This is a genomic window from Pseudomonas sp. FBF18, from assembly GCF_024261405.1.
GTDB lineage: Bacteria > Pseudomonadota > Gammaproteobacteria > Pseudomonadales > Pseudomonadaceae > Aquipseudomonas > Aquipseudomonas palmensis.
The window spans coordinates 1-57671 of sequence record NZ_QKRS01000007.1 but is presented as its reverse complement, the minus strand read 5'-3'; the positions used below and the strand labels follow the sequence as shown (position 1 = coordinate 57671).

Genomic DNA, 57671 nt, shown 5'->3' with positions numbered 1-57671 from the left:
GAAGGCAGCGATTATAGCGGTGCAGCCGCCACGAAGACAGGCCCGCGTACGCCTTGCACCCACCGCCTGATCAAATCGCAGGCAAAGAAAAGCCCGGCCGGAGCCGGGCTTTTCTCAAGCGTCAGACCAATTACTTGGCTTGGGCTTCTACTTGAGCTTCAACGCGACGGTTGACAGCGCGACCAGCTTCGGTGGCGTTGTCAGCTACCGGACGGGTCTCACCGTAGCCAACCGATTCAACGCGGTTCGACTCAACACCGTACTGGTTGGTCAGAACCTGCTTCACGGCGTTTGCACGACGCTCGGACAGCTTCTGGTTGTAAGCGTCAGGACCGACGGAGTCAGTGTGACCTTCAACAGTGGTGGTGGTGGATGGGTACTGCTTCATGAAGTCAGCCAGGTTCTTGATGTCGCCGTAGCTGTTTGGCTTGACGACCGACTTGTCGAAGTCGAACTTGACGTCCAGCTCTACACGAACGACTTCAGCAACAGCCGGGCAGCCATCAGCGTCAACGGTAACGTTGGCTGGGGTGTCAGGGCACTTGTCGACGTTGTCGCACACGCCATCGTTGTCGCTGTCGGAGCAGACTTCAGCTACTGGAGCTGGCGCAGGAGTCGGTGCAACCTTGCCACCGCTACCACCGAAGTTCAGACCCAGACCCAGGGATGGGCCCCACTCGGTGTTGCCGTTGTCGATGTTGTACATCGCTTCAACGCCAGCACGGGCGAACAGGTTGTCGGTGATGTACCACTTGGCGCCAGCGCCCAGGTTGGCGAAGGTGGAGTGATCGCGACCGTTACGGGTAGCTTGGCCCAGGCTCTCGTGAGCGAAACCAGCCGATACGTAAGGACGGATTGCGTCACCAACGGTACCCAGGTGGTAGGTGGCGTCCAGCTTGGCCTTGGAACCTTTGATGTCCTTGTTGAACACGTCGCCACGAGCGTTGTGAGTCTCGTTGTAGCCCAGGTCCAAGGACACGTCGTCGGTCAGGAAGTAACCGAGGCGAACACCAGGATTGGTGCCGTCGTTCTTGAAGTTACGCTCGCTGTCGTAGTACTGCTTGGTGACGTTGCCTTCAATTTCGACTGCGCCTTGGCCTTGTGCCAGAGCGCCGAAGGAAGTTGCGGCAACAAAAGAACCAATGGCCAAGCCCAAGGTGTTTTTCAATTTCATCCGTTAAATCCCCATCTGGTGATTGTTAAGTAGTCCCACCAAACCCGGGGGACAACTCGTCGACAAGTTTAGCAGACCTTGTCGATACGTTAGAGATATTTGCGACTCACTAAGTTTCGGTGAGGCCCGCAAATTTCTCGCGTAGCTTGTCGAGCGCACGCTTGTAGCGCATTTTCGTGGCGCTCAGGCCCATGTGCATGATGTCGGCGATCTCCTGGAACTCCAGCTCTGCGACAAATCGTAGCACCAGGATTTCGCGGTCGATCGGGTTCACATGAACCAGCCATTTATCCAGCCCGCCTTTCTCTTCCGGTTTGGGGGCCTTCTCTTCAGAGGCCTCCTCGAGTGGATCGAGACTTAGCGCATCCATCAAACGACGTTTGCGCCGCTCCTTGCGGTACTGGGTGATGCATTCGTTGTAGGTGATGCTGTAGAGCCAGGTCTTGAATTTCGACTTGCCTTCGAAATTCTTCAGGCCGTACAGCACCTTCAACATCACCTCCTGACAGACATCGTCAGCATCCCGATCGTTCCCCAGATAACGTGCACACACGTTAAAAAGGGTCCGCTGGTAGCGCCGCATGAGCTCTTCATAGGCGCGAGTAACATGAAAAAGCTCCTCATGCGAACGCGCCACCAACTCCTCATCAGTGAGCTCGCGGGGGTCGTAACGCATGGGCAGCGAGTGAACTTTATTCAAAACAAATCTGGCCGACAGTCAGGTCATTGTCGCCGCTCGCCCTGCCTGGGCGATTTTGCGGCGGCATACATTAGCAGGATTTGCCCGGTTAGCGGCTACTGACCCGCTGCTCCAGGAGGATCCGGTTCGACAGCGATACCAGTTCACCCTCGTCGGTGAGCACGGTCGTCTTGACCGTGCCGATCTCTTCGATCTGCCCCTCGACCTCGCCAATCTGGACCTGCTGGCCGACCTGATAGAGCTCACGTACGTAAATTCCAGCCAGGATCTGCCCGGCGATTTCACGGCTGCCCAGGCCCATGGCCAGCGCAACTGCCAGACCAACGGTAATCAACCCGATGACAATCACGTGGTTGAGCAGGTCGGTCTTGACCTCCAACTGGCTGATGGCCACCGAAATGCTGATGATGATGACCAGGCCCTGGGCGATACGCCCGACCCCTGCGGCGTATTCCAGGCCGATGCCCTCGGCGGCACCGCGCACCAGGCCGTTGACGATCTGGGCCAGCAGCACACCGGCCAGCAGCACCAGCGCACCGCCAAACACCTTGGGCAGGTACAGCGCCAGCATGTCCAGGGTCGCCGAAACACGTTCAAGCCCCAGGGATTCGGCGGCCGAAACCAGGAAGATCAGCAGCACGAACCAGTAGACGATCTTGCCGATCAGCGTCGAGATCGGCACCTGGATGCCCACCCGGCTGAGCATCTTGGTCAGGCCGGTGCCGCCCATCAGGCGATCCAGGCCAAGCTTGGCCAGCAGCTTGGACAAAAGGGTATCGAGCAGCTTGGCAACCACAAAGCCCAGCAGCACCACCACCAGCGCCCCAAACAGGTTGGGGATGAAGTTGGCGACTTTGGTCCACAAGGCGGTCATCGCCGCCACCAGGCTCTGGGTCCAGAGATCAAGTTCCATAATCAATCAGCCTTATCAGCTTTACGGGCAGAAGCGTTACGACGCACCGGCGCGACATGCGCCGAGCCATTGTTCACGGCGATCATCAGCGCCTGGCTCCAACGGCCGAGCAGGCTGAACAGATCGCCCGCGCCTACCTGACGGTTGGCGGTCTTGAGGACCCGGCCCAGGCAGGCGTCGTCGTCGCGGTCTTTGCCGGACGGCGAGGCCTTGAGCAGGTCCCGCAGGGATTCTTCAAACGGATCGTGCATGGGCACCTCGCGCAATGTCTGTCAAAGACGAGACGCTCATAGGGCGGGTCACATGAACAATCTGCGCAAATGTTGTAGGAAATTTCAAGAAAGTGCCCCTATACCCAGCGAAGACGGCGAAACAGCCACCATTGGCCCAGGGCCAGCACGAGCACCAGCAAGCTGGCATAAAGGAAGCCATAGGGGTTTTCCGAACCCGGAATGCCCCCCACGTTGATGCCCAGCAAGCCGGTCAGAAAGCTCATGGGCAGGAAGATACAGGTGATGATTCCGAAGCGGTACATGGTCTTGTTCATGCGTTCGCTCAGGCGCCGGTCCTCGCTTTCAAGCACCAGCGCCACGCGCTCGCGGGTCAGTTCCAGCTCTTCGAGGTAGCGGATCAGGCTGTTGTTGAGCTCGTTCCAGTAGTCGGCATCGTCCGGCGCGAACCATGGCCATTTGTTGCGCGCCAGCTGCGCATAGATTTCCCGCTGCGGCGCCAGGAACCGACGCAGGCCGGCGGCGCGCCGCCGCATCTGCTGCAGGCTGCCGTGCTCAGGCGTATACCGTTCGTCGGATTCGAGTTTTTCTTCCTCTTCATCCACCACTTCGGACAGGTCCGACACCAGCGCCTGGACCTTTTCGGTAAGCAACTGGGCCAGGCTCAGCAACAGCTCGGAGGCCGTGGTCGGGCCACGCCCCTCGTCCAGTTGCTGAAGCAGCTCGTCGGTGGCGCGCAGCGGCCGCAGGCGCAGCGAAATCACCCGCTGCGCCTGGGCGAAGATGCGCACCGACACCATGTCTTCGGGTTCGGCGCCCGGGTTGAGGTTGACCCCGCGCAGAAACAGCAACATCTGCGCATCCGGTAAAGGCACCAGGCGCGGCCGGGTGTTTTCCTCCAGCAGCAGGTCACAGGCGAAGGGGCTCAGGCCGCTGTCATGGCGCAGCCAGGTCTGGGTTTGCGGGTGGCTGCGATCCCAGTGCAGCCACAGGCTCTGCTCCGGCTGCAACTGCAGATCGTCCAGTTCGGTTCGAGCGATCGAACGCGCACCGCCCTTGCCATCGAGTACCAGGGCATGCACCAGCCCCCACTGCGCGTTTTCTTCCTCGAACATCCCTACCCCACGCACCGTCAGCGAAAATTACTCGGGCATCTTCAACGGGCTGGGCGACACGATGACACCGTTGTTGTCAGCGTACACGTACTCCCCCGGCCGGAAGGTCACACCAGCGAACGTGACCACCACATTCAGGTCACCAATGCCGCGCTTGTCGGTCTTCATCGGGTGGCTGGCCAGCGCCTGCACACCCAGATTGGTTTGCGCCAGCGCATCCACGTCACGCACGCAACCGTAGATCACCAGCCCTTCCCAGCCATTCTTGGCGGCCTTCTCGGCAATCATGTCACCCAGCAGCGCCCGGCGCAGCGAACCGCCGCCGTCGACCACCAGCACCTTGCCCTTGCCATCCAGGTCGGCTTGCGCCTTTACCAGCGAGTTGTCCTCGAAGCACTTGACGGTGACGATCTGACCGCCGAACGAATCGCGGCCGCCAAAGTTGCTGAACATCGGCTCCAGCACCTGCACCAGGTCCGGGTAGGCGTCACACAAGTCGGGGGTAAGGTAATGCATGGGAAACTCCTGTCGATGGCCAATTGAATGGAAAGCGGATTTCACACGTTCACTGAAAAGACGAAGCCGGCGCACCGGCGTTTAACCAAGGCTACACGCCGACGGGCTGCGGGTCACCTGTCTCGGCCGGGGCCAGCATGGCCTGCGGGTCGCTCAGCCAGCGCTCCACCAGCGGCCACACCTGGGCCTGGGCCGGTTTGCTGACCAGCATATCGACATGACCGAAATTGTCGAAGCCTTCCTCGCGCCCCAGCCGCACGAAACGCTTGTGCTCGCTGCCTATTTGCTCGAACAACTTGCGACAGGCCCACACCGGGTCCTGGTGATCTCCGGCCCCAGCCACCGCCAGCACCGGCACACGCACCTCGGCAAGCCCGGCCCACCAGTCGCTCTGCTTGTCGCCAAAGCGTCCGAACAGGCCGAACCAGCGCATGCTTTCCAGCGCCAGGCCGATGGGCTCATCTTCGGGCCCGCGCTTGAGCCGCGAACCTGACAGGTGTGCAAAGCGCTTGAGCAGCAGGCGCCCGCCCCACTCCACCGGTGGGATTTTCAATGGCCAGTAGGTTCGGCTGACCTGGGTGCCGAAAAAGGCCGCACTGGCGACCTGCTCCTGGGCCAGGTACGCCCCGCCCAGTGCTGCCGCCAGCGTGGTACCGCCCAGCGAGTGGCCAAGCCAGTGCGGGGTGCGCCCGCTCACCTCGCACACGAACGCGGCAATTGCCGGCAGATCGTAACGGGCATAGTCCGCCACACGGTTGTGGCGGTAGTCGCGGTTGCGGGGCGACAGCCCATGGCCGCGCATTTCCGGTATCCACACGTCGAAGCCGGCGCGTGCCAGGGTCGCGCCAAGGCCGATACCGCGCGGCGAGAACCAGAAGCGCCGGTTGGAAAAGCTGCCATGCAACAGGATGACCGGGGCACCGCGCACCTCGCTCTGGTCGGCCATGCCAAGGCGTGTCAGCGCCAGCTCGACCGTACGGTCGGGGCTGTTGCCGGCCTTGAGCCGATACACGTCTTCGCTGAGGTCGCCGCGCCGCTCGGCACTGAGCAGGGCAACGGGAAAAAGAGTACTGCTGCTTTGCATAGGTTACTTGCACAAAAAAGGGCGAGCCCATCACTGGATCACGCCCTGAAAATCCGTTGAAGCGGCCGCCCGACGCCTCCTGGCTGGCGGCCGCTCCTCTTCAGCGCATCAGGCCTGGGCCTGGCCCTCGGCCAGGAAGAACCAGGTTTCGAGCACCGAGTCAGGGTTCAGCGAGACGCTTTCGATGCCCTGCTCCATCAGCCACTTGGCCAGGTCAGGGTGGTCGGAAGGGCCCTGGCCGCAGATACCGATGTACTTGCCGGCCTTGTTGCAGGCCTGGATGGCGTTGGCCAGCAGCTTCTTGACCGCAGGGTTACGCTCGTCGAACAGGTGCGCAATGATGCCGGAGTCGCGGTCCAGGCCCAGGGTCAGCTGGGTCAGGTCGTTGGACCCGATGGAGAACCCGTCGAAGTACTCGAGGAACTCATCGGCCAGGATCGCGTTGGAGGGCAGCTCGCACATCATGATCACACGCAGGCCGTTGACGCCACGGCCCAGGCCGTTCTCGGCCAGCAGGTCGACCACCTGGCTGGCTTCGCCCAGGGTCCGTACGAACGGCACCATGATCTCGACGTTGGTCAGGCCCATTTCGTCGCGCACGCGCTTGAGTGCACGGCACTCGAGCTCGAAGCAGTCACGGAACGATTCGCTGATGTAGCGCGAGGCGCCACGGAAGCCCAGCATCGGGTTTTCTTCTTCCGGCTCGTACAGCTTGCCGCCGATCAGGTTGGCGTACTCGTTGGACTTGAAGTCCGACAGGCGCACGATGACCTTCTTCGGCCAGAACGCTGCGGCCAGGGTGCTGATGCCCTCGACCAGCTTCTCGACGTAGAAACCGACCGGATCGCCGTAGCCGGCAATGCGCTTGTCGACGCTTTCCTTGAGCTCGGCCGGCAGGCCGGCATAGTTGAGCAGTGCCTTGGGGTGCACGCCGATCATGCGGTTGATGATGAATTCCAGGCGCGCCAGGCCGACACCGGCGTTGGGCAGCTGGGCAAAATCGAATGCGCGATCCGGGTTGCCGACGTTCATCATGATCTTGAACGGCAGGTCGGGCATGGCATCTACCGAGTTCTGGCGAATGTCGAAGCCCAGCTCGCCTTCGAAGATGAAGCCGGTATCGCCTTCGGCGCACGACACGGTCACGCCCTGGCCATCCTTGAGCAGCTGGGTGGCGTTGCCGCACCCGACCACCGCTGGAATGCCCAGTTCACGGGCAATGATCGCGGCGTGGCAGGTACGCCCGCCACGGTTGGTGACAATGGCGCTGGCGCGCTTCATCACCGGTTCCCAGTCCGGGTCGGTCATGTCGGACACCAGCACGTCGCCGGGCTGGACCTTGTCCATCTCCGAAACGTCCTTGATGATCCGCACCTTGCCGGCGCCGATGCGCTGGCCGATGGCACGGCCTTCCACCAGCACGGTGCCGGTTTCCTTGAGCAGGTAGCGCTCCATGACGTTGGCCTGGGCGCGGCTCTTCACGGTTTCAGGGCGCGCCTGCACGATGTACAGCTTGCCGTCGTCACCGTCCTTGGCCCACTCGATGTCCATCGGGCACTTGTAGTGCTGCTCGATGATCATGGCCTGCTTGGCCAGCTCGCTGACCTCTTCGTCGCTCAGGCAGAAACGGGTGCGGTCGGCCTTGTCGACATCGACGGTCTTGACCGAACGACCGGCCTTGGCCTCGTCGCCGTAGATCATCTTGATGGCCTTGCTGCCCAGGTTGCGGCGCAGGATGGCCGGGCGCCCGGCTTGCAGGGTGCCCTTGTGCACGTAGAATTCGTCGGGGTTGACTGCGCCCTGCACGACGGTTTCGCCCAGGCCGTAGGCGCCGGTGATGAACACCACGTCACGGAAACCCGACTCGGTGTCCAGGGTGAACATCACGCCGGCGGTGCCGGTTTCGGAACGCACCATGCGCTGCACGCCGGCCGACAGGGCCACCAGCTTGTGGTCGAAGCCCTGGTGCACGCGGTAGGAAATGGCGCGGTCGTTGAACAGCGAGGCGAACACTTCCTTGGCCGCGCGGATCACGTTGTCCACGCCGCGGATGTTCAGGAAGGTTTCCTGCTGCCCGGCAAACGAGGCGTCCGGCAGGTCTTCGGCAGTGGCCGAGGAACGCACGGCGACAGCCATGTTCGGGTTGCCCTGGGACATTTCGGCGAAGGCGGTACGGATTTCGGTGTTCAGCCGCTCGGGGAATTCGGCTTCCATGATCCACTGGCGGATCTGTGCGCCGGTGCGGGCCAGGGCATTGACGTCATCCACATCCAGCGCGTCGAGGGCGGCATGGATCTGGGCGTTCAGGCCGCTCTGCTCGAGAAAGTCACGGTACGCCTGAGCCGTAGTGGCAAAGCCGCCGGGGACCGATACACCGGCGCCCGCGAGATTACTGATCATCTCTCCGAGGGATGCGTTCTTGCCCCCCACATGCTCTACATCATGGACGCCGAGCTTATCGAGGGAAACTACGTACTCTACCAAGGTGATCTCTCCACTAACTGTGTTGGAAAAGCTCATGACGCCGGTCAGTTCGCTGTGACCGTACCGGGCGTTTGTGGCCTGGACCTGGAAAATAAGTGAGAATGCCGACCAGGGATGTTCGGCAAACCGAACGTATCATATCCAAGAATCGTCACCAGCTTAAGGCCCAAGGCGCAAATGAAACGATCTGCTTTCTTTATTTCCGACGGCACCGGCATCACTGCCGAAACGCTGGGACAAAGCTTGTTGGCACAATTCGAGAGCATCGGGTTCAACAAGTTCACGCGACCGTACATCGACACCGTGGACAAAGCGCGCACCATGGTACAGCAAATCAATACCGCCGCAGAACGCGACGGCGTGCGCCCGATCATCTTCGACACCATCGTCAACCAGGATATCCGCGAGATCCTGGCTACCTCCAACGGCTTCATGATCGACATCTTCTCGACCTTCCTGGCGCCGCTGGAACAGGAGCTGACCGCCCATTCGTCGTATTCGGTGGGCAAATCGCACTCGATCGGCGGCAACTCCAACTACATGGAGCGCATCGAGGCGGTGAACTTCGCCCTGGACAACGACGACGGTGCGCGCACCCACTACTACGACAAGGCCGACCTGATCCTGGTGGGCGTATCGCGCTGCGGCAAGACCCCCACCTGCCTTTACATGGCCATGCAGTTCGGCATTCGCGCAGCCAACTACCCGCTGACCGAAGACGACATGGAGCGCCTGCAGCTGCCACCGGCCTTGAAGAACCACCAGCACAAGCTGTTCGGCCTGACCATCGACCCCGACCGCCTCACTGCCATTCGCCACGAGCGCAAGCCCAACAGCCGCTACGCCAGCTTTGCCCAGTGCGAGTTCGAGGTGCGCGAAGTGGAGAACCTGTTCCGGCGCGAGAACATTCCCAACATCAACTCCACGCATTTTTCGGTGGAAGAGATATCCGCCAAGATCCTGGTGGAGAAAGGCGTGGAGCGGCGCTTCAAGTAAGCCGCCCGGCCGGCCTTGCCGGCGCAACGGCCCACCCCGCCAAAAGAAAGCCCCGGCACAGGCCGGGGCTTCTTTTTACCTGCTACACACTCACGACGGCACCGCCGCCGACTGCCCGCTCAGCGCCAGGTCAACCAGCTCGCGGTTGGCCACCGCATACATGGCGTAATCGGTGCCGGTGGCCGCACGCAGCTCATCGAGCATCGCGCGCCAGCGCTCCACCATCACCGCATGCTGCGCCAGCCACAAGGCTACCCGCGCATCCATGTCGGCAGGCGCATCGACCATCTGCAACACGGAGATGGTGATGGCGCGCTGCTGCAGGTCGATGTCATCGCGAAACGCTTCACGTGCCAGTGCCTGCCAGTTGTTCTCCACCGGCAGGTTGCTGATTTCCTGCAGGTACCAGGTCAGGTCCAGCGCGCTGCCCACGGCGAAGAACGCCTTGGCCACCTCGGCCGGGTCCTGGCCGGTCACATCGGAAGCCTCGATGATCGGCAACAGGGTGTACAGGTGCGTAGTGCCAGCCACCATGCGCGCCAGCAGCTCCGGCACGCCGGCTTCGACGAAGCCCTGGTAGCGGGTCATCCAGCGCTCGCGGGTCGGCCCCTCCAGCAGTTCGTCCAGCTTGAGCCCCAGCGCCGCGATCTTGGGCCCGAAGTGGGCCACGTCACGCCCGGCATCCTGCTCGTTGCGACGGCTGCGCAGGAACCAGCGCGTGGCCCGGCGGCCCAGGCGCATCAGCTCGTCCATCAGCGTCAGCTGCACTTCGGCGGGCACCAGGTAGTCCAGTGCCTCGATCTGGCGGAACCAGTGCGGCAGGTGGAAGATGTCGCGCACGATCACGTAGGCACCGGCCACGTTCGCCGGGCTCATGCCCGTGGACTCCTTGAGCCGCTGCACGAAGGTGATGCCCATGTTGTTGACCAGGTCGTTGGCGATCTGGGTGCTGACGATCTCGCGCTTGAGGCGATGGCGACGCATGGCCTCGGCGAACTTGTTCACCAGCGACGGCGGGAAGGCCGTCTCCATGTCGCGGGTCAGGTAGTCGTCATCCGGCACCAGCGACTGCAGCAGGGCTTCCTTGAGGTCGATCTTGCTGTACGAGATCAGCACCGACAGCTCGGCCCGGGTCAGGCCCTGGTTGGCCGCAATGCGCTCGGCCAGTTGCTCTTCGGTAGGCAGGAACTCGATGGCCCGGTCCAGCTTGCCGCGACTTTCCAGGTCGGCCATCAGGCGCTTGTACTCGGAAATCCGCTCACGCGCCCGGCGCGCCGCCAGCGACAGTGCCTGGGTCTGCTTGTAGTTATTGCCCAGCACCAACGCAGACACTTCGTCGGTCATGCTGCCCAGCAACTGGTTGCGCTGCTTCTCGGTCATGTCACCGGCCTGCACCACCTCGTTGAGCAGGATCTTGATGTTGACCTCGTGGTCGGAGCAGTCCACGCCACCGGCGTTGTCGATGAAGTCGGTGTTGGTCGCGCCGCCGTTGAGGCCGAACTCGACCCGACCCAGCTGGGTCATGCCCAGGTTGCCACCCTCGCCCACCACCTTGCAGCGCAGCTCGTTGCCGTCCACGCGCAACGCGTCGTTGGCCTTGTCGCCCACATCGGCGTGGCTCTCTTCGCTGGACTTGACGTAGGTGCCGATGCCGCCGTTCCACAGCAGGTCGACCGGCGCCTTGAGCAGCGCATTGAGCAGCTCGGTCGGGGTCAGCTTGTCGGCCTCGATGGCAAAGCGTTCCTTCATCTGCGGGCTGATGGCGATGCTCTTGGCACTGCGCGAGAAGATCCCGCCACCTTCGGACATGATGCTGGTGTCGTAGTCGCTCCAGGCCGACCGCGGCAGGTCGAACAGGCGCTTGCGCTCGGCAAAGCTGCTGGCAGGCTCCGGGTTCGGGTCGATGAAGATATGCAGGTGGTTGAAGGCAGCCACCAGTTGCAGCTTGTCGGACATCAGCAGGCCGTTGCCGAACACGTCGCCGGCCATGTCGCCCACACCGACCACGGTGATCGGGTCCTGCTGCACGTTGATGCCACGCTCGCGGAAATGGCGCTGCACGCCAACCCACGCGCCACGGGCGGTAATCCCCATCTTCTTGTGGTCGTAGCCGGCCGAGCCGCCCGAGGCAAAGGCGTCGCCCAGCCAGAAGCCGTAGTCGATGGCGATGCCGTTGGCGATGTCCGAGAAGGTCGCGGTGCCCTTGTCGGCCGCCACCACCAGGTACGGGTCGTCATCGTCGTGACGCACCACGTTGACCGGCGGCACCAGCACGCCGTCCTTGAGGTTGTCGGTAATGTCCAGCAGGCCGGAAATGAAGATGCGGTAGCAGGCGATGCCTTCGGCCTGGATATCGTCGCGGCTGCCGCCCAGCGGCAGGCGGCGCGGCAGGAAGCCACCCTTGGCACCCACCGGCACGATCACCGAGTTCTTCACCTGCTGCGCCTTCACCAGGCCCAGCACTTCGGTACGGAAGTCCTCTTCGCGGTCCGACCAGCGCAGCCCGCCGCGTGCCACGTTGCCAAAGCGCAGGTGCACGCCCTCGACCCGCGGCGAATACACGAAGATCTCGAACTTGGGCACCGGCTTGGGCAGCTCGGGAATCAGCCTTGGGTTGAACTTGAAGCTGAAGTACGACTTGGCCTGGCCATTGGCGTCGGTCTGGTAGAAGTTGGTGCGCAGGGTGGCCTTGATCAGGTCCAGGTAGCGACGCAGGATGCGGTCTTCGTTGAGAACCTGCACGTCGTCCAGCGCGCTCAGGATCGCCTGTTCCAGGCGTTGCTGCTTGTCGTCCAGGTCATCCCCGGCCAGCTTGCGCGCCAGGTAGAAGCGGGTCTTGAACAGCCGGGTCAGCTCGCGGGCGATGTCGGTATGGTTGTTCAGGGTGCTGGCGATGTAGCCCAGGTCGAAGCCCAGGCGAATCTGCTTGAGGTAGCGGGCATAGGCGCGCAGCAGCGCCACGTCGCGCCACGGCAGGCCGGCGGTCAGCACCAGACGGTTGAACGCATCGTTTTCGGCGTCGCCGTTGACGATGTGCACGAAGGCATCCTGCAGGGTGTCGTTGAGCTGCTGGATATCCAGGTTCAGGCCTTCGCTGTAGGTGAAGGCAAAGTCATGAATCCAGAACTCGCGGCCATTGCTGTGGCGAAGGCGGTACGGGAACTCGCCCAGTACGCGCAGGCCCAGGTTTTCCAGGATCGGCAGCACGTCCGACAGCGCCAGCGGGGTGTCGGCGTGGTACAGCTTGCAGTGCAGTTGCTGTTTGCCGGCCTGGGTCAGCGGCTGGTAGAAGCTCATCACCAGCGGCTTGCTGTCGGACAGGGTCAGCAGGTGCTGCATGTCCACCACCGCCGAATGCGCGGCAAAGCGCTCGCGGTAGCCGGCCGGGAAGCCTTTGGGGAAGTCGGCCAGCACATTGGTGCCCTGGGCCTCGCCGAAGCTCTCGACGGTCAGGCTGGCATAGTCGTCCTGCCACGAACGGCAGGCCTGCACCACTTCGTTTTCCAGCTGCTGGGGGTCGATGTCGATGCGGTTTTTCGGATCGACCCGCAGAATCAGTTGCACGCGGGCCAGCACCGACTCGGAGAAGAAGGTCCAGAACTCGCAGTCGCTGGCCTTCAGGCGCTCCATCAGCACCTGCTGGATCTTCTGGCGCACCTCGGTGGAATAGATGTCGCGCGGCACATAGGCCAGGCAGTAGCAGAAGCGCCCGTAGGGGTCCTTGCGCAGGAACACGCGAATCTTGTTGCGCTCCTGGATCTGCACGATCGACATCACGGTGCTGAACAGCTCATCCACCGGGGTCTGGAACAGGTCGTCGCGGGGCAGCACCTCGAGTACCTGGGCCAGCTCCTTGCCCAGGTGGGCCTTGGCGTCGAAGCCCGAACGGCGCTCCACTTCGGCGACCTTGCCGCGAATGTACGGGATCACCCGCACACTTTCGCCATACACCGACGAGGTGTACAGGCCCATGAAGCGGCATTCCTTGATCACCTTGCCGTCGGCGTCCAGCTGGCGGATCGACACGTAGTCCGGGTAGGCCGGGCGGTGCACGCGGCTGGGGTGCGCGGCCTTGGCGAACGACAGCAGCAGCGGCTCGTTGAGGTAATTGACGGCGTAGTCTTCGATGCGCAGGTCGTCGGCGCTGAGGCCACTGCGCAGGCGGCGGGTCAGGCCGAGGAAGGACTGCTCGTCATACTCCAGCTGGCCGCCCTGGGCGTCGGCCTTGACCACGAACTCTTCGTAGCCCAGGAAGGTGAAATGGTTGCTCACCAGCCATTGCAGGAAGCTCTTGACCTCGTCCTTCTCGGCAGCGGCCGGGGCGTAGGCCGTGTGGTCGATCAGCTCGAGCAGCTCGCGCACCTTGGCCTTCATCGGCTCGAAATCGGCCACCACCACGCGCACTTCGGCCAGCACCTGCTCCAACTCGCGGGCCAGCAGGTTGAGCTCGGCGGCATTGGCGCAGCGGTCGATCTCCAGGTACATCAGCGATTCCTGCAGGATGCCCTCACCCTGGGTGCCCTTGGGCAGAATCTCCAGCAGCTCGCCCTTGGCCCCGCGACGCACGCTGAGTACGGTGGTCTGCAGGGTATGGATGCTGTAGCCGCGGCGGTTGAGCTCGGTACGCACCGAGTCGACCAGAAACGGCAGGTCATGGTGCAGCACTTCCACGGCCGTGTGGGTGGACTGCCAGCCGTGGCGTTCGTAATCGGGGTTGTAGACCCGAACCTGGGGTTCGGTGTGGTCGAAGCGTTCGATGATGCGCCAGGCCGAGAGGGTGCAGCCGGCCAGGTCGGAGAGGCGACGCTGGGTCAATTCGTCAAGAGAGATGATGCCAAAGAACTGCTCGGCAAACAGCGCCACTTGTGGCAGTGCCTGTTCCCCGATGTGCTGCGCCAGGGCCGCCTGCAGTTGATGCTGGAAGTCGGCTTTGCTGGCTGCGGTGAAAAACGCCATCTGTGGTACTCCGCTTGGGCTTGTTATTGAGTGAAGCGTCGCGCACATGCCGTCATGCTCGGATCAACCATAGCCAACCACACGCTGGGTGTCGTCGGGTTGTCCATCGACAGGGCAGCTTAACGACTGGCCGGTCACCCCTGCTTGCGATGCTGCGACATATTCGGTCAATCAGCGGCAGGCGGAGATTTATCCATTGACCGAAGACTGGCACACTCGCGTTTCACTTCTTGACCACCGAGCCGTCCATGCAACTGACCACCCCCCTGCTCTTCGCCACCCCCTGCGATGATGAAGAAGACAACATGGCCACCCTGTGCTGCCACAGCGACAAGGGCCAGATGTTCCTCATGACCCGCTACCCGGACGAAGACACGGTGGACATCACCCTGGATGACGAACCGAGCACACTGGACGGCATCAAGGTCACCCTCAGTGCCAGGCGCCTGCTGATCGAAGTGGCGCCGGGAGACGCCGACGTGTTCAACGGCGCCGATCATCTGGAAATCACCCTCAGCAGCGACGGCACCGACCTCGCCGAAGTCGAGCAGACCCTGCAGAACATCCTCAAGGGCACCGGCACCTACGTCAGCGAGCTGTAACCCCGTCAAGGAGCCCCCATGCCCCAGCCGATCTTCGACGCCCACTGCCACATCATCGACCCGCGCTTCGCGCTGGTGCCCAACAACGGCTACCTGCCCGAGGCCTTCACCACCGAAGACTACCTGGCGGCCGTCACGCCGCTGGGCATCTGCGGCGGCGCGGTGGTGTCGGGCTCGTTCCAGGCCTTCGACCAGGGCTACCTGCTGGCCGCCTTGAAACAGCTGGGCCCAGGCTACGTGGGGGTGACCCAGGTGCCGGCCGGCATCAGCGATGCCGAGCTGCTCGCGCTGGATGCCGCCGGCGTGCGTGCACTGCGCTTCAACCTCAAGCGCGGCGGCTCGGCGCAGGCCGATCAGCTCGAAGCCATGGCCCTGCGCGTGTTCGAACTGGCCGGCTGGCACGTCGAGCTGTACGTCGATTCGCGCGAGCTGGGCGAGCTGACCCCGCTGCTGCGCCGCTTGCCGGCGGTAAGCATCGATCACCTGGGCCTGCGCCGCGACGGCCTGCCGGCGCTGCTGCAACTGGCCGAGGCAGGTGTGCGCATCAAGGCCTGCGGCTTTGGCCGGGTCGATTTCGATGTGGCCGCTGCCTTGCGCGACATCGATGCCGCCAACCCCCACGCCCTGATGTTCGGCAGCGACCTGCCCTCCACCCGCGCACCGCGCCCGTTCGACCCGGCCGATATCCAGCTGATCCGCCACACGCTGGGCAGCGCCAGTGTCGAGCGCGTGCTGTGGGGTAACGCACGGGCGTTCTATCGCCTGCAACCCCAGGCACATTCTTGACAACATGCGGCTGCACGGGCATTGTCTGACAACCTGACCTACTGGCTTTATCCTTCATGCTCGAGCTTCAACGCCCCGACACCCTGGTGGAACGCGTCGTCAGCGCCATCCGCACCGAGATCGACTCGGGGCGCCTGGCTGCCGAAGCACGCCTGCCCACCGAGCAGCAACTGGCCGAACAGCTGAATGTCAGCCGCTCGGTGGTGCGCGAGGCGATCTCCCAGCTCAAGGCCGATGGCGTACTGATCGCCCGGCGCGGGCTGGGCTCGTACATTTCGCAGAATCCGACCGGCACGGTGTTCCGCTTCCCCAGCAACAACGGGCGCAGTGCCGACCTGGTGCAGATGTTCGAAGTGCGCCTGTGGATCGAAACCCAGGCCGCTTCGATTGCCGCCCAGCGCCGCGACCAGGCAGACCTGGCGCGCATGGCCAAGGCCCTGCAGGAAATGATCGACAAGCGCAGCCAGTTCGACGTGGCGGCGGCTGCCGACGTGGAGTTTCACCGCGCAATTGCCGAAGCCAGCAAGAACGACTACTTCGTCGCCTTCCATGACTTTCTGCGCGGCCAGCTGGCTGCCGCGCGCAAGACCGCGTGGGAAAACTCGGCGGCGCATTCGGTGGGCGGCTCGGCCGACGCCAATCGCGAACACCAGGCGCTGTACCAGGCGATTGCCGACGGTGACCGCCAGCGCGCCGCGGCCTGCGCCGAAGCGCACCTGCGGGCCTCGGCCAAGCGCCTGAAGCTGGACCTGCCAGCCATGGAATGAACATCACGTGACGGGCGCTGCGGGTCAGCGCCCTTTTCTTCGCACTACTTAGTCTGACAACCTGATAACCAGATAAGAATACCAAGGTGACCCCTGCATGATTTACGACTACTGCATCATCGGCGGCGGCATCGTCGGCCTCGCCACCGCCATGGCGCTGCTCAAGCGCCAGCCTGGCGCCTCGCTGGTCATCCTGGAGAAGGAAACCACACTGGCCCGGCACCAGACCGGCCATAACAGCGGGGTCATCCACGCCGGCATCTACTACGCACCCGGCAGCCTCAAGGCCGACCTGTGCAAGCGCGGCGCCCAGGCCACCAAGGACTTCTGCGACACCCACGCCATCAAGTACGAGGTGTGCGGCAAGCTGCTGGTGGCGTCCAACCCGCTCGAGGTGCAACGCATGCAGGCGCTGTACGAGCGCTCGCAACAGAACGGGCTGAAGGTCGAGCGCCTGGATGCCGCCGAACTGCGCCGTCGTGAGCCGAACATCGTCGGCCTGGGCGGGCTGTTCCTCGATGCCACCGGCATCGTCGACTACAAGCAGGTGTGCCAGGCCATGGCCAAGGTCATCCAGGCCGCCGGCGGCGAGATCTGCCTGGACACCCGCGTGGCGGCGATCGCCGAAAGCGGCGACAGCGTCACCATCAGCAGCGAAGACCGCGTATGGCGCGCCAGGCAGCTGGTCGCCTGCGCCGGCCTGCAGTCGGACCGCCTGGCGGCGCTGGCCGGGGTCAGGATCGACCACCAGATCATCCCGTTTCGCGGCGAATACTTCCGCCTGCCAGCCACCAAGAACCAGATCGTCAATCACCTGATCTACCCGATCCCCGACCCGGAGCTGCCGTTTCTGGGCGTGCACCTCACCCGCATGATCGACGGCAGCGTCACTGTCGGGCCGAATGCGGTGCTGGGCCTGGGCCGCGAGAACTACGGCAAGTTCTCGATCAACTGGCGCGACGTGGCGCAGTACGCCCGCTTCCCCGGCTTCTGGAAAACCCTGTGGAACAACCTCGGTTCGGGCACCACCGAGATGAAGAACTCGCTGTTCAAGCGCGGCTACCTGGAACAGTGCCGCAAATACTGCCCTTCGCTCGAGGTCGACGACCTGCTGCCCTACGAGGCGGGCATCCGCGCCCAGGCAGTGATGCGTGACGGCACCCTGGTGCACGACTTCCTGTTCGCCGAGACCCCGCGCATGGTCCACGTGTGCAACGCACCGTCGCCGGCAGCCACCTCGGCCATCCCGATCGGCGAAATGATCGCCGACCGCCTGCTCACACCACGCTGATCCGCATTGCTGCACGGGCGCCCGCCGCCCGCTTGAAAATAACTACAAAGACCAACAAGGAATCTCTCGATGTCGGTACATGAAGCGGTCACCACCGCAACCGAAACCCCGGAACAGAACAGGAAGCGCCTGCGCAAGGTCGCGGCGGCCACCATCTTCGGCTCGATGCTGGAGTGGTACGACTTCTACCTGTACGCCACCATGGCGGCCATCGTGTTCTCGAAGATCTTCTTCGACGCCAGCAACCCTCAGGTTGCCTCGCTGCTGGCCTTCTCCACCTTTGCCATCGGCTTTATCGCCCGCCCGTTCGGCGGCGTGCTGTTCGGCTACCTGGGCGACCGCTTCGGGCGCAAGCAGGTACTGGTGGTGACCTTCTGCATGATGGGCCTGTGCACCACCCTGATCGGCCTGATCCCCAGCTACGCCAGCATTGGCATCTGGGCGCCGATCATCCTGGTGCTGGTGCGCATCATCCAGGGCCTGGGCGCGGGCGCCGAGCTGTCCGCCGCGGCCGTGACCAGCTACGAGCATGCCAGCGAAGGCAAGCGCGGCAGTCAGGGTGCCTGGCCTGCGCTGGGGCTCAACCTGGGCCTGCTGCTGTCGTCGCTGACCGTGTACCTGCTGACCATGAACGGCAACGACTTCCTGCTCTCGGGCGGCTGGCGCATCCCGTTCATCTGCAGCATCGTGCTGGTGGGCGTGGGCTTCTGGGTACGCCGCAGCATTCCGGAAACCCCGCAGTTCGCCGAACTCGAGCAGGCGCCGAAAAAAGCCAAGGTGTCGCCGCTCAAGGCGCTGTTCAAGAACGACCTCAAGGGCCTGGCCGTGGTGTTCTTCGTGGCCATCGGCTACAACGCCCTGAGCTATATCTTCAAGACCTTCTCGCTGGCCTACCTGACCCAGTTCAAGGGTGTGGAGGCCCACGTGACCTCGCTGTCGGTGACCATTGCCAGCCTGGTGGCGATCGTGGCGGTGCCATGCTTCGGCTGGTTGTGCGACAAATGGAGCAGCAAGGCCGTGCTGATCATGGGCGGTCTGTTCTCGGTACTGTTCGCGTACCCGTTCATGGCCCTGCTCAACACCGCCGAGCCGCTGATGATCTACATCGCCATCGCCATTGGTACCGGCCTGCTGGCGCCGATGATGTTCGCCCCACAGGGTTCGTTCCTCAGCCGCCAGTTCCCCACGGCCACGCGCTCATCGGGCTTTGGCACCGGGCGCGAGATCGGCACCGCGGTGGCCGGTGGCCTGGCGCCACTGGGCGGCCTGGCACTGGTGGCCAGCTCGCCGACCCATTCGACCGACGGCGTGGTGGCGATCCTGGCGATTGCCGCAGTGTTCGTGGTGGTGTTCGCCCTGTGTGACCAGGGGCGCAAGCACTCCAGCTTCAAGAACTGACTCGCCTGGCTAATCATCGCGGGTCAAGCCCGCTCCCACAAGAACAGCGCCGACCTTGTGGGAGCGGGCTTGACCCGCGATGGCGGCACCGATGATTTGTGATCTGCGCTCAAATTTACCCACCCACCATTAGTCGCCGCACCCCCGGATGGATTAAAGTATCAGCCCCTGCCCGGGCGTTGTTGCCCTCCCCCCGGGCGCACGCCCAGGAACCGTCCCGATGGAACATCGTGAAGCGCTCATCGCGCTGCGCACCTTTCTCTCCACCCAGATTCTTGGCCAGGAAAAACTGGTCGAGCGCCTGCTCATCGTGCTGCTCGCCGATGGTCATATGCTGGTGGAGGGTGCGCCGGGCCTGGCCAAGACCAAGGCCATCAAGGAACTCGCCGAAGGCGTCGAGGCGCAGTTCCACCGCATCCAGTTCACCCCCGACCTGCTGCCCGCCGACATCACCGGCACCGAAATCTATCGCCCTGAAACCGGCAGCTTCGTGTTCCAGCAGGGTCCGATCTTCCACAACCTGGTGCTGGCCGACGAAATCAACCGCGCCCCGGCCAAGGTCCAGTCGGCCCTGCTCGAGGCCATGGCCGAGCGCCAGGTCAGCGTGGGGCGCAGCACCTACGAGCTGTCGCCCCTGTTCCTGGTGATGGCCACGCAGAACCCCATCGAGCAGGAAGGCACCTACCCGCTGCCCGAAGCCCAGCTCGACCGTTTCCTGATGCACGTGAAAATCGGCTTTCCCGATGCCGCCGTGGAGCGGCGCATCCTGCAGCAGGCGCGCGGCGAGGCGCTCAACGGCGAAACCAAGCCCGAACGCCGGGTCAGCCAGCAGGCGATCTTCGCCGCACGCAAGGAGATCCTCGGCCTGTACATGGCCGACGCAGTGGAGGAGTACCTGGTGCAACTGGTGATGGCCACCCGCACCGGTGCCAAGTACGACGCCGAACTCGGCGACTGGATCGCCTACGGCGCCAGCCCGCGCGGCTCCATTGCCCTGGACCGCTGCGCACGCGCCCACGCCTGGCTGGCCGGACGCGACTTCGTCAGCCCCGAAGACATCCAGGCGGTGCTGTTCGACGTGCTGCGCCACCGCATCATTCTTTCGTTCGAGGCCGAAGCGGCCGGTATCGACCAGGACCGGGTGATCCAGCGCATCCTCGACGTCGTCGCCGTGGCCTGAAGCCATGCCTCTTTCAGCGCAGGCCGAGCCCGGCATCCGCATCGGCCTTTCCGAGCTGATCGAGATGCGTCATCGCGTGCGCGAGGTGCAGCTGTTCTCCGCCCCTGGGCAACGCAGCCCGCTGGTGGGCCTGCATCACTCGCGTCTGCGCGGGCGCGGCGTGGACTTCGACCAGGTGCGCGTGTACCAGGCCGGCGACGATGTGCGCAACATCGACTGGCGAGTCACCGCCCGCACCCAGGAGCCCCACACCAAGCTGTTCCACGAAGAGCGCGAGCGGCCCATCTTCATCCTGGTCGAACAGAGCCGACGCCTGTTCTTCGGCTCCGGGCTGATGTTCAAGTCGGTACTTGCCGCGCAGGCCGCCGCCCTGATCGGCTGGGCCGCGCTGGGCCACAACGACCGCATCGGCGGCCTGGTGTTCGGCGACAACGAGCACTATGAAATCAAGCCACGGCGCAGCAAGCAGAGCCTGCTGCAACTGCTCAACCGCCTGGCGCGGGTCAACCAGTCGCTGCACACCGAGGCCCAGCCCCAGGGCGACAACCTCAACATCGCCCTGCGCCGCGCCCGCGAAGTGCTGCGCCCGGGCAGCCTGGCCATCGTGATCTGCGACGAACGCGCGCTCACCCCCGGGGTGGAGCAACAGATGAGCCTGCTGGCGCGACACTGCGACCTGCTGCTGCTGCCGGTGTCCGACCCACTCGACCACGCCCTGCCCGCCGCCGGCTTGTTGCGCTTTGCCCAGCGCGGCGCACAGCTGGAGCTCGATACCCTGGATGCCAACCTGCGCAAGAGCTATCGCCAGCAGAGCGAGGCACGCATCGAACGCTGGGAACTGCTGGCCCAGAAACTGCGCGTGGTGCTGATGCCCTTGAGCACCCAGAGCGAAATGATCGAGCAACTGCGCGAATACCTCGACCCGCAACGCTCGGGTAAAAGCCGATGAACCCACTGGACGCACTGCAACCGCTGATCGCCCCCGCCCCCATCGGCGCGTGGCCGCCCGCGCCGGGCTGGTGGGTGCTGCTGGCATTGCTGCCCGTGCTCGCCTGGGGCCTGTGGCGGCTGCGTCACTGGCGCCCGCGCAAGGCTCCGCTGCCACGCGCCGAACAACCGCTGGAACCGATCCGCATCGCCGCCCTGGCAGAGCTGGCGGCGCTGCCCAAGCCCTACGACGGCGCACCGGCCGGTGCCTGGCTGCAGCAGATCAACGCCCTGCTCAAACGCCTGTGCCGCAACCACTACCCCGACAGCCACAGTCACACCCTCAACGGGCGCAAGTGGTTGGCGTTTCTCGACAACCGCTGCCCGGCCGCCGGCCTGACCCGCTGGATGGTACTGGTGGAAGGCGCCTACAAGCCCGAGTGCCGGCTTGACGACAAGGCCATCGCCGGGCTCAACCAGGCGGTCGACACCTGGATTCGCAAACATGTTTGAACTGGCCTGGCCGTGGGTCTTCGCGCTGTTGCCGCTGCCGTGGCTGGCCCGTCTGCTGCTGCCGGCCGCCGACAGCGGCGAACCGGTGCTCAAGGTGAGCTTTCTGGACGAACTCGAAGGCCTGGCCGGGCGTCGCGCGCGGCTCAACCTGCCGACCTGGCGCCAGCAGGCGCCGTTCGTGCTGGTGTGGCTGCTGTTGCTGTGCGCCGCCGCGCGCCCACAATGGCTGGGCGAGCCGCTGCCGGTGGCCGCCAGTGGGCGCGACCTGCTGGTGGCGGTGGATGTATCCGGCTCGATGGACTTCCCCGACATGCGCTGGGACGACGAGGACGTCAGCCGCCTGACCCTGGTCAAGCAACTGATGGGCGACTTTCTGCAAGCGCGTGAAGGCGACCGCGTGGGGCTCATCCTGTTCGGCAGCCAGGCCTACCTGCAGGCCCCGCTGACGTTCGACCGACGCACCGTGCGCAGCTTTCTCGACGAGGCGCAGATCGGTATCGCCGGCAAGAACACCGCCATTGGCGATGCCATCGGCCTGGCGGTCAAGCGCCTGCGCATGCGCCCTGCGCAAAGCCGCGTGCTGATTCTGCTGACCGATGGCGCCAACAACGGCGGGCAGATCCATCCGCTGACCGCCGCGCGCCTGGCCGCCCAGGAAAGCATCAGGATCTACACCATCGGCATCGGCGCCGACCCGGACGAAACCGGCACCGCCGGCATGCTCGGGCTCAACCCGAGCCTGGACCTGGACGAAGCCTCGCTCAGGGAGATCGCCGAGGTCACCCACGGCGCCTACTTCCGCGCCCGCGACGGCAACGAACTCAACGCCATCGGCCAGACCCTCGACCGCCTCGAGCCGGTAGCCCAGCAACCGACCCAGGCGCGTACCGCGCATGCCCTGTACAGCTGGCCGCTGGCCCTGGCGCTGGGCCTGAGCGTACTGCTGGTGGTGCGCGATCGCTGGCCCGACAACCTGCTGCAACGCCTGCTGCGCCGGCCGCACTTTCTGCAGCCGCACCCCGAATGGCGCGAGCGCCTCAAGCGCCTGCGCCTGCGGAGGCGTCGATGATCGAGCTCTGGCCCCAATGGTTGCGCCCGGCCTGGCTGTTGCTGCTGCCGCTGCTCGGCTGGCTGCTGTGGAAGCTGTGGCACCGACAAAAGCGCGCCGGACGCTGGCAGATGATCCTGCCCGCGGCGTTCCATGCCGTGCTGCTGGGCGGCGGCAATGGCCGCGACAGCAAGCTGCCGTGGATCGCCCTGGGCCTGGCCTGGCTGCTGGCCGTGCTGGCCCTGGTCGGCCCCAGCTGGGAGCGCCTGGAAGAGACCCGCCAGCGCGCCGCCGACCCGCTGGTGGTCATGCTCGAACTGACCCCGCAGATGCTCGCCGACGACACCCCGCCCAACCGCCTGCAGCAGGCCAGACGCAAGCTGCTCGACCTGCTCGAACACCGCCGCGATAGCCAGACCGCGATCATCGTGTATGCCGGCAGCGCACACACCCTGGTGCCGCTGTCCGACGACCTGGCCACCAGCCGCAACCTGCTCGACGCCCTGGACCCCGCCATCATGCCGCAACCTGGTCAGCGCGCCGACCTGGCGGTACGCAAGGCGCTGGCACTGCTGGCCCAGGGCGCGCTGGGCCAGGGGCGCCTGCTGCTGATCGGCTCCTCGCTCAGCCCGCAGGAACGTCAGGGCATCACCCAGGCACTGGGGCGTCATGGTCCCAAGCTGCTGATGCTTGGCGTGGGCACCCCCGAAGGCGCGCCGGTCAGGCAGACCAACGGCGAATACCTCAAGGACGCGGACGGGGCAATCCTGGTTCCGCGCCTGGACAGCGCCGAGCTCAAGGCCTTCATCAACAGTACCGGCGGGCGTTACCGCAAGGCGCGCATCGACGACCTCGACCTGCGCGGCCTGGGCCTGTTCGACAATCCCCAGGCGCTGCGCGCCGACGGCCAGACCCTGCAACTGGACAGCTGGGCCGACCAGGGCTACTGGCTGCTGATCCCGCTACTGCTGCTGGCCGCGTGCGCTGGCCGGCGTGGCTGGCTGTTCTGCCTGCCGCTGCTGCTCGGCCTGCTGCCGCAACCGAGCTACGCCTTCACCTTCAACGACCTGTGGCTGCGTCCCGACCAGCAGGGCCAGCGCCTGCTCGAACAGCAGCGTCCGGCCGAGGCCGCCCGCCACTTCGAAGACCCGCAATGGAAAGGCATGGCGCTGTACCAGGCTGGCGACTATGCTGGCGCCGCCCGTGAATTCGCACGGGCCAGCAGCGCCAGCGCCCATTACAATCGCGGCAATGCCCTGGCCCGCAGTGGCGAACTGGAGGCGGCCGTGGATGCCTGGGAGCAGGCCCTGGAGCTGGAGCCCGAGCTGGAAGCGGCCCAGGCCAACAAGGACCTGGTCGAGCAGCTGCTGCGCCGCCAGCCCGAACAGCCCCAGCAACCGCCGGCCACCGAAGACCCGCCTCAGGGCCGGCCCGACCTGCCGACCGATTCGGCCAGCAACGGCCAGCAATCGAACAGCAGCGACAGCAGCCAGGGCGATGCCAAGGCCGGCGCCAGCGAAGACACCGCCACCGCGCCAGAGCACGCGCACAACGCCAGCGAGCCGCCGGACGAAGACACCACCCGGCCACCGCAGCGCCCCGTCGACAGCAGCCTGGATGCCGAGCAGCGCCAGGCCCTGGAACAATGGCTGCGCCAGATCCCGGACAACCCGTCCGAGCTGTTGCGCCGCAAGTTCTGGTACGAACAGCAACTGCATCAGGAAAGCCCCAAATGATCCGCGTCTGCGCCCTGGTTTTCAGCTTCTTGTTCGCCCTGCAGGTGCAGGCGGCGACGCTGCTCGCCAGCGTCGACCGCAGCCGCCTGATCGCGGGCGAAACCCTGGAGCTGACCCTGGAAATCGAAGACGTGACCCAGTTCGGCAAGCCTGACCTGACCCCGCTGCAGGCCGACTTCGAAGTGCGCGACACGCGCCAGGTCAACAGCCTCAAGAGCCTCGACGGCCAGACCCAGGCCAATACCCGCTGGATCATCACCCTGCGCCCGCGCCAGAGCGGCACGGTCCAGGTGCCGGTGCTGCACCTGGGCGAGGCGCAGAGCCAGCCGGTGACGTTGCAGGTACTGCCGGCCGAGGCGGCCAGCGACATCAGCCAGGCGCCGGTGAGCATCGATGCCAGCCTGGACGCAGACAGCGTGTACGTGCAGGCCCAGGCCGTACTGACCCTGCGCATCTACCACTCGGTGTCGCTTTACGATGACAGCAGCCTCAGCCCGCTGGTGATCGCCAATGCCCGGGTCGAACCGCTGGGCGAGTCGCGCACCTATGAAAAACTGATCAACGGCGTGCGCTTTGGCGTGATCGAGATGCGCTACGCGATCTTCCCCCAGCAAAGCGGCGCACTGAGCATACCCGCCCTGACCTTCAGCGCCACCAGCGCCGACGAGCCGGCCCAGGGCGACAGCGGCGCGGCACGTGGCAAGCAAGTACGGGTCAGTTCCACGCCGCTGCCCTTGCAGGTGCTGCCGATACCGGCCGAGTACCCCGCCGACCAGCCGTGGCTGCCGGCACGCAGCCTGAGCCTTGAGGAACGCTGGAGCCCGGACCCTGCGCAGACCCCGACCCAGATCGGCGACTCGCTGACGCGCAGCGTGATCCTCAGCGCCGACGGGCTGTCCAGTGCGCAACTGCCACCGCTGCCCGCCACCGAAGTCAACGGCCTGCGACGATACCCGGATCAGCCGCAACTGCGTGAAGAGGTCAGCGAACGCGGGCTGGTAGGCCTGCGCGAGGAACGCGAGGCGCTAGTGCCGACCCACAGTGGCGCACTGGAACTGCCGAGCCTCGAGGTGGTGTGGTGGAACACCCGCGAACAGCACGTGGAGCGCACCAGCCTGCCGGCGCGCGGGTTGAAGATCGAAGACAACCCTGCCCTCACGGCAGACACCCCGGCCAGCGTCGTCAACCTCGAGAACCGGCCGCTATGGCCGTGGCAACTGAGCACGCTGCTGCTGGCCCTGACCACCCTGCTCGGCTTCGCCCTGTGGTGGCGCGCACGCTCGCAGCCGGCGGTATTGCGTGCGGCGCAGAGCGGGCCGAGCCCGCGCACCCTGCTCGACGACCTCAAGCGTGCCTGTCAGGCCAACGACCCGCAGGCCACCCGCCAGGCGCTGGATGCCTGGGCCCGCCAGCAGCCCGAGACCCTGGCCGAGATGGCGGCGCGCTTCGTGCCGCTGTCGGATGCGCTGGACGGGCTCAACGGCGCGCTGTACAGCGAGAGCGGGCAATACTGGCAGGGCGATGAACTGTGGCGGGCGATCGGCACCATTCCCGCAGCCGAGCAGGCGCAGCCGAGCGCCGCCGAGAACGGCAGCCTGCCGCCGCTCTATCCCAAATAACGCGGCGCCTGCGCAGGGGCTATCGCAGCCCCCAAAACCTGCCACCCGCGTTACCATAGCCGGCTACCGGCTCGACCTTCACGGGACTTCCAATGCGTCTGTTTCACACCTCCGACTGGCACCTGGGGCAAACCCTGCATGGCCAGGAGCGCGACTTCGAACATGCCTGCTTTCTCGACTGGCTGCTCGGCCAGCTCAAGCTGCGCCAGCCTGACGCGCTGCTGATTGCCGGCGACATCTTCGACACCGTCAACCCGCCGGTCAAAGCCCAGGAGCGCCTCTACGACTTCATCGTCCAGGCCCACGAACAGCAGCCCAGGCTGAACGTCGTGATGATCGCCGGCAACCACGACTCCGGCTCGCGCATCGAATTGCCCGCACCGCTGATGCGCCGTCTCAGGACCTATGCCCTGGGTCGCGTGCACTGGCTCGACGACGGCCAGCTCGACAGCGAGCGCCTGCTGGTGCCGCTGACCAACGCCAAGGGCAAGGTGACCGCCTGGTGCCTGGCCCTGCCCTTCCTGCGCCCGGCCGAAGTCACCGGTGCGCACCTGGGTGACGACTACCTGCGCGGCATCGGCCAGGTGCACGAATGGCTGATCGAGGCCGCCCTCAAGCAACGCAAGCCTGGCCAGGCGCTGATCGCCGTGAGCCACGCACACATGGCCGGCGGCTCGGTATCGGAAGACTCCGAGCGCAGCCTGATCATCGGCAATGCCGAGGCCCTGCCCGCCAGCCTGTTCGGCAGCCAGATCAGCTACGTCGCCCTGGGCCACCTGCACAAGCCGCAGAAGGTCAACCGCGAAGACCGCATCCGCTACAGCGGCTCGCCGATTCCGCTGTCGTTCTCCGAAATCGGCTATCAGCACCAGATCCTCGAAGTCGAACTCGACGGCGCCACCCTGACCAGTGTCGAACCGCGCCTGATACCGCGTGCCGTGCCCCTGCAACGCCTGGGCCCGGCGCCGCTGGTGGAGATTCTCGAACAACTCGGGCAACTGCCCCAGGTCGACCTGCTCGACGACCCGCAGCGCCAGCCCTGGCTGGAGGTGCGGGTGCGCCTGGACGAACCGCAGCCCGACCTGCGCCAGCAGCTCGAAGCCTGCCTGCAAGGCAAGGCCGTGCGCCTGGTACGCATCGCCGCCGAATACGCCGGCACCGGCGCCAGCGACGGCGAGGATGACACCCGCCTGATCGAGCTGGGCCAGCTCAGCCCCCACGACCTGTTCAGCCGTGCCTGGGAACAGGCCTACGGCACCAGCGTCGACGAACAGACCCTGGCCGACTTCGCCCTGCTGTTGCAGGACGTGCAGCAGGAGGAGGAACAGCCATGAAGATTCTTGCCATTCGCCTGAAGAACCTCGCCTCCCTGGCCGGCCCGTTCGAGATCGACTTCACCTGCGAGCCGCTGGCCAGCGCCGGCCTGTTCGCCATCACCGGGCCGACCGGGGCCGGCAAGAGCACCCTGCTCGACGCCTTGTGCCTGGCGCTGTTCGGCGCGGTGCCGCGGCTGAACAACATCGGCCGCGAGACCAAGCTGCCCGAGGTCGACAGCGAAATACTCACCAGCGACCCGCGCACCCTGCTGCGCCGCGGCACCGGCAGCGGCTTTGCCGAAGTCGACTTCGTCGGCATCGACGGGCGCCATTACCGCGCGCGCTGGGAAGCCAACCGCGCCCGTGACAAACCCACCGGCAAGTTGCAGGGCAGCCGCCAGAGCCTGCACGACCTGGACAGCAACCAGTTGCTGAGCAACCAGAGCAAGCGCGAATACGAGCAGATGATCGAGGCCCGCCTGGGCCTGAACTTCGAACAGTTCACCCGCGCCGTGATGCTGGCGCAGAGCGAATTCAGCGCGTTCCTCAAGGCCGACGACAAGGAACGCAGCGAACTGCTCGAAAAGCTCACCAACACCGCCATCTACAGCCAGCTGGGCCGGCGCGCCTACAGCAAGAGCAAGGAGGCCGAAGAGGCGCACAAGGCGCTCACCGACCAGGCCCAGGGCGTGATGCCGATGGCCGACGAGGCACGCGCCGAGCTCGACCAGCGCCTCGCCGAGGCGCAGCGCCAGCTCAAGGCCGAACAGGCCCGCCTGCGCCTGCTCGAACAGCAGCGCAGCTGGTTCGCCGAACTCAAGCAGCTGCAGGACCAGCAGGCCGCCGCCAGCGAGCAGTTGCACAGCGCGCAGCAGCAGTGGGCGCAGTTGCAGGGCGAACGCCTGAACCTGAGCCGCCTCGAACAACTCGCCCCGCAGCGCCATCAGTTCGCCCGCCAGCGGGAACTGGCCAGCCAGCTCAGCCCACTGGCAGCGAGCATCCAGCAGCAACGCCAGCAGCAGGCCGCGTTGCAGCAACGCCTGCAGCAGCTTGAACAGGCGCAGCAAGCCGCCGGTGAGCACCTGGCCACGGCCCTGGCCCGGCAGACCGAGTGCGCGCCGCTGCTGCGCCAGGCCTTCGCCGAGCAGCAGACGCTGGCGCGCCTGGAGCAGGAGCTTGACCAGCGCAACGTTCAATGCCAGCACGCCGAGCAAGCCAGTCGCCAAGGCCAGCAGCAGATCCAGGCGTTGATCGAGCGCCAGCAGCTCACCCACCAGCGCCTGGCCCAGGTCGACGAGCAGTTGAGCCAGAGCGCTCACCTGGCCAGCATCGGTGATGCCTGGAACGCCTACCGCGCCCAGTTGCAGCAACTGATGCTGGTCGGCAACCGCCTCAGCCAGGGCCGCGAGGAACTGCCCGGCCTGCAGCAGCGCGCCGAAGAGTGCGCACGCCAGTTGCAGGCACACCGTGAAAGCCTGGCCCTGCTCTACCACGAGGCCGGCGCCGAGCCCGAGGCGCTGGCCGAACAGATCGACCTGCTCGGCACCCTGCTGCAGGACAACCGCAAGCAACAGCGCGCCGTCGAAGAGCTGTCCCGCCTGTGGGCCAGCCAGCAGGAGCTGACGCAACGCGCCCAGGCCCTGCGCGAGCGCCAGCAGGCGGCCCAGCAACAGCGTGAAGGCCTGATCGCCGAAGGCCTGCAGGGCAAGACCGAGCTGACCGCCGCCGAACAGGCCCTGCAGGTCACCCGCCAGGTGCTCGAACGTCAGCGCCTGGCCCGCAGCGCCAGCGTCGAGGAACTGCGCGCGCAGTTGCAGGACGACCAGCCCTGCCCGGTGTGTGGCAGCCAGGAGCACCCCTATCACCAGCCCGAAGCCCTGCTGCAAAGCCTCGGCCGGCACGACCAGACTGAAGAGGCCGGCGCCCTGCAGGCGGTGGAGGCGCTCAAGCTCAAGCTCGACGAACTGCGCAGCACCCTGGGCGGCGTGAATGGCCAGATCAAGGAGTACCTGCACCAGCAGGAACAACTGGCCGTCCAGCAGCAGGCACTGGCTCCTGGCCTGGAGGCGCACGCGCTGTATGCGCAACTCTCGGCACAGGATGTGGGCGAGCGCTCGGCCTGGCTGGAGCATCAGCTACGCCGCCTGAACGACGACATCGCCCGCGACGAGCAACGCCTCGCTACCCTGCTGACCCTGCAGAAAGACGCCGCCCGTGTGCAGCAGCAGGTGCAGGCGAGCGTCGAGGCGAACCAGCAGGCCGCGCAGCACCTCAGCCAGCAACAGCATGCGCTGCAGGCCGACGACGAACACCTGGAGCAGGCGCTGGCCGGCTTCGCCACGCTGCTGCCAGGCGACATTCTCGACGCCTTGCGCCAGGAGCCCGCCGCGACCTTCCTGCAACTGGACCAGCAACTGGCCCAGCGCCTGGAGCTGCTGGACCGGCAAAAGGACGAGCAGCAGGAGCACGCCGAGCGTCAGCAGCAGCTTGAAAAGACCCAGGTGCAGCAACAGGCGCTCGAACTCAGCCATCAGGCCGTGCAGCAGCAGGTCGATGCACTGCGCACCCAGCAGCAACAGGCCCGCGACGCCCTGACCGCGCTGATTGGCGAGCATGCCGGTGCCGAGCACTGGCAGCAGCACCTGGAACAGCAGGTGGAGGCAGCGCGCAGCGCGCAGGCAACGACCGGCCAGCAGTTGCAGCAGGCCCAGGCCCAGGCCATCGAGCGGGCTGCCGAACTCAAGGCAGACGAACAGCGTCTGGGCGCCCTGGAGCAGGAAAGCCAGCAGCTCGACCACGCCATCGGGCAATGGCGCCAGGGTCACCCGGAACTCGACGATGCCGGGCTGGACCAGCTGCTGGCGGTGGATGACGAGCAGGTCAGTCAACTGCGCCAGCGCCTGCAACAGGCAGAAAAGGCCATCGAGCAGGCCGGCGTGCTCGTCGCAGAGCGCGAACAGCGCCTGCAGCAGCATCAGGCCCAGGCCAGCGGCGAGGTACCCGCCGAGCAGCTGGAGCAGGCGCTGAGCGAGCTGCAGCAACACCTGGTGATCAGCGAACAGCAGTGCGCCGAACTGCGCGCCGAGCAGGCCGACGACCAGCGCCGGCAACTGGCCAACCAGGCCCTGGCCGAGCGCATCGCCCAGGCCTATGCCCAGTGGCAGCGCTGGGCACGCCTGAACGCGCTGATCGGCTCGGCCACCGGCGACGTGTTCCGCAAGATCGCCCAGGGCTACAACCTCGATCTGTTGGTGCACCACGCCAATGCCCAGTTGCGCCAGCTGGCGCGGCGCTACCGGCTCAAGCGTGGCGGCAGCGCGCTGGGGCTGCTGGTACTGGATACCGAGATGGGCGACGAACTGCGTTCGGTGCACTCGCTGTCCGGCGGCGAGACCTTCCTGGTGTCGCTGGCACTGGCGCTGGGCCTTGCCTCGATGGCCTCGAGCACCTTGCGCATCGAGTCGCTGTTCATCGACGAAGGCTTCGGCAGCCTCGACCCGGAGTCGCTGCAACTGGCCATGGACGCGCTGGACGGTCTGCAGGCCCAGGGCCGCAAGGTGGCGGTGATCTCCCACGTGCAGGAAATGCATGAGCGGATCCCGGTGCAGATCCAGGTGCGGCGCCAGGGCAATGGGTTGAGCACGGTGGAGGTCAGCGGATGATCCTGTATTCGTTCCGCCGCTGCCCCTACGCGATGCGTGCGCGCATGGCCTTGCGCTACGCCGGTTGCCCGGTGCAGATCTGCGAAGTGAGCCTGAAGGCCAAGCCGGCCGACATGCTGGCGCTGTCGCCCAAGGGCACGGTGCCGGTGTTGAGCGTGGACGGTGAGGTACTGGAGGAAAGCCTGCAGATCATGCACTGGGCGCTGGCCCGGCATGATCCGCAAAACTGGGCGCTGCGGGACGACCCGAACGCAGCGCAGCAGGCCACGCAACTGATCGAGCGCAATGACACGCTGTTCAAGCAGCAGCTCAATCACTACAAGTATGCCGAGCGTTACCCGGAGCAGTCGCGCGAGACGTATCGTGCGCTGGCCGAGGCGGTACTGCTGGACCTGGAACAGCGCCTCGAGCGGCAGGCCTACCTGGTGGCGGCGCACCCGAGCATTGCGGACGTGGCGCTGATGCCATTCGTTCGCCAGTTTGCCGGGGTCGAGCCTGACTGGTTTGCCACAGCGCCCTACCCGCGCTTGCGCGTGTGGCTGCAGGGGTGGCTGGAGTCGGCGCTGTTCAAGGCGATCATGGCACGCTGACCAGCGAAGGGGCCGGTACTGACGCTACAAGGTCAGCACCGGAAACGATCAGTGCTGGACCTTGTGATCCAGCGCCGCATAGAAATTCGCGCTTTGCTGCAGGTACTTCTGGGTGTAGCTCGGGGTGGAGGATTTTTTCTCGCGGATCTCGACCTGGGCGCCGGCAGGCAGCACCACGGAGGCAGAAATGGCCGAAGCCGCGATAACCGAAAAAAGATTGAAGTTCATGGCAATGCCCTCGAAAGCGTCAGGTTGAAGTGGCCGGTTGGGCCGTGGTTCAAACCTACGCCGCTGCCGGCGCACTGAAAAATTCATTGCGCCAGTAGCGAATATCAAGGCGATTGATAGTTCAGTCGACGAACTTGAGGTCCGAAGGCGATTGCAGTGCCAGCGTCTGCACCACATCGCCCAGCAGGCCTGTCTGCGCATCGCGCCGGATCACCACGATCTGGTTGCTCTGCTGGTTGCCGACCAGCACGTAGCCCCCGGTCGGGTCCAGGGTGAACTCGCGCGGGTGATCACCCTCCACCGAACGGCGCTGCACCTGGCGCAGGCTGCCATCCTGACGGTCGATGGCGAACACGATCAGTTCGTTGCGGGTGCCGCGGTTGCTCACGTACACGAAGCGCCCGTCGGCGGACACATGCACCGCGCTGGCCGCCTTGGCCGCGGCATCGGCCTGTTCGGTCAACGGCAGGATCTGGCGCTGGTTCAGGGTGCCGTCGTGGTAGTCGAACACCACCAGCTGTGCACTCATCTCCAGGGTCAGGTAGGCATGCTTGCCGTTTGGACCGAACGCCAGGTGACGCGGCCCGCTGCCCGGCGGCAGGACGACCGGGGTTGCCGCGCCCAGTGGCCGGGTCGGGGTCTGGGGCTGGTAGCGGTAGCCGATCACCTGGTCGGCGCCAAGGTCGCTGGCAAACAGGTATCGCCCGTCCGGGGACGGCACCACCGAATGCACATGCGGCCCGGCCTGGCGCTCGGGGTTCACCCCGCTGGCCACATGGCGCACCTGCTGCACCGACGCCGACAAACGGCCATCGGCGGCAACCGGCAACACGCTGAGGCTGCCGCCCGGCTCAGGCTTGACGCCGTAGTTGGCCACGAACAGATAACGCCCATCCAGGCTCAGGCTCGAGTGGGTCGGTTCGTCACCGTCGCTGGACACCTGGCTCGACAGGCTCAGTTCACCGCTGTCATGCGCCCGGGCAAAGCTGCTGACCTGGCCCTGGCCGTCACCGTTCTCGTTGACCGCGAACACGTTGCGCCGGTCCGGCGACAGCGTCAGCCAGGACGGGTTGCTGCTTCTGAGCACTTGCAGGGGCGTGGGGTCGAGCTGGCCGCGCTGGCTGTCGAAGCGGTAGCGGTAGACCCCGTCATGGGTGCCCACCAGCAGTTCATGGCCGTGGGCGTTGAGCGTCAGCGCCATGGCACTAGCGGTCAGCAGGGACATCAGCTGGCGTTTCATCGTCGTCCTCTTCAGAAGCGCGCAAGGCACTCATGCAGACTAGTCGATGCTCGCCCGTGTCGTCGCTGAGCTGCCAGTGCTCGCCGGCAAGCGTCGCGTTGCCGATCTGCTCGGGGCTGAACTGCCATTTCTTCAACGCACGGCCGTCCATCAATTCGATGCGCAGGCCCGTATCGTCGAAGGTGAAGTCGAATGCGTGCAGGCCATCGATCAACAGCATGTCGCAGGATTCAAGGGCTTGGGCAAGGGTGGTCATGGGGGGGTATCCCTGATTAAACACGCATGATACCCCAACCTTAAAAGCATCGCGGGTCAAGCCCGCTCCCACAAGGACCGCGGTAGCCATTGTGGGAGCGGGCTTGACCCGCGATGAAAACGACGCAGTGTGTCAGTGCGCGAAAATCGACTTGCTCTGGGTGCCCGCCATCTTCTCCGGCTTGATCAGGAAGCGTGCCAGCGCCGGCAACAGCCACAGCGCGCCGAACATGTTCCACAGCAGCATGAAGGTCAGCATCAGGCCCATGTCGGCCTGGAACTTGATGGCCGAGAAAATCCAGGTGCACACCCCGATCGCCAGGCACAACCCGGTGAACAGCACCGCCTTGCCGGTGGAGCGCAGCGTCTGGTAGTAGGCCTCCTGCAACGGCAGGCCGGCGCGCAGGAAGCTCTCCAGGCGGCTGTAGATGTAGATCCCGTAGTCCACGCCGATGCCCACGCCCAGCGCCACCACCGGCAAGGTCGCGACCTTGACGCCGATGCCCATGAACGCCATCAGCGCGTTGCCCAGCACCGAGGTCAGCACCAGCGGCAGCACGATGCACAGGGTGGCAGCAAACGAGCGGAAGGTGATCATGCACATCACCGCCACGCACAGGTACACCAGGATCAGGATGGTCAGCTCGGCCGACCGGATCACCTCGTTGGTGGCCGCCTCGATCCCTGCGTTGCCCGCCGCCAGCAGGAACTCCAGGCCCTCCTGGTCATGCTCGGCAGCGAATGCCTTGACCGCATCCACCACGCGGTCGAGGGTCTCGGCCTTGTGGTCGTTGAGGAACACCAGCACCGGCGCCAGCGAACAGTCGGCGTTGTACAGGCCCTCGGCACGCGACACCGAGGTGTTGAGGATGTCCGGGTTGCGCGACAGGCTTTCCCATTTCAGGTTGCCCTCGTTCATGCCCTTGATCATCTGCTTGGACACGGTCACCAGCGAGATCGCCGACTGCACCCCGGGGGTGTTCTCCATCTTCCACATCAGCTCGTCGACCGGCGCCATGGTCTTGTACACCGAGCAGCCTTCGGTCGGGGTCTTGACCATCACCACCAGCACGTCGGAGCTGGTGGAGTAGTTGTCGATGATGAAAGCGTTGTCCTTGTTGTAGCGCGAATCCGGACGCAGCTCCGGCGCACCCTGGTCGAGGTCGCCGATCTTCAGGTTCTGGCTGTACCACAGGCCGCCACCGAACATCGCCAGCGCCAGCAGCACCGACACCGGCGCCACCTTGGGGCTGGCGAAGCTGGACAGCAGGCGCCAGAACGGATGCTCGCGGGTCGCATCCTTCTTGCTGCGTTCGATGGCTTTCTTGCTGATGCCCACATAGGAGATCGCCACCGGCAGCAGGATCAGGTTGGTGAACACGATCACCGCCACGCCGATCGAGGCACCGATGGCCAGTTCACGGATGACCCCGATGTCGATGATCAGCAAGGTGATGAAGCCCACCGCATCGGCCAGGATGGCGATCATGCCCGGCAGGAACAGCTGGCGGAAGGTACGCCGCGCCGCAGTCAGCGCGTTCTCGGCCTCGCTGGACTGCAAGGCGATGCCGTTGATCTTCTGCACCCCGTGGGAGATGCCGATGGCGAAGATCAGGAACGGCACCAGCATCGAATACGGGTCGAGCCCGAAGCCCACCGCGTGCATCAGCCCCAGTTGCCACACCACCGCCACCAGGGTGGTGATGAGCACGGCAATGGTGCTGCGGATGCACCAGGTGAACCAGTACAGCAGCACCCAGGTGATCACCAGGGCGATGCCGAAGAACATCACCACCATCATCAGGCCGTCGATCAGGTCGCCGACCTTCTTGGCAAACCCCACGATGTGGATCTTGACGTTGGGGTTCTGCGCCTCGAACTTGTTGCGGATCAGGTCTTCGAGCTGGTGCGAGAACGCCTGGTAGTCGAGCTTGATCTGGCGCCCCGGGTCGTTGGGGTCGGGGTAGGATTCGAGCAGCGGCACATCGACGATGCTCGACTTGAAGTTGTTGGCCACCAGCCGGCCGACCTGACCGGACTTGAGCACGTTGTTGCGCAGTTGCTCCAGGCTGTCGGGCGAACCGTCGTAGGTCTGCGGGATCACCTCGCCACCGGCGAAGCCCTCCTCGGTCACCTCGGTCCAGCGCACGCTGGGGCTCCACAGCGACTTGAGCGCCGAACGATCGACGCCAGGAATGTAGAACACCTCGTCGTGGATCTGGCGCAGGGTCTCCATGTACGCCTTGCTGAAGATGTCACCGTCCTTGGCCTCCACCGAGATCCGCACGGTGTTGCCCAGGTTGGCCAGGTCGTTGCGGTGCTCGATCATGTTCTGGATGAACGGATGCTCCAGCGGAATCATCTTCTCGAAGCTGGTGGACGGGCGAATCAGCATGGCCTGCCAGAACAGGAACAGGCTCACCAGCACACAGATGCCGATCACCGCCGGGCGGTTGTTGAATATCAGGCGCTCGAGCAGGCTCGCCTTGTCCTGGTTGTGCTGCATGTTGAACGACTCCTGACTGCTCATGGTTGCGCCCTCGCGGCGCCGGTGGCGGTAGCCAGGCGTGCCCCGCCCTGGCCGACCAGGATCAGCTGCCCATCGGCCTGGCCGCTCACGCCCGAAAGGGCGATACGGTCGGGCCGGTTGAACACGCTGAAGCTCTGGCCGTCATCGGTGCTGCGCAACACGCTGCCGCCGTTGCCCACCAGCACCAGGCTGCCGTCTTCGAGTAGCGTAGCGCTTGCCAGGCCGAATTCGAGCGCACCGCGCTCGCCCTGGAGCGCGATGGCCTGCCAGGTGCTGCCGAAATCGCTGGAGCGGTACAGGTTGCCGCGCAGGCCGTAGACCAGCAGGGTATCGGCGCGGGCGGTACCGATGGCTCCGAACAGCGAGCCCTCGTAGGGGCCGTCGAGGTGTTCCCAGGTCTGCCCGGCATCGCGGGAGCGGAACATGCTGCCCTGCTCGCCCACGATGAACAGGCCCGCGTCCTTCACGGCAGCGATGCCATTGAGGTGGTACTGATCGGGGTTGTCGAGGCGCTCTGCGACGTCCTGCCAGTGCGCGCCGCCGTCGGTGGTTTCGAACAGGCTGCCATAGGCCCCCACGGCCAGCCCGTGCCGGGTGTCCTGGAACCAGACATCCAGCAGCGGGGATTCGCGGGACGGGTCTTCGAACTGTTTGCTCCAGGTGGCGCCGCCGTCGCTACTGGCGAGGATCTGCGCATCATGGCCCACTGCCCAGCCGTGCTTGGCATCGGCGAAGTACACGGCAGTGAGCAGTTGGCGGCTGGGGACGCGGGCCTGGGTCCAGCTCTGGCCCTGGTCGTCGGAGAAGAGGATATGCCCGCGTTCGCCCACCGCCACCAGGCGCGGCCCGGCCTTGGCGATGTCGATCAGCAGGCTGTGGGAGGCCTTGTTCGAGGTCTGTGAATACACCGTCTGCGGTGTCGGGCCGTCATCGGCAGCCCCGGCGGTTGCGGCGAACAGCCCCAGGCCCAGGCTCAGCAAGACGCTGGCCGTGAATACATTCATAGTCCTCTCCCACATTATTGTTATTCGGTGCTACTGGCGGGGCTGGAAGCGGCAATCTAGAGCCCCGCGAATGCTGGCCTCAAGCTAGCAGGCTTTGGAAATGGATGACAACGTACAACGCGTTATGTTTTGTTAAGCGCGGCCTCTGGATCGTGGATGTCGCGTTGTCCGCCCGCACCTTCATCATAAAAAAGGGGGCTGCCCCGAAAAGGCCAGCCCCCTGTTCAACCTGCCCTCAACCTCAGGCCAGGCTCTTGCTCACCACCTCGAACACATCGCTGGACAGCCCGCCCGAGCCGCGGATGCGCTCCAGCTCGGCCTTCATCAGCGCCTGGCGCGCGGCATCGTACTTGCGCCAGCGGGTCAGCGGCGCCAGCTGGCGCGAGGCGATCTGCGGGTTGAAGCCGTTCAGTTCGATCACCAGGTCCGCCAGGAAGCGATAACCCGAGCCATCGGCCGCATGGAAGTTGACCAGGTTCTGACCGGCGAACGCACCGATCAACGCGCGCACCTTGTTCGGGTTCTTCAGGGTGAACGCCGGGTGCTCCATCAACGCCCGCACTCGCGCCAGGCCGCCCGGCAACGGGCTGCCCGCCTGCACGCTGAACCACTGGTCCATCACCAGCGGGTTGTCCTTGAAGTGCTCGGCAAAACTTTGCAGTGCCCTGGCGCGCTCGTCCTGGAACGGCGAATTGACCAGCACGGCCAGTGCGGTCAGGCGTTCGGTCATGTTGTCGCACGCCTCGAACTGCTCGAGCGTCGCCTCCAGCACCTGCGCCCGGCCCGTGAGCATCAGGTACGACAGCGCGATGTTCTGCAGGCTGCGCCGGGCAAAGTGCTCGGCCTCGGCCACATAGGCGGTTTCGCGCGAGACCGCACGGTTGGCCTGGTAGCGCGCCCACAGCCCGTCGAACAGTTGCTCGGCCAGTTGCTGGCGGGCAAAGTCGCGGGCCGCGTGAATCGCGTCCACATCGGCCACTTCGCTGATTTCGGTGAGGTAGGCCTCACTCGGCAGCGAGAGCATTTCGGCGACCATGGCCTGGTCGAGTGCCTCGTTGGCCAGCACGCTGCCCAGGGCAGTGACCAGGCGCTGATCGAGCACCAGGGCTTCACCGCGCTGATGCTGCGCGATCAGTTCCTGCAAGACCTGAACCGACAGTTGCTGGCCGGCTTCCCAGCGATTGAAGCCATCGCTGTCGTGCTGCATCAGGAACATGAGTTGGTCGCGGTCGTACGGGAAGCTCAGCTTGACCGGCGCACTGAAGCCGCGCAGCAGCGACGGCAACGGCCTGGCGGCCACGTCGACGAAGGTGAAGGTCTGCTCGGCCTCGGTCACCGACAGCACCCGCGTGGTCGCGCCCGCCTGCGTTTCGCCTTGCAGGCGCAGGGCAATGTCGTTGCCCTGGGCATCGAGCAGGCCCAGTTCGACCGGGATCACGAATGGCTGCTTCTCGACCTTGTCCGGGGTTGCCGGGCAGCTCTGGCTGAAGGTCAGGCTGTAGGTCTGGGCAGCGGCGTCGTAAGCCTCGCTGACGTTCAGGCGCGGCGTGCCGGCCTGGCTGTACCAGCGCTTGAACTGGGTCAGGTCGACGCCGTTGGCGTCTTCCATGGCCTTGATGAAGTCGTCGCAGGTCACGGCCTGGCCATCATGGCGTTCGAAGTACAGGTCGCTGCCCTTGCGAAAGCCTTCGGCACCCAGCAGCGTGTGCACCATGCGCACCACTTCCGAGCCCTTCTCGTACACGGTCAGGGTGTAGAAGTTGGAAATCTCGATGAAGCTGTCCGGGCGCACGGCGTGGGCCATGGGGCCGGCGTCTTCGGCGAACTGGTGGGTACGCAGGTAGGCCACGTCCTCGATGCGCTTGACCGTGCGCGAGTTCATGTCGGCGCTGAACTCGGAATCGCGGAACACCGTGAAGCCTTCCTTGAGCGACAGCTGGAACCAGTCGCGGCAGGTCACGCGGTTGCCCGACCAGTTGTGGAAGTACTCGTGGGCCACCACCGCCTCGACCCGCTGGTGCGCGGCATCGGTGGCGGTCTCGGCACGCGCCAGCACGCAGCTGGAGTTGAAGATGTTGAGGCCCTTGTTCTCCATGGCGCCCATGTTGAAGTCGTTGACCGCCACGATCATGAAGATGTCCAGGTCGTATTCGCGGCCATACACCTCTTCGTCCCAGCGCATGGACTTCTTCAGGCTGACCATGGCGTGCTGGCACTTGTCGATGTTCTCCGGCTCGACATAGATGCGCAGGGTCACGTCGCGCCCCGACTGGCGGGTGAAGGTGTCTTCGACGCACCACAGGTCGCCGGCCACCAGTGCGAACAGGTAGGCCGGTTTCTTGAACGGGTCTTCCCAGGTGGCCCAGTGCCGACCGTCCTGCTGCGGCCCGCTGCCGATGGGGTTGCCGTTGGACAGCAGGACCGGGTAGCGATGCTGCTCGGCGATCACCGTGGTGGTGAAGGTGCTCATCACGTCCGGGCGGTCGAGGTAGTAGGTGATCTTGCGAAAGCCCTCGGCCTCGCACTGGGTGCAGAACATGCCGCCGGACTTGTACAGGCCCTCGAGCGCGGTGTTGGTCTCGGGGTGGATCTTCACGCTGGTGTCCAGGGTGAAGCGCTCGGCAGTGGGCTGCAGGGTCAGGTGGCTGTCGTCGAGCTGGTAGTCGTCAGCGCCCAGCGGCTGGTCGTCCAGCGCCACGCTGAGCAGTTCCAGCTGCTGGCCGTCGAGCACCAGCGCCGGCAGGCCGGCACCGCGCGCCGGGTTGCGGCGCATGACCAGCTGCGCGTGGACCAGGCTGTGGTCCTCGAACAGTTCGAAGGTCAGGTGCGTCTCGTCGATCAGGTACTCGGGTGCCTGATAGTCCTTGAGGTAGATCACTTGCGGCTGTTCGGTACGCATGTGGCGGTCCTTTTACTGATGCACGGCCAGCTGGTAGGCCGTGTACTTGCGAATATTGATCACGCCGGTATCGAAAATCAGGTACTGGCCCTTGATCCCCAGCAGGGTGCCTTCGGCGACAGGGTTCTTGTCCAGGTTGAAGCTCACGATCTTGCTCGGGTACGCCTCTACCGGGTAGCTGATTTCAATCGGCTCGACGTCGGTCAGCGGCTGGATCGCCTGCAGGCCGAAGCGGTCCTGCAGGCCCTTGAAACCTTCACTGCAGCTGTCGAACAACTGCTCGCGCACGGCCACCAGGTCGACCGCCTCGGCGTTGCCTTTGAGCAGTGCGCGCCAGTTGGTGCGGTCGGCCACCTGGCTGCGGAACAGGTCCTCGACCAGCCCGGACTGCTGCCGGGTGGCCACCCGCACGATCGGCAGGGCCTGGCTGGCGCCCTGGTCGAGCCAGCGCGTGGGCAGTTGGGTGGCGCGGGTGATGCCGACCTTGATACCCGACGAGTTGGCCAGGTACACCACGTGGTCGGTCATGCAGAACTGCTCGCCCCAGGCCGGGTCACGGCAGGTGCCGTGCTCGTAGTGGCAGCGCTCGGGGCTCATGATGCAGGTGTCGCATTGCGCCAGCCTGGTCATGCACGGGTAGCAGTAACCCTGGCTGAAGCTGGTCTTGGTCTTGCGCCCGCAGTGAGTACAGTGGATCGCGCCCAGGTATTCGAGACGCACGGTCTTGCCCAGCAGGGGGTTGACCGGCACTTCGACGTCGCCCAGGCGAAACGCGTATTGCACGACCGGCTGCTCGAGGCGCGCCGTCATCTTGCTGATGGAACCACGGCCGAGTTCGATCAATGGATCGCGTCCGACTTGAACAGGATGTTGGGCACCGGCGCGGACTTGGAGGCGCATTCCTGCGGGCCCATGTAGCCGGTACGCTGGTCTTCGGGCAGGTTCTGCATCTCCCAGGCGATCACGGCCTGCAACGACAGCTCCTTCTGCTCGGCGGTGAGCTTGCGCCCATCGGACCATTTGCCGATTTCCACGGCCAGTTTCAGGCTGGCGTAGATCTCCGGGGTGATGTTTTCGATCATTTGCGCAAAAGTGGACATAGCGTCTCCAAAAATCAAGCTGACAGTTTACGCCGGGCCAGTGCCCCGCCCAAGAGCCCGCTGAGGCAGCCGACCAACAGCCCACCCACGTGGGCGGCGTTGGCGATCGCGCCGAAGCCGAGCAGGGTGATCAGCCCGGACAGGCACAGCAGCAGCCATACCAGCATCATCACCAGCACGCCACGCGGCATGCGATACACCGGGTTCGGCGCCAGCCACTGGTACAGCCAGATGTGCCCGAGCAGGCCGTACAGCACCCCGGACAAGCCGCCGAACAGGCTGGGCCCGCCGAACACGAACTGCGCCACGTTCGACACCAGGCTGAACAGCAGGGTCAGCGACAGCAAGGCCAGGGTGCCCTGACGCAGCTCGATGCGCCGCCCCAGCTCCCAGTACCACAGGCCGTTCATGGCCAGGTGCAGGATGCCGAAGTGCACCAGCATCGGGCTGAACAGGCGCCACCACTGGCCTGCATCGAGGCTGGTCAGCAACGGGGTGAAATACAGGTAGTCGCCCTGCACGCGAAAATCCAGGAAGGTCAGCCAGCTCAAGGTGGCGAAGTTGTCGCCCAGGCCGGTCAGTGCCGCCACCACCACGCACAGCAGCAACACCGCTGCAGTGGCCTTGCTGGCCTTCGCCTGCGCGGCCAGGCTCGGGCGCGGTGAGGCCGGGGGCTGCGCCAGGGGCGGCAGTTGCACATCGGCATTGCCCTCCGGAAAGCGCTGGTACAGCTGGCGAACATCTTCCACCAGGTAGTCGGCGGTCCACAGTACCTGCTCCTCGCCCTCCTCCGAGACCCGGTGCGGCACCTGCAGGCGCTTGAGCAGCTCGACAAAGCCGCTGAGGTCGACGCTCAGGGGCAGGCGCATCACCATTGCCGCACTCATTGACTGGCCTCCGGCCGTTCGACATCCACCCATACGAACTTGTGCGGGTCGATGCGGGTTTCATCATCCAGCCGATAGGCCACCAGCTTCCCGTAGAGCACCGCACTGTAGTCCAGGCACGCCAGGTTGGCGCGGATGGGTGCGGGCCGGCCGCTGCGCCAGTAATGGCCGACGAACAGCAGCGGCTCGTCGTCACCGTAGCGCAGCAGCGCGTTCTTCTGGCTGCGACTGAGCGGCGCATTGGCCACTTCGGCCGGCAGCGCATCGGGCTGGAACACGATATCGCCGTAGGTCTGCGGGTCTTCCTCCCAGAACTTGGTGCGAAAGAATGCGCGGGTCAGGCCGTCGCCGCCGGTCAGGGTGAGGCCGTCGGGCAGGCGCATGTCGGTGCCGCGCAGCAGCCGGTTGCACACGGTGTGGGCAAAGCTGCCGGCCACGGCCGAGGCCTGCACGAAATGCTCGTCGATGCGCCCGTCCGGATGCTGCTGGCGCAGCGGCTCGATCAGGCGCGCGTCCCAGCAGGCATGTACCACGCGAAAGCGTCCGGCATCGATGAACAGCGGCAGCTCGTAGAACCAGCCGAGAAAGTCGTGCCAGTCGTGGGGGTGGTCGGCGAACTGGGTCAGTGTCTCTTCGATCAGCCGCGCATGGCGCGGGTTGTGCTCGCGCACGAACTGCTTGCCGCTGCCCGGCAGCGCCGGCGTGGTCCAGCCCAGTGCGCTGAATTCGTGGTTGCCCATGATGCAGTGGGCCTGACCGGCTTCGACCATGTCGTGCACGATGTGCAGGGCCTCGCGAATGCGCGGGCCGCGGTCGATGATGTCGCCAAGGAAGATCGCCTGACGCTGCGCATGCCGCCACACCCCGCCCTGACGCTTGTACCCCATGGCGTCGAGCAGACGCTCCAGGGTGTGGGCACAGCCGTGGACATCGCCGATCAGGTCGTAACTGCGCGCGGGATCGAGCATCAGTCGCCTCCACCACCCAGACGGCTGCCCCAGCCGAGCTTGGTCCGGCAGACCTCGTAGTAGTTGTGGTCCAGCGGGTGGATCAGGCGCAGCTTCTGCGGCTTCTTGTTCACCGTGATGGTGTCGCCGGGGGCACAGGTGAAATGGTTCTGGCCATCGCACGAGACTTGCGGGTACAGCTGCAGGTCACGCGATACCACGATCTTCAGCTCGCTGTTGCCATCGACCACGATCGGGCGTCCCGACAGCGTGTGCGGGTACATGGGCACGATCACGATGGCGTCGAGCTTGGGGTGCATGATCGGTCCGCCGGCCGACAGCGCGTAGGCGGTCGAGCCGGTCGGTGTGGCGACGATCAGGCCGTCGGCCTTCTGGCTGCACACGAACTGGCCGTCGATGTAGATCTCGAACTCGATCATGCGGTTGGACTTGCCAGGGTGCAGCACCACGTCGTTGAGCGCGTCGCCCTGGCCGATGGCCTCGCCGTGGCGGCGGACTTCGGCCTGCAGCAGGAAGCGGTTTTCCACCAGGTAGTGGCCGTCGAGCACTTCGGCCACCTTGACCTCGAGCTCGTCGGGGCGAATGTCGGTGAGAAACCCCAGGCTGCCGCGGTTGATGCCCAGTACCGGGATGTTGTGGCGCGCCAGTGCGCGGGCGGCGCCGAGCAGGCTGCCGTCGCCGCCGACCACGATGACCATGTCGCACACCTCGCCCAGCAGCTTGCGCGAAGAGGTCTGCAGGCCGTGGCCGGGCAGCACGTCGGCGATTGTGTCCTCGAGGATCACGTGCAGGTGCCGCTCGAGCAGGAATTTTTTCAGTCGGCGAATGGTATCGAGCACCTGCGAACTGCCAAGGCGGCCGATGATACCGATATTGCGAAATTGCTCCATGGGGCTCCTGCGGGGCACTGCGGCGTTGAATGGGCCGGTTGGCCAAAGCGTTGATTATGGGCGAAAGCGCCGGGCAGCGGCAAACGCCGCAGTTTTTTGCACAAGGCGCCGGGGCGGGCGGCTATGCTCGCAGGATGATGCCCTTTACCGACCTTTGCGACCTGCCCAACCGCCTGCGCCAGCCCCCGGTGCGGGACCTGGCGTGGGTGATTCTTGCACCCCCCATGCTCGCAGTGACGCCCTGGCCGCAACGCCACCCGTTGGCCGGCAGCGACTGGGTGGCCGCACCGGCGCTGCTGCGCGACTGGCTGCTGGCGCTGGACCACGACAGCCGTGACCTGCAGGCCTGGCTGGCACAGGCCGCCAGCCGGCGCCTGGGGTTGTATTACGAGCGGCTGTGGCAGTTCGCGTTGCGCCATGCTCCGGGGGTGGAGCTGCTGGCGGCCAACCTGCCGATCCGCGACGGCGGGCACACCCTGGGCGAGCTGGACATCCTGCTGCGTGACCGCGACGGGGTGCATCACCTGGAGCTGGCCATCAAGCTGTACCTGGGCCCGCAGCACGGTGACGGGCGTAACCCGGCGCAGTGGCTTGGGCCGGGCTGCCATGACCGGCTGGACCGCAAGCTGGCGCACCTGAACGACCATCAACTGCCGATTTCGGCGCGGCCCGAGGGGCGCGAGGCACTGGCGGCGCTGCACATAGACAGCTTCACGGCTCAGCTTTGGCTGGGCGGGTATCTGCTGTATCCATGGCCGGGGACGGCGCAGCCTCCAGCGGGTGCGCACCCGCAACACTTGCGCGGGCGCTGGCTGCATCAGCGCGACTGGGCCCGGTTTGCGGCGCAGGTCGACCCCGGGCGCTGGCAGCCGTTGCCGCGCCAGGCATGGCTGGCGCCGGCGCGGTACACGCAGGAACAGGCCTGGGGCACGGAACAGTTCCAGGCCTGGCTGCAAGCGCTGGACCCGATGGCCCCCGCGCAGTTGCTGGTGCGGCTGGTGCCTGGGGATAGCGGGGATTGGGTAGAGGCTCAACGCTTGTTTCTGGTGGCCGATGCCTGGCCGAACCTGGCGGGTTAGCATGCACTGGCTGGACCGGCCCCCACATGAACGTACACCCCCGTGGGAGCCGGCCTTGCCGGCGAAGGGGCCAGCGCTGACAACATTCTGCTAACCTCGCCCCCCCTCACCCAGCACCCGCACAAGGAACCCACCCGTGCCCGGCAATCTTCTCGCCCTGGCGCTCGCCGTCACCCTGGTCTGGCCCGCAAGTGCCAGCGCAGCGCCTGCCCCAGGTCTGGACCAGGACAACGACCTCGCCCTGCTGAGCGACAGCTTCTGGCGCCAGGCGACGCCCACCGACCTGGACACGTGGCTGGCCCCGCGCAGCCAACCCGGCGAGTATCCACCCGGTGTGGTCACCCGCAACACCACGGCCTTTCACCTCGCACTCGAAAACAACGCCTCGCTGGCCATGCTGCAACACCTGCGTGCCGCGCTACCGGCCATGGTCGGGCTCGGCGACTACCCCGAATCGCTGCTGTCCACGGCCATCAAGCACAACCACCCCACTGCCACCATCGAATGGCTGCTGGCCCAGGGCGCGCCGGTGGAAGCCGGCGACTACCACAACCCACGCCCGCTGCTGCTGGCCATCGCCCAGGGCGCCGATGCCTCGCTGATCGACGCCCTGGTCAAGGCCGGCGCCGACACCTCCTACTTCACGCGCAACGACAGCAACATGGACGCCTTCGACGCCGCAGTGCTGACCGAGCACAGCGCCACACGCCGGGTCGTCGCCCGCCATCTGCCACTGCCCGAGGCCGGCAGCGAAACCATGGAAGCGATCCTGGTCGAGCTTTCGCGCCAGGGTCGCGACGGGCCCGACGCCCCGCACGTGAGCTACGACATCCTCAGCGTGCTGCTCGAGCGCGGCATGAGCAGCACCGGCACCTACTGCGACCCGCACAAACCCTACTGCCTGGCCGACGACAGGAGCGACCTGATGGACCTGGCCATCCGTATCGAGGACCCGCAACTGGTCGACTACCTGCTCGGCAAGGGTCTGAAGGCCCGCTAGCACACTTTTTTGCCCCAGCGCAGGTGCAGGGCACGCGCAAGCGATTAGAGTTATCCGCACAGCGCCATCAAGAGCGCGGCCATTGACCTGATTGACCGATATGAGGAACCACCATGACCCTGACCAATACGCAGGCACGCTACGGCAGCCTGTCGATCGCCCTGCACTGGCTGATGCTGATTCTGCTGGCGGTGGTATACGCCTGCATCGAACTGCGCGGCATCTTCCCCAAGGACAGCGCCGAGCGCGACCTGATGAAAAGCCTGCACTTCATGCTCGGCCTGAGCGTGTTCGTGCTGGTATGGCTGCGCCTGGTACTGAAGGTCACCCACCCCACCCCGCGCATCGAACCCAAGCCGCCGGCCTGGCAGACGGGTCTGGCGCACCTGATGCACTGGGCGCTATACGCCCTGATGATCGGCCTGCCGCTGGCCGGCTGGGTGATCCTCAGCGCGGCCGGCAAGCCGATCCCGTTCTTCGGCCTGGAGTTGCCCGCCCTGGTAGCACCGGACACCGACCTGGCCAAGTTCGTCAAGGGCTGGCACGAGTGGTTCGGCGCACTGGGCTACTGGCTGATCGGCCTGCACGCACTGGCCGGCCTCTACCATCACTACGTGGTCCGCGATAACACCCTGCTGCGCATGCTGCCGCAAAAAGGTGACTGACTAGGCGAACCCGCGGCGGCCCTGCAAGCCGCCGGTGTGAACGAAGATCAGCCGCGTGCCGGCCACGAACGCGCCAGCCAGCACACGCTCCTGCAGGGCCAACAACGCCTTGCCGGTGTACAGCGGTTCCAGTGGCAAGCCCGATTCGGCCTCGCTGGCCTGGATGAATGCCAGCAAGGCCGGGTCGACCTTGGCAAAGCCGCCCCGGCTGGCGTCGTGCAGGCGGTAAGTGCCCGGCGCCAGCACCTCGACCTCGCCTTCCACCCCATGCCCCGGCGGCACGGCCAGCGCGCCGTGCACCGGGTGGGCGCCCGCTTCGGCCTGGGCCAGCCCCACCAGCGTGGTACCGCTGCCCACCGCCAGCCACCAGGCGTCGTAATCGGCCCAGCCCACGGCCGCCAGCTGCGCCCGCGCCTGGGTCACGATCTGTGCGCAGCCTTCGGTGCCCAGTGGCCCCGCGCCGCCTTCGGGCACGCAATGCCATGCCGGGTAGAGGGCTTGCCAGGGCTGCCAGAAATCCGCCTGATGCCGCGCCCTGTATCCGGCGTACCCCAGCCAGTGCAGGTGCATGCCCAGTGCTTGCAAGTCGTGCACAGTGGGGTTGCTGTGCGGGTGCCCACGCAACAGCCCGGCCGTGGCAAAGCCGAAGCGCTTGCCGGCCGCCGCCAGGGCATGCAGGTGGTTGGAATAGGCGCCGCCCAGGCTGATCACCCCCGGGGCACCACGGGCATGGGCAAGGCGCAGGTGCCCCTGCAGCTTGAACCATTTGTTGCCGCTGATCAGCGGGTCGATAAGGTCCAGACGCAGCACTGCCACCTCGACCCCGGCGCGCGCCAGCCAGCCTAGGGCCAGCGGTTGCAGGGGTGCCAGTGGCAGGTCATCGAAAGCGGCAGACATCGAACAGGCTCGGCAGAACGGGAGCGCGCAGTCTACCAGCGCACCCCCGCCACAGCTTTACAGCTCGGCCGCCAGGCGTGAACCCTGGTTGATCGCGCGCTTGGCGTCCAGCTCGGCGGCGACGTCCGCGCCGCCGATCAGGTGTACCGACTGCCCGGCGGCCAGCAGGCCATCCTGCAGCTCGCGCAGCGGGTCCTGGCCGGCGCAGATCACCACGTTGTCCACCGCCAGTACCTGCGGCTCGCCTTCGGCGATACGGATATGCAGGCCGGCGTCGTCGATCTTCAGGTAGTCGACGCTGTTGAGCATCTGCACCCGCTTGTTCTTCAGGCCTGTGCGGTGGATCCAGCCGGTGGTCTTGCCCAGCCCGTCGCCAACCTTGGTCTTCTTGCGCTGCAACAGGTACACCTGGCGCGCCGGAGCATGGGGCTCGGCCTGGATGCCCGCCACGCCGCCGCGCGCTTCGAGCCGGGTGTCGATGCCCCACTCCCTCCAGAACGCCTCGCGGTCCTGGCTGGTGGCAACGCCCTGGTGCACCAGGAACTCCGACACATCGAAGCCGATGCCGCCGGCACCGATCACCGCGACCTTCTGCCCCACCGGCTTGCGCGCCAGCAGCACGTCCAGGTAGCTCAGCACCTTGGCGTGATCGATACCGTCGATGGCCGGCAGGCGAGGCGCGATGCCGGTCGCAAGGATGATCTCGTCGTAGCCGCCCTCCACCAGTTGCTCGACATTGACGCGGGTGTTCAGACACAGCTCCACGCCGGTGGTCTGCAGCTTGCGCTTGAAGTAGCGCAGGGTCTCGAAGAACTCCTCCTTGCCCGGCACGCGCTTGGCCACGTTGAACTGCCCGCCGATCTCGCTGGCCGAGTCGAACAGGGTCACCTGGTGGCCACGCTCGGCGGCCACGGTAGCGGCGGCCAGGCCGGCCGGGCCGGCGCCGACCACGGCAATGCGCTTGGGCTGGGCCACCGGCAGGTAGTTGAGTTCGGTTTCATGGCAGGCCCGCGGGTTGACCAGGCAACTGGTCAGCTTGCCGCCGAAGGTGTGGTCAAGGCAGGCCTGGTTGCAGCCGATGCAGGTGTTGATCTCGTCGCCGCGCCCGGCGGCGGCCTTGTTGACGAAGTCCGGGTCGGCCAGGAACGGGCGTGCCATCGACACCATGTCGGCGTCGCCTTCGGCAAGGATCTGCTCGGCGACTTCCGGGGTGTTGATGCGGTTGGTGGTGATCAGCGGGATCTGCACCGCGCCGCGCAACTTGGCGGTGACCTTGCTGAACGCAGCACGCGGCACCTTGGTGGCGATGGTCGGGATACGCGCCTCGTGCCAACCGATGCCGGTGTTGATCAGCGTGGCGCCGGCCTGCTCGATGGCCTGGGCCAGCTGCACGATCTCCTGCCAGTTGCTGCCGCCTTCCACCAGGTCGAGCATCGACAGGCGGAAGATGATGATGAAGTTCGGGCCGACCGCTTCTCGCACCCGGCGCACGATCTCCACGGCCAGGCGCATGCGGTTCTCGTAGCTGCCCCCCCAGCGGTCGGTGCGATGGTTGGTGTGGGCGGCCAGGAACTGGTTGATGAAGTAGCCTTCGGACCCCATGATCTCGACGCCGTCGTACTCGGCGCTCTGGGCCAGCGTGGCGCAGGTGACGAAGTCCTGGATCTGCTTCTCGATGCCCTCTTCGTCCAGCTCGCGGGGCTTGAACGGGTTGATCGGCGCCTGGATCGCGCTGGGGGCCACCTGCTTGGGGCTGTAGGCGTAGCGCCCGGCGTGGAGGATCTGCATGCAGATCTTGCCGCCGGCCTCGTGCACCGCCTGGGTAACGATACGGTGCTTCTGCGCTTCTTCGGCCGTTGTCAGCTTGGCCGCGCCGGAGTATACCCCGCCCTCTTCGTTGGGCCCGATGCCGCCGGTGACCATCAGGCCGACGCCACCACGGGCGCGCTCGGCAAAGTATGCCGCCATGCGCTCGAAACCGCCGGGTTTCTCCTCCAGGCCGGTGTGCATCGAGCCCATCAGGGTGCGGTTGCGCAGGGTGGTGAAGCCCAGGTCCAGCGGGGCAAGCAGGTGCGGGTATTGAGCGGCGGTCATGGTGAACTCCACAGCGAACTGATCACGGAATGCGGGCGCCTCGCTGCGTGCAGCGGGGCCCGTCGGTTATCTGTGAGGGACAGTAATGCGCCTGGAAGTGAGGCTCAATGACCGAAAGTTACAAGTTAATGACCGTAACTGACAGTGCGTGAGGCGCTGACCTGTTCACTGATGCAGGCAGCGTTCGGCCAGTTGCCGAGCCTGATCGTGGGTGATGCCGGTGTTTTGCTGCAGGGCGAGCGGGTGATCGCCCGCGTCCACGAACACCAGCGGGCGGTCGCCCAGGGCCTGGGTCTGCAGCGTAGCCTTGAGGTTGAGGGTCGAAACCTCATAGGGGAACTCGCTTTGCACACGTGCCGCATACGGTGGTTCGCGCTCGCGACCTGGGGTTTCCCACAGTTCGCTGGTGCGGTAGAAATCCGCCTCGCTGACCGTCACCCAGGTCAGCCACACGAACGGCTCGGGTGAGCCGATGATCGGGATTTCCAGGCGTCCGAGCACGAAGTGGTGGGTGTCATCGATGATGCACTGATCGCTGGACAGTGGCGCACGCTGCTCGCGCTCTGCCTGCGGCAGGTCATACCAGGCGGCAGGGGCTGGCGCGCCGAAGGTGGTGGGCAACTCGTCGTGATACTCGCCACAGGTGGCGCAATGGAAGCCTCGCATGGTGGGTGCTCCTTGACACTTAAGGCCGGATCAAGCCGCGCGGCGCGCAAACGGCAGCGTCATGTTACAGGCCCAGCAGTGCCTTGAGCGCAGGCATTACCCACTGGGGGTGATCCTCGTGCGGCGAATGCCCGGTAAACGGGATGTTCAGCAGTTGCGCATTCGCCACCCGATCGGCCAGCTCGCAGGCGTTGGCCCGCGTTACCAGGCGGTCTTGATCGCCATGAATCACCAGCAAATCGGCGGTGATGCCGCACACCGTTTCATTCGGGTAGCCTTGCTCGCCTGAATCCAGCCACAGCTCGCGCAACGCCACGGCCAGGCGGTCGAAATCGGGTTCGGGGTTCAACTGCAGGTAGCGCTCGTAGCTGTGCGGGAACAGCTCACGCCAGCGCGCGCCGGTCACGCGGCTGTACATGCCGCGCACGGGATCATCCGCTTTCAGTTGCCAGTGGGCACCGATCGTCACCAGTTTGTCGATGCCAGCGCTCCCGGCAGCCGCGATGCGCAGCGCTGCAATGCCGCCATCGCTGTGGCCGACGAGGCTGAAGCGCTCAAGCCCCAACTGCCGGGCAACCGCCTCCACATCCAGTTGCAAGCGCTGGTAGGTCAGCGGCAGGTGCCCCAGGGTCGATTTGCCCTGGCCGCGGCTGTCGATGCCGATCAGACGATAATGTTCGGCCAGGGCCGGCGTGATGGCATTGAAGGTTTCGATATCGCCAAAGCCACCGTGCAGAAAAACCAGTGCCGGGCCCTGTGGATTGCCTTGCTGTTCACAATAGAGGCGTGCCCCGGCAACTTCGACGTACTGGCCGTCCTGGTGAGTGAATGTCGTCATTTGAGGGTCCCTTGTTTGTGTCGCGGTGGCAATTGTCGGCGGCAGTTTAATGCGTTGCGCCTTCGACGCGGTACCCCTGATGCCCTCATTGCCATGTATGAAGTCCTTTGCTTAACGCATCGTCCTGTCATTGATCGGAAAGACACAACCCTGGCTTTGGCCCCAATGCGTTAGTATGAGGATGACGATTGCCAGTACCGCACCTCCATAGGCTGATGTCAGCAACATGATTGAAAGCTTTTTATTTTCGAATCTGAAAACCATACCCCACACTTCAAGCATGCCCGAAAAAGTGTTCATATTGATACCCTTTTTCTTGCTGCAGCGATTTGCGTATATCACCGAAACCGTCAAAAACAACCATCCCACAAAAAACAGAAAAATACGGAAAAACTGGATCGTATCGCACATGAATTTATTCTGACCACGCTGATGGCACAAGACTAAAGATAGAACGCTGACCACAAAGCGAACTGAGCTACATCACCGCATGGCAGCACTGAAATATGGCCCACCCCACCAAACCGCCCATCAACTACAAAACACAGCCTTTCGACCGCCCCAATAAAACAATAAACACCAAGCAAAATACAAATTTCCTGTAAAAATTCAAGACATCACAGTTGCGAATTAAAATACACTTCTTCGGCGCCAAACACGCACCAGTAAAAACTTGCCGAGCCATACTTCAGCTCTTGTTTCTCCTTTCACTCACCCTAAATTAACCACTACATCAAGCGCACACCCCTGAGATCGCGCGTAAAACACCAAAGAAGCCAACCCGACTCCTGCGGCCGCTCCGCCGTAAACAGTTGTAAGAACCACCCACGAAAGCATCTTATTTTTAAATGAAAAAACATGCCTATACATCTCAAAAAGTCCTGCAAAGGTATTCATATTTATGCCATTACGCTTGCAGTATGCATTTGCATAAAAAACCGCTAAAAAAACCACCCCAAACAAAAACCAGAAAATTATTTCAATCAATAAAGCCATCCAAAAGCACACAATACGCCCTCAATCTTTCAGTGGAATAATTACAGTGGAAAATAGAGGTGCGCCCCGGCAACTTCGACGTACTGGCAGCCCTGGTAAGTGAATGTTTTCGTTTGAGGGTCACTTATTTGTGTTGCGGTGGCGGTTGTCGGCAGCAGTTTAATGCGTTGCGCCTTCGACTCGGTACCCCTGATGCCCTCATTGCCATGTATGAAGTCCTTTGCTTAACGCATCGCCCTGTCATTGATCGGAAAGACACAACCCTTACTCTGCCCCCAAAGGGTCAGTACAAAAATAGCGACAATCATGAGTGCCCCGCCATAGGTTGCAGTCAGCATGATGAATGACAGCTTTTTATGCTCAAACTTGAAAACCATCGCCCACATTTCAAACATGCCAGAAAAAGTATTCATATTGATGCCTTTTTTCTTGCAGAATTGGTTTGCGTAAATCACCGCAGCCGCCATGGACAGACCACAAAAAACAAACAAAAAAATCCGAAAAAACTGGATAGTTCCGCACATAAATCACCTAGAACAATGGGATTGAAACATTGGGGCTTGCAGGAAGTTCGATTTCAGGACCGAACCCACCGCCAAGACCGATATAGAACTCTGGCCAAGTAGACGTCTGCGTGACGTCTACTTGCAAAATACCTAAAGTCACACCAACTCCTGCTGCTGCCGGTAAAGACTTTGAATTTGGGTCGCTAAATTTAAATCCACAGCTAGCAGTTGCACGAGCGCCGGCACTCATCATGGGCACAGAGGCCAGACCCGCCAAACCTGTTCTTTCGTTCGCACTCACACTTATTGCTCCGCCGGTTCCTGCTGTCAATGCTGCAGAAGCCCTACACTCCCCCGTCATAATAGGTTTGGCCGGCGGCGGCGCCATCGCCCGGGAAACCTCATCCGGTGTCGCACCATTCTGCAACATCCAACTTCCCAGTGAAGCGCGCTCCGCGACGCCTGGCATGTTCAGGTCGAACAGCCCCAACGGGTCAGCCCGCATAACAGGCGTGTTACTCACATAGCTGTACACGTTCAACCCACCCAGCATCCCGATCGGGTCTCTCGACACATAGCGCGCCATGCGGGGTTCGTAGTAACGGAATCGGTTGTAATGCAGCCCCGTTTCAGGGTCGTGGTATTGCCCCTGAAAACGAATCGGATTGCCCACGCCATGCTGCGCGGCCCACGACGAGCGCTCTTCACGAACCTCACCCCACACCTTGTACTGCCCCGTCCAGGCAACATTGCCGTTGTGGTCGGTGATTTCCATTGGCGTGCCCAGGTGGTCGCAGTGGTACCAGGCAATGACGTCGAACGCTGGCGCAGTGGGCAGTGCCTGCCAGAGTGGGTCCTGGTCGATGTCGTAATGACGGCCCTGCCAGTCGGGTTGCCTGAGCAGGCGTATCGAGCGCTTGTGCAACGCTTGAGCCACAGGCACGAAGCGGCCCGGTTCGTAGAGGTAGTGAACGGTACGGCCTGTGTCGCCCTCGTCGAGGGGCAATGCGCTTTCCCAGGCCAGGGTTTCGCCGTCCCATCCGTACAGCGTGAAACCGCAGTGCAGCTCACGCTGACGCTTGCTGCGCTGCATTGCATTCCAGCCGGTGCCGGCCTCGGGCTTGTCCTTGTAATGGGCGACGGCATGCTTGTGCAACCGCCGACCAAGGGCGTCATAGCTGTATTCCACACTGAGCCTGTCGTCGCTGTAGCGCACCAGGCGATTGAACAAGTCCCAGCTGAAGTGGGCAGGCACACCGTTGTGCAAGCGTTGCACAAGGTTACCGCGCTCGTCATACGTGTAGCGGCTGCCCGCGTATTCGCGCAGCACGTTGTCCATCACCTTGTGGGAGCTGGCATCGTTATCCAGCGGGCGATGCAGTTGCCGCGCCTTGTCCGTCAGGTTGCCGGCCGGGTCGAAGGCAAAGGTTTCTTCACCCAGGCGGCTGTTGGCCTGCAGCAGGCGGCCTAGCGGATCGTACTGGTAGGCCAGGTGACCACGACGGGTATCGAGGATGTCTGTCAGTTGACCGGTCGGGTCGTATTGATACTCGCGCTTGCACAGAATGGATTGGCCGTCATGACTGGTGAGCAACTGTTCTTGCGGACGCCCTAGCGCGTCCCATACCTGCGTTTGCGTCAGTTTGTTGCCCTGATGGCGGGCGACTTCGCGATGCAGATCGTCGCGCTCATAAGCCAGTATTTCGTGCTGGTCAAGTCGCATGCCCAGGAGATGGCCGCTGCCGTAAGTCAGCCAGCTGACCTTGTGGCCATCCGGGCGCGTGGTGGCGATTCGCTGGTTGAGTGCGTCGTACTCGTGCAGCCACACCGCTACCATCGGCGTACCCGTTGCCAGGTAATGCTGGTGCTCACGGGTCAGGTTGCCCGCGTCGTCATAGAACCATTGCAGTGTGCTGGAGTCGTTGATCGCCTGCAGCACCTTGCCATTGCCGTCGTAGGCAAAGCGCTCTGTTTGGCGCTGATCGCCAAGGTGCGCTGTGCGCTCGATCAACCGGCCCATGCGGTCGTGGTGCAAATCGATGCGGCGCTGCCCCACCTGGCTGCTCGCCAGGCGCCCAGTGCAGGGGTCGTACCGATAACGGACGGTCACACCATCGAAGCCGGTTTCTGCCACTCGACGTCCCATGGCATCGTACTGGTAAAACGCGCACTGCTCGTTCTGGTTCTCCAGGCTGAGCAACCGCCCCAGCCTGTCCCACTGGTAGCGCAACGTGTGCTCCTTCGCATCCACCCGTTCAGCCAACAGACCGGCAGCCGTATAGGACCAGGTAGTACAGCGATCCAGCGCATCCAGGTGCGCGAGCAAGCGCCCTTCGGCGTCACGCTCGAAGCGCTCTTCGGTTTTGTCTGGATGAATCACCTTGGCCAACTGCCCCGCCTTGTATTCGTACTGCGTCTTGTCGCCCGCCGCATTGGCGGTTTCCACCAGTTGCCCGAATTCGTTGTAGTGCCACTGGCTGGTCTTGCCCGAACAGTCGGTGTATTCGAGCATCTGCCCGGCCTCGTTGTACCCGAGTTTCTTCTCGTTGCCGTGAGCATCCTTGATTGCCTTGACCTGGCCTGTGGCGGTGTAGGCAAACTCGGTCTTGTTGCCCAGCGGGTCGACCGTCTCTACCAGGTTGCCGCGCTCGTCGTAGTCCCGTCGCCACAGCCCACCTTCAGCATCCCGAACCTTGATCAGCTGATCATCGTCGCTGTACGCGTAATGCACCACGCTATGGTCGGCACGAATGTGTTGCAGCCGGTTGCTTCGCTCGTCGTAGGCAAAACGATCCTGGCTGCCGTCGGCATGAAGGTGGCGAATCAGGTTCTTGCGCTGGTCGCGAAACAGCCACTCCGAGCGCCCATCCGGGTACTCGATACGATAGGTGTAGCCCTGCGCATCGTAATAGTGACGGGTCTGCTGGCCATATGCGTCAGTCACCGTTGTCAGACGAATGTGTTCATCCCAGGTGAGACGAGTCTCGAAGCTGCCGTCGTCTGCCCATTCGTGCACGGCCCTGGCGCGAGGGCCGCTGCCGTCCCAGCGCAAGTTGAGACCACGACCGGTACGGTCGGTATAGCGCGTGATCAGGTGGTGCTGGTACGCGTACTGCCAGGCAGCGCCATGCTCGTCCTGGGCGCTTACCAGGTCGCCAAGCCGATCGTGGTGATAAGCGCAGAGCTGGCGCAGCGGCTTGCCATCGACCACCTGCCAGAGCCCCTGGATACGGCCATGCCCGTCAAGCACGGTGCCGAGTTGCAGGTGTACCTTGGCAGGGTCATTCTCCTGGTAGGTGTTGATGTCCGAGAGTACCGGACGCCCCTGATGACGGTGCTCGTAATGCAGCATGGCTCCTGCGCCACTGCGCAGCACGATATGCGTGAGGAGGAAGCGCCCCCCTGCCCGCTCATAGGTTTCCTTGCGCCCCAGCCCGCGCATGAGAATCAGCTGACTGTCGGTGGTGCGTACCAGGGCGTTGTACTCCACCGGGTCATAGTGCGACATACCGATCTTGGGCAGCGGGTAGGCATAACTGCGGCCATCCACGTCGTGGAACAGCACGCCGTCATCCAGCACATCGATGCACGTGGTGAATTCGGTGATCCAGCGTGCGCCCAGGCTGGCGCTGTCGAGGGCATCGAGGCGCGAATGATAGGTACGCGTCCACACGATCGGAAACGGCCCCGGCAGGCTGAAGTCGGTGTGCTGAAGCGTCTCGCTACCTGAGGCGAAGTTGATGCGGTTGCACGTGCTGGTGGGCGCGCCATTCTTGCACTGGTTGGCCTCCAGGCTCGCCGGGCTCTGCATCTTCTGCGTTTCGACCTTACCGTCGGCAGCCTGGTGCTGGGCCGTGCTGATGGCTGCGGTCTTGACGTTGGCCACCACAACCTGGGGGTTGCGCGTGCGCCATTGCTCTACGCTGCTGGCCAGCTTCATGCGCAGGCCTTCAATGGAGCAAGGGCAGCCGGGATCGGAAAGTTCAAGGATTTCAGCACGCACCTGTGGCGCCAGTTCCCGCAGGCGCGCAATCTGCGCCAGTAGGCCAGCTTTGCCCTCGTCCCCCAGTGCAACGCTGACAGCAGCACTGGTCATGCCTTTGCCGGCCGCCTTGTAGGCATCAAAGGCTGCCCGGAGATAGTTGTCGATGCTCGCCGTCGGGTCGTGGACAAGCCGGCTTCCAGCTGGCGCCGAGACCGGGCTGGCCACACCCACAGCAGTGCCGGCAACCAAAGCACCGAGGCCTGAGGCGATGTCGAGAATGATCTGTTCGCCCAGGATTGCTGCCTGGGCCAACGCCTCCTTGAGATTGCCCTGGGACTGCTCGACGAAGTCATCCAGGCTACCGACGATGTCAGCATTCAAGTGGCCCGCCATCAGCTCTATCAGCGCATCACCCAGCGCCCGCTTGCCCTCCTGGCGCACGATGAACAGCATCGGGCGCAAGGCCATGCGTGCTGCGGTCATGCTCGCAGGGGAAGCCACCAGACCGATCAGGTTGAGCCCGAAGCTCGCGCAATCAAAGGGCTCAGGTACGTTGCTGCGCGCCAGCGCGACAACATCACCCAGCGCGTCGACCAAGGCAATGATATTGCCTGCCATGGGCACACTGCCGGCGACACCGCTGATGCGCTCGAGGGTGGCAAAACTGGCACTGACCTCACGTAGCCAGGCATCGAAGACCACGGCGCCACGACCAACGTCCTCTATCTGGATTTCGCGAAGCGGGGTGATGGCTACCTGCGAGGCGCGGGAGTGGTCGTCGCAAGCGTAGGTATGTTCAGTCATGAGATCAGTTCACCTGGCAGCAAATCGGTAACAGTGTTCAGGCTGTGAGCCTTGAGTTCAGCCAGCTTGGGTACTGGCAACCTTGGCAGGCCGGCCAGGCCCGCCGCACTCAGCGCCGCCGAGGCGGCAGGCAGCGTAGAACCGACGGCACTGGAAGCGCTGACCCGCTGTGCCAGCCCACCCATGCCGCCCTGCATTGCGCCCCGCATCTGCTGCATGCCTTGGCGCGCGCTTTGGCCGGTGTTGAGCAAGTCACTGCCGGTCTTTGCTGCATGCATGCCCTTGCCGGCGAGTTGCTTGGCCTCTTCGATCAGGCTGCCGCCAACATCAGGCTTGAGCTTGTCGAGCATCGCACCGAGCATCGACGGCGTGCCCTCTTCGAGGGCCGACAGGCTCGGCCAGGGCAGGCCCTTGGTAAAACTGCCAAGGCTCCAGGTGTTGACCGTATCGAGACCAAACCTGACCCACGCCGGCCCCGGCGCAACCCCCGACACGGTATTGAACCCCTTGCCATCGAGGCTGCCCTTGAACACCGTG

General features: G+C 64.6%; 45 protein-coding genes and 1 pseudogene. 18 read left to right on the top strand and 28 right to left on the bottom strand.

Features of this window, described 5'->3' with window-relative positions:
• Positions 1 to 130: 130 nt before the first annotated feature.
• From DN387_RS12945 to ppsA, 8 genes are all read right to left on the bottom strand, one after another.
• Entirely contained in the window at positions 131 to 1174 is a 1044-nt protein-coding gene (locus DN387_RS12945; RefSeq protein ID WP_043864608.1) for an OmpA family protein, read from the bottom strand.
• Between the two features lie 109 nt (positions 1175 to 1283).
• Complete coding sequence (gene sigX / locus DN387_RS12940) at positions 1284 to 1874, bottom strand: RNA polymerase sigma factor SigX (RefSeq protein WP_026001337.1); 591 nt, start codon at positions 1872 to 1874, stop codon at positions 1284 to 1286.
• Positions 1875 to 1962: 88 nt separating this feature from the next.
• Positions 1963 to 2787: a mechanosensitive ion channel domain-containing protein gene (locus tag DN387_RS12935; protein WP_043864609.1), complete on the bottom strand. Its 825-nt coding sequence runs from the start codon at positions 2785 to 2787 to the stop codon at positions 1963 to 1965.
• Positions 2788 to 2789: 2 nt separating this feature from the next.
• Complete coding sequence (locus tag DN387_RS12930) at positions 2790 to 3044, bottom strand: CrfX protein (RefSeq protein ID WP_173925061.1); 255 nt, start codon at positions 3042 to 3044, stop codon at positions 2790 to 2792.
• A gap of 92 nt (positions 3045 to 3136) precedes the next feature.
• The gene (locus DN387_RS12925; RefSeq protein WP_043864611.1) at positions 3137 to 4132 is read right to left on the bottom strand and encodes a zinc transporter ZntB; all 996 of its coding nucleotides are present in this window, start codon (positions 4130 to 4132) and stop codon (positions 3137 to 3139) included.
• A gap of 27 nt (positions 4133 to 4159) precedes the next feature.
• Positions 4160 to 4648, bottom strand: coding sequence for a ribonuclease E activity regulator RraA (rraA, locus tag DN387_RS12920; RefSeq protein ID WP_043864612.1), 489 nt, complete (start codon positions 4646 to 4648; stop codon positions 4160 to 4162).
• Positions 4649 to 4739: 91 nt separating this feature from the next.
• Entirely contained in the window at positions 4740 to 5732 is a 993-nt protein-coding gene (locus DN387_RS12915; protein ID WP_043864613.1) for an alpha/beta fold hydrolase, read from the bottom strand.
• A 108-nt stretch (positions 5733 to 5840) separates the two neighbouring features.
• Entirely contained in the window at positions 5841 to 8216 is a 2376-nt protein-coding gene (gene ppsA, locus DN387_RS12910) for a phosphoenolpyruvate synthase (protein ID WP_043864614.1), read from the bottom strand.
• A gap of 177 nt (positions 8217 to 8393) precedes the next feature.
• Between ppsA and DN387_RS12905 the strand changes: the two genes are divergently transcribed.
• A complete protein-coding gene (locus tag DN387_RS12905) occupies positions 8394 to 9212 on the top strand; it encodes a pyruvate, water dikinase regulatory protein (RefSeq protein WP_043864615.1) in 819 nt (272 codons plus the stop codon).
• A gap of 90 nt (positions 9213 to 9302) precedes the next feature.
• On the opposite strand, the gene DN387_RS12900 is transcribed toward DN387_RS12905, so the two are convergent.
• Positions 9303 to 14168, bottom strand: a complete 4866-nt coding sequence (locus DN387_RS12900) for an NAD-glutamate dehydrogenase (RefSeq protein ID WP_054916210.1) — start codon at positions 14166 to 14168, stop codon at positions 9303 to 9305.
• 248 nt (positions 14169 to 14416) lie between these two features.
• Between DN387_RS12900 and DN387_RS12895 the strand changes: the two genes are divergently transcribed.
• The 14 genes from DN387_RS12895 to DN387_RS12830 all read left to right on the top strand — a co-directional run bounded on the left by DN387_RS12895 (position 14417) and on the right by DN387_RS12830 (position 31603).
• Positions 14417 to 14770, top strand: coding sequence for a hypothetical protein (locus DN387_RS12895; protein ID WP_043864617.1), 354 nt, complete (start codon positions 14417 to 14419; stop codon positions 14768 to 14770).
• Positions 14771 to 14788: 18 nt separating this feature from the next.
• Positions 14789 to 15556 (top strand): amidohydrolase, encoded by a 768-nt coding sequence (locus tag DN387_RS12890; protein ID WP_054916211.1) that lies wholly within the window; start codon positions 14789 to 14791, stop codon positions 15554 to 15556.
• Between the two features lie 56 nt (positions 15557 to 15612).
• Complete coding sequence (locus DN387_RS12885; RefSeq protein ID WP_043864619.1) at positions 15613 to 16323, top strand: FadR/GntR family transcriptional regulator; 711 nt, start codon at positions 15613 to 15615, stop codon at positions 16321 to 16323.
• 97 nt (positions 16324 to 16420) lie between these two features.
• Positions 16421 to 17614, top strand: coding sequence for an L-2-hydroxyglutarate oxidase (lhgO, locus tag DN387_RS12880; protein WP_054916212.1), 1194 nt, complete (start codon positions 16421 to 16423; stop codon positions 17612 to 17614).
• A 69-nt stretch (positions 17615 to 17683) separates the two neighbouring features.
• Positions 17684 to 19012, top strand: coding sequence for an MFS transporter (locus DN387_RS12875; protein ID WP_043864621.1), 1329 nt, complete (start codon positions 17684 to 17686; stop codon positions 19010 to 19012).
• Between the two features lie 220 nt (positions 19013 to 19232).
• Positions 19233 to 20192 (top strand): MoxR family ATPase, encoded by a 960-nt coding sequence (locus tag DN387_RS12870; RefSeq protein ID WP_043864622.1) that lies wholly within the window; start codon positions 19233 to 19235, stop codon positions 20190 to 20192.
• A 4-nt stretch (positions 20193 to 20196) separates the two neighbouring features.
• Positions 20197 to 21141 carry a DUF58 domain-containing protein gene (locus DN387_RS12865; protein ID WP_054916213.1) on the top strand — a complete coding sequence of 315 codons (945 nt, stop codon included), beginning with the start codon at positions 20197 to 20199 and terminating at the stop codon, positions 21139 to 21141.
• A complete protein-coding gene (locus DN387_RS12860) occupies positions 21138 to 21632 on the top strand; it encodes a DUF4381 domain-containing protein (RefSeq protein ID WP_043864624.1) in 495 nt (164 codons plus the stop codon). Before DN387_RS12865 ends, DN387_RS12860 begins: the two co-directional genes overlap by 4 nt.
• Positions 21625 to 22701 carry a VWA domain-containing protein gene (locus DN387_RS12855; protein WP_054916214.1) on the top strand — a complete coding sequence of 359 codons (1077 nt, stop codon included), beginning with the start codon at positions 21625 to 21627 and terminating at the stop codon, positions 22699 to 22701. Before DN387_RS12860 ends, DN387_RS12855 begins: the two co-directional genes overlap by 8 nt.
• Positions 22698 to 24416, top strand: coding sequence for a VWA domain-containing protein (locus DN387_RS12850; RefSeq protein ID WP_054916215.1), 1719 nt, complete (start codon positions 22698 to 22700; stop codon positions 24414 to 24416). Before DN387_RS12855 ends, DN387_RS12850 begins: the two co-directional genes overlap by 4 nt.
• Positions 24413 to 26035 (top strand): BatD family protein, encoded by a 1623-nt coding sequence (locus tag DN387_RS12845; protein WP_043864627.1) that lies wholly within the window; start codon positions 24413 to 24415, stop codon positions 26033 to 26035. Before DN387_RS12850 ends, DN387_RS12845 begins: the two co-directional genes overlap by 4 nt.
• Before the next feature lie 92 nt (positions 26036 to 26127).
• Complete coding sequence (locus DN387_RS12840) at positions 26128 to 27369, top strand: exonuclease SbcCD subunit D C-terminal domain-containing protein (protein ID WP_054916216.1); 1242 nt, start codon at positions 26128 to 26130, stop codon at positions 27367 to 27369.
• The gene (locus DN387_RS12835) at positions 27366 to 31013 is read left to right on the top strand and encodes an AAA family ATPase (protein WP_054916217.1); all 3648 of its coding nucleotides are present in this window, start codon (positions 27366 to 27368) and stop codon (positions 31011 to 31013) included. The genes DN387_RS12840 and DN387_RS12835 overlap by 4 nt, the downstream gene beginning before the upstream one ends.
• Positions 31010 to 31603: a glutathione S-transferase gene (locus DN387_RS12830; protein ID WP_043864630.1), complete on the top strand. Its 594-nt coding sequence runs from the start codon at positions 31010 to 31012 to the stop codon at positions 31601 to 31603. The genes DN387_RS12835 and DN387_RS12830 overlap by 4 nt, the downstream gene beginning before the upstream one ends.
• 48 nt (positions 31604 to 31651) lie before the next feature.
• On the opposite strand, the gene DN387_RS12825 is transcribed toward DN387_RS12830, so the two are convergent.
• The 11 genes from DN387_RS12825 to DN387_RS12775 form a co-directional block, all read right to left on the bottom strand.
• Positions 31652 to 31831, bottom strand: a complete 180-nt coding sequence (locus tag DN387_RS12825) for a hypothetical protein (protein WP_043864631.1) — start codon at positions 31829 to 31831, stop codon at positions 31652 to 31654.
• Between the two features lie 121 nt (positions 31832 to 31952).
• Entirely contained in the window at positions 31953 to 33071 is a 1119-nt protein-coding gene (locus DN387_RS12820) for a lactonase family protein (protein WP_054916218.1), read from the bottom strand.
• Positions 33037 to 33327 (bottom strand): DUF5629 family protein, encoded by a 291-nt coding sequence (locus DN387_RS12815; RefSeq protein WP_043864633.1) that lies wholly within the window; start codon positions 33325 to 33327, stop codon positions 33037 to 33039. Before DN387_RS12815 ends, DN387_RS12820 begins: the two co-directional genes overlap by 35 nt.
• Positions 33328 to 33459: 132 nt before the next feature.
• Positions 33460 to 35856, bottom strand: coding sequence for an RND family transporter (locus tag DN387_RS12810; protein WP_043864634.1), 2397 nt, complete (start codon positions 35854 to 35856; stop codon positions 33460 to 33462).
• The gene (locus tag DN387_RS12805) at positions 35853 to 36860 is read right to left on the bottom strand and encodes a YCF48-related protein (RefSeq protein WP_229590342.1); all 1008 of its coding nucleotides are present in this window, start codon (positions 36858 to 36860) and stop codon (positions 35853 to 35855) included. The genes DN387_RS12810 and DN387_RS12805 overlap by 4 nt, the downstream gene beginning before the upstream one ends.
• A gap of 241 nt (positions 36861 to 37101) precedes the next feature.
• Entirely contained in the window at positions 37102 to 39759 is a 2658-nt protein-coding gene (pepN, locus tag DN387_RS12800) for an aminopeptidase N (RefSeq protein ID WP_054916680.1), read from the bottom strand.
• Positions 39760 to 39771: 12 nt separating this feature from the next.
• Entirely contained in the window at positions 39772 to 40602 is an 831-nt protein-coding gene (locus tag DN387_RS12795; protein WP_043864637.1) for a DUF2797 domain-containing protein, read from the bottom strand.
• The gene (locus tag DN387_RS12790) at positions 40599 to 40859 is read right to left on the bottom strand and encodes a YeaC family protein (protein ID WP_054916681.1); all 261 of its coding nucleotides are present in this window, start codon (positions 40857 to 40859) and stop codon (positions 40599 to 40601) included. Before DN387_RS12790 ends, DN387_RS12795 begins: the two co-directional genes overlap by 4 nt.
• Before the next feature lie 14 nt (positions 40860 to 40873).
• Complete coding sequence (locus tag DN387_RS12785; protein WP_054916682.1) at positions 40874 to 41746, bottom strand: rhomboid family intramembrane serine protease; 873 nt, start codon at positions 41744 to 41746, stop codon at positions 40874 to 40876.
• On the bottom strand, positions 41743 to 42717 hold the full coding sequence (locus DN387_RS12780) for a metallophosphoesterase (protein WP_173925093.1): 975 nt from the start codon (positions 42715 to 42717) through the stop codon (positions 41743 to 41745). Before DN387_RS12780 ends, DN387_RS12785 begins: the two co-directional genes overlap by 4 nt.
• Positions 42714 to 43604, bottom strand: coding sequence for an NAD(+) kinase (locus DN387_RS12775; protein ID WP_043864641.1), 891 nt, complete (start codon positions 43602 to 43604; stop codon positions 42714 to 42716). The genes DN387_RS12780 and DN387_RS12775 overlap by 4 nt, the downstream gene beginning before the upstream one ends.
• Before the next feature lie 134 nt (positions 43605 to 43738).
• On the opposite strand from DN387_RS12775, the gene DN387_RS12770 reads away from it, so the two are divergent.
• The 3 genes from DN387_RS12770 (at position 43739) to cybB (ending at position 46348) form a co-directional block, all read left to right on the top strand.
• A complete protein-coding gene (locus DN387_RS12770) occupies positions 43739 to 44683 on the top strand; it encodes a DUF1853 family protein (protein WP_054916691.1) in 945 nt (314 codons plus the stop codon).
• 136 nt (positions 44684 to 44819) lie between these two features.
• Positions 44820 to 45683, top strand: coding sequence for a hypothetical protein (locus tag DN387_RS12765; RefSeq protein WP_054916683.1), 864 nt, complete (start codon positions 44820 to 44822; stop codon positions 45681 to 45683).
• 113 nt (positions 45684 to 45796) lie between these two features.
• Entirely contained in the window at positions 45797 to 46348 is a 552-nt protein-coding gene (gene cybB, locus DN387_RS12760; RefSeq protein ID WP_054916684.1) for a cytochrome b561, read from the top strand.
• Here the strand turns inward: cybB and DN387_RS12755 are convergent, their stop codons facing one another.
• The 8 genes and pseudogenes from DN387_RS12755 to DN387_RS12720 form a co-directional block, all read right to left on the bottom strand.
• Entirely contained in the window at positions 46349 to 47245 is an 897-nt protein-coding gene (locus DN387_RS12755; RefSeq protein WP_054916685.1) for a 1-aminocyclopropane-1-carboxylate deaminase/D-cysteine desulfhydrase, read from the bottom strand.
• A gap of 57 nt (positions 47246 to 47302) precedes the next feature.
• Entirely contained in the window at positions 47303 to 49339 is a 2037-nt protein-coding gene (locus DN387_RS12750) for an NADPH-dependent 2,4-dienoyl-CoA reductase (RefSeq protein WP_054916686.1), read from the bottom strand.
• 165 nt (positions 49340 to 49504) lie between these two features.
• Positions 49505 to 50005 (bottom strand): DUF2199 domain-containing protein, encoded by a 501-nt coding sequence (locus tag DN387_RS12745; protein ID WP_054916687.1) that lies wholly within the window; start codon positions 50003 to 50005, stop codon positions 49505 to 49507.
• Between the two features lie 64 nt (positions 50006 to 50069).
• A complete protein-coding gene (locus tag DN387_RS12740) occupies positions 50070 to 50843 on the bottom strand; it encodes an alpha/beta fold hydrolase (protein ID WP_054916688.1) in 774 nt (257 codons plus the stop codon).
• A 711-nt stretch (positions 50844 to 51554) separates the two neighbouring features.
• The gene (locus DN387_RS12735) at positions 51555 to 51839 is read right to left on the bottom strand and encodes a hypothetical protein (protein WP_156326264.1); all 285 of its coding nucleotides are present in this window, start codon (positions 51837 to 51839) and stop codon (positions 51555 to 51557) included.
• A gap of 224 nt (positions 51840 to 52063) precedes the next feature.
• On the bottom strand, positions 52064 to 52306 hold the full coding sequence (locus DN387_RS12730; RefSeq protein WP_156326265.1) for a hypothetical protein: 243 nt from the start codon (positions 52304 to 52306) through the stop codon (positions 52064 to 52066).
• 64 nt (positions 52307 to 52370) lie between these two features.
• On the bottom strand, positions 52371 to 57134 hold the full coding sequence (locus DN387_RS12725; protein WP_082405804.1) for an RHS repeat-associated core domain-containing protein: 4764 nt from the start codon (positions 57132 to 57134) through the stop codon (positions 52371 to 52373).
• A pseudogene (locus DN387_RS12720) lies at positions 57131 to 57671 on the bottom strand (type VI secretion system tip protein VgrG); the annotation flags it as partial. The gene DN387_RS12725 and the pseudogene DN387_RS12720, both read right to left, overlap by 4 nt.

Bases quoted from the DNA above. Each gene is read 5' to 3' on its own strand.
- DN387_RS12945 (WP_043864608.1), bottom strand. From the start codon at position 1,174: ATGAAATTGAAAAACACCTTGGGCTTGGCCATTGGTTCTTTTGTTGCC.
- DN387_RS12935 (WP_043864609.1), bottom strand. From the start codon at position 2,787: ATGGAACTTGATCTCTGGACCCAGAGCCTGGTGGCGGCGATGACCGCC.
- DN387_RS12925 (WP_043864611.1), bottom strand. From the start codon at position 4,132: ATGTTCGAGGAAGAAAACGCGCAGTGGGGGCTGGTGCATGCCCTGGTA.
- rraA (WP_043864612.1), bottom strand. From the start codon at position 4,648: ATGCATTACCTTACCCCCGACTTGTGTGACGCCTACCCGGACCTGGTG.
- DN387_RS12915 (WP_043864613.1), bottom strand. From the start codon at position 5,732: ATGCAAAGCAGCAGTACTCTTTTTCCCGTTGCCCTGCTCAGTGCCGAG.
- DN387_RS12905 (WP_043864615.1), top strand. From the start codon at position 8,394: ATGAAACGATCTGCTTTCTTTATTTCCGACGGCACCGGCATCACTGCC.
- DN387_RS12900 (WP_054916210.1), bottom strand. From the start codon at position 14,168: ATGGCGTTTTTCACCGCAGCCAGCAAAGCCGACTTCCAGCATCAACTG.
- DN387_RS12895 (WP_043864617.1), top strand. From the start codon at position 14,417: ATGCAACTGACCACCCCCCTGCTCTTCGCCACCCCCTGCGATGATGAA.
- DN387_RS12890 (WP_054916211.1), top strand. From the start codon at position 14,789: ATGCCCCAGCCGATCTTCGACGCCCACTGCCACATCATCGACCCGCGC.
- DN387_RS12885 (WP_043864619.1), top strand. From the start codon at position 15,613: ATGCTCGAGCTTCAACGCCCCGACACCCTGGTGGAACGCGTCGTCAGC.
- lhgO (WP_054916212.1), top strand. From the start codon at position 16,421: ATGATTTACGACTACTGCATCATCGGCGGCGGCATCGTCGGCCTCGCC.
- DN387_RS12875 (WP_043864621.1), top strand. From the start codon at position 17,684: ATGTCGGTACATGAAGCGGTCACCACCGCAACCGAAACCCCGGAACAG.
- DN387_RS12870 (WP_043864622.1), top strand. From the start codon at position 19,233: ATGGAACATCGTGAAGCGCTCATCGCGCTGCGCACCTTTCTCTCCACC.
- DN387_RS12865 (WP_054916213.1), top strand. From the start codon at position 20,197: ATGCCTCTTTCAGCGCAGGCCGAGCCCGGCATCCGCATCGGCCTTTCC.
- DN387_RS12860 (WP_043864624.1), top strand. From the start codon at position 21,138: ATGAACCCACTGGACGCACTGCAACCGCTGATCGCCCCCGCCCCCATC.
- DN387_RS12855 (WP_054916214.1), top strand. From the start codon at position 21,625: ATGTTTGAACTGGCCTGGCCGTGGGTCTTCGCGCTGTTGCCGCTGCCG.
- DN387_RS12850 (WP_054916215.1), top strand. From the start codon at position 22,698: ATGATCGAGCTCTGGCCCCAATGGTTGCGCCCGGCCTGGCTGTTGCTG.
- DN387_RS12845 (WP_043864627.1), top strand. From the start codon at position 24,413: ATGATCCGCGTCTGCGCCCTGGTTTTCAGCTTCTTGTTCGCCCTGCAG.
- DN387_RS12840 (WP_054916216.1), top strand. From the start codon at position 26,128: ATGCGTCTGTTTCACACCTCCGACTGGCACCTGGGGCAAACCCTGCAT.
- DN387_RS12835 (WP_054916217.1), top strand. From the start codon at position 27,366: ATGAAGATTCTTGCCATTCGCCTGAAGAACCTCGCCTCCCTGGCCGGC.
- DN387_RS12830 (WP_043864630.1), top strand. From the start codon at position 31,010: ATGATCCTGTATTCGTTCCGCCGCTGCCCCTACGCGATGCGTGCGCGC.
- DN387_RS12825 (WP_043864631.1), bottom strand. From the start codon at position 31,831: ATGAACTTCAATCTTTTTTCGGTTATCGCGGCTTCGGCCATTTCTGCC.
- DN387_RS12820 (WP_054916218.1), bottom strand. From the start codon at position 33,071: ATGAAACGCCAGCTGATGTCCCTGCTGACCGCTAGTGCCATGGCGCTG.
- DN387_RS12815 (WP_043864633.1), bottom strand. From the start codon at position 33,327: ATGACCACCCTTGCCCAAGCCCTTGAATCCTGCGACATGCTGTTGATC.
- DN387_RS12810 (WP_043864634.1), bottom strand. From the start codon at position 35,856: ATGAGCAGTCAGGAGTCGTTCAACATGCAGCACAACCAGGACAAGGCG.
- DN387_RS12805 (WP_229590342.1), bottom strand. From the start codon at position 36,860: ATGAATGTATTCACGGCCAGCGTCTTGCTGAGCCTGGGCCTGGGGCTG.
- pepN (WP_054916680.1), bottom strand. From the start codon at position 39,759: ATGCGTACCGAACAGCCGCAAGTGATCTACCTCAAGGACTATCAGGCA.
- DN387_RS12790 (WP_054916681.1), bottom strand. From the start codon at position 40,859: ATGTCCACTTTTGCGCAAATGATCGAAAACATCACCCCGGAGATCTAC.
- DN387_RS12785 (WP_054916682.1), bottom strand. From the start codon at position 41,746: ATGAGTGCGGCAATGGTGATGCGCCTGCCCCTGAGCGTCGACCTCAGC.
- DN387_RS12775 (WP_043864641.1), bottom strand. From the start codon at position 43,604: ATGGAGCAATTTCGCAATATCGGTATCATCGGCCGCCTTGGCAGTTCG.
- DN387_RS12770 (WP_054916691.1), top strand. From the start codon at position 43,739: ATGATGCCCTTTACCGACCTTTGCGACCTGCCCAACCGCCTGCGCCAG.
- cybB (WP_054916684.1), top strand. From the start codon at position 45,797: ATGACCCTGACCAATACGCAGGCACGCTACGGCAGCCTGTCGATCGCC.
- DN387_RS12755 (WP_054916685.1), bottom strand. From the start codon at position 47,245: ATGTCTGCCGCTTTCGATGACCTGCCACTGGCACCCCTGCAACCGCTG.
- DN387_RS12750 (WP_054916686.1), bottom strand. From the start codon at position 49,339: ATGACCGCCGCTCAATACCCGCACCTGCTTGCCCCGCTGGACCTGGGC.
- DN387_RS12745 (WP_054916687.1), bottom strand. From the start codon at position 50,005: ATGCGAGGCTTCCATTGCGCCACCTGTGGCGAGTATCACGACGAGTTG.
- DN387_RS12740 (WP_054916688.1), bottom strand. From the start codon at position 50,843: ATGACGACATTCACTCACCAGGACGGCCAGTACGTCGAAGTTGCCGGG.
- DN387_RS12735 (WP_156326264.1), bottom strand. From the start codon at position 51,839: ATGGCTTTATTGATTGAAATAATTTTCTGGTTTTTGTTTGGGGTGGTT.
- DN387_RS12730 (WP_156326265.1), bottom strand. From the start codon at position 52,306: ATGGCGGCTGCGGTGATTTACGCAAACCAATTCTGCAAGAAAAAAGGC.
- DN387_RS12725 (WP_082405804.1), bottom strand. From the start codon at position 57,134: ATGACTGAACATACCTACGCTTGCGACGACCACTCCCGCGCCTCGCAG.